The sequence below is a fragment of the Sphingobacterium puteale genome (genome assembly GCF_050986225.1).
In the GTDB taxonomy this organism is placed as follows: Bacteria; Bacteroidota; Bacteroidia; order Sphingobacteriales; family Sphingobacteriaceae; genus Sphingobacterium; species Sphingobacterium puteale.
The window spans coordinates 4,267,685-4,325,355 of the sequence record NZ_CP158959.1; the positions used below are offsets into that span (position 1 = coordinate 4,267,685).

The window sequence follows — 57,671 nt, forward strand, 5'->3', positions numbered from 1 at the left end:
ATCATTGAAAAGTATAATACGCTGGGTGGCACTTGTACCAACGTAGGTTGCATTCCTACAAAAGCATTGCTGGACAGCACGCATCATTATGCAGATGCGCTCAGCAGTTTCCGGGCACATGGCATTGAATATTCGGATCTCCGGCTCAATGTTGAACAGCTTTTTAAACGAAAAAGCGAGGTAGTGACCAAAAACACGCAAGGTCTGGATTTCCTGATGAGAAAAAATAAGATCACGGTTTTCAGGGGCTCAGGTTCTTTTGTCAATACTGAAACTTTAAAAATTGTACACGATGATCATACCGAAACTGTTATTAATTCAGATAAGTTCATTATTGCCACAGGGTCGAAACCGTCCAGCATTCCCGGCATTACCGTCGACAAAAAGAGGATTATCACATCTACCGAAGCGCTGGCATTGCAGGAAAAACCCGCGAGCATTGTGATCATCGGTGGCGGCGTGATCGGTGTGGAAATGGCTTCCATATTCAACAGAATCGGAACCAGAGTGACTATCTTAGAATATGCTGATAATCTTATTGCGACGATGGATAGTGAATTAGGAAAGGCTTTAACGAAGATCTTAACCAAAGAAGGCGTGGAAATCAAACTTCAGCAGGCAGTCTATAAAGCTGAAAATCTTGCCGGCACAGCTAAGGTTTATTTCAAAAATAAACAAGGGAAAGAACAAGACCTAACCGCCGACTATATCCTGGTTGCTGTCGGCAGAAAACCTTACGTAACCGGCCTGGGTTTGGAAAACACCAACGTGGAATTGAATAACAATGGTACGGTGAAAGTCAATGAATTGCTCCAGACAACAGCCCCAAACATTTACGCGATTGGAGATGTCATCGGTGGCGCGATGCTGGCGCATAAAGCAGAAGAAGAAGCAGTGTTTGTCGTGGAAAGAATCCATGGTCAGAAACCTCATATCAATTACGACCGTATCCCTTCGGTAGTGTACACCTGGCCCGAAGTGGCTTCTGTAGGCGCTACCGAAGAGCAATTAAAAAAACAGGGCGTGGAATATACTATCGGTAAATTTCCTTTTTCAGTGAACGCCCGGGCCAGAGCAGGAATGGAAACGGAAGGTTTTGTAAAGGTTCTTTCCGATCCGAAATACGGTGAACTATTAGGAGTGCATATCATCGGCGCCCGTGCGGCAGATTTGATTGCACAGGCTGTTGTCGGACTGGAATATGAAGTAACCGCGAATGGTATGGCTACCATGAGTTATGCCCACCCGACTTATTCAGAGGTAATAAAAGAGGCTTATACAATAGCATCAGGAAGACCATCATTGAATATTTAATATATTTAAAGTTATTAATTTAGAATTATGTCACAACAAATCAGGCGGGCGACCAAAGAAGATTATTCAAGAATTATGGAAATTTGGGAATCCGCTGTAAGAGCTACGCACGACTTTCTTGCCCAAGAAGATTTTATTTATTTTAAAGAAGTCATCCCAAAGGATTATCTGCCCAATATCGAAGTATTTCTCCTTATTGAAAATGGGAAACCTATCGGATTTTCATCGGTATCAGAAGGAAATCTCGAAATGCTTTTTATCCACAATGACTATCGTGGGAAAGGTTATGGAACGTGCTTATTTCAATTTATGGACGAAACAACAGGCATTACAAAGGTTGACGTCAATGAGCAAAACTATCAGGCTGTCGAATTTTATGAAAAATTAGGGTTCAGAAAAGCAGGAAGATCAGAAAAAGACAGCTCAGGTAAAGATTATCCGATTATTCATATGCTAAAATGAAATGGTCATAATTATTACAACACGCTAATTATTAAGAATAAAATATATAAAAATGATTGAAGGATTATATGAGACACACATCCAAGTAAGCAACCTGGAAAATGCGGTACAGTTTTATACTCAAATATTGGGTCTACAGCTTGCACACTATGATGAAACCAGGCCGATTGCGTTTCTTTGGATCGGAGAAAATAAAAAGGCAATGCTCGGACTTTGGGAACAACAAGGTCACCTCCATAAAAGACATTTTGCATTCAGCTGTTCCAAAGATTTTATTTTAAAAGATGCAAGTACTTTTTTAGAGAAAAACGGCTTAAAGGCTTATAATTTTCTCAAAAATGGCAGCAATGAACCAATGGTTTTTGCCTGGATGCCCGCACTTGCCCTTTATTTTGACGATCCAGACGGAAATCAACTGGAGTTTATCCATATTCTGAACGGTAAAAGCCTGCCGGAGCTTGGCGTACTCAGCTACGAGGAATGGCAAAAAATCAATTCATTTCATTAGATAAATACATATGAATATAAAAGACAACTATCTGGAAATAAACAGAGATTCGTGGAATACCAGAACCTAAATATATGCTAATAACATTAAAAATTGTCCGACCTCATTCCTGCTTTAATGGTGTCAGTGCTTTTGAATTTTTCAGCAGCACGATGTATTGAAAATAATCTAGCGTGGAAGTCCCATTCTGCGGATTGAAGCTCTCACCGAACATTCTGGACTTAATTGCTATCAGCTTCTCAGAGTTTCCATAAGGGGAATCTTCAGCATCCAACTTAAATAAAGTCATGGAATTTGGCTTAACTAGGTCCGAAAAATCAAAGATTCCTTTCACTGACATCATTGGCCCGTCTGCATTGATCCAGCTTACTTTCTGATCTTTCGGCGTTGGAAATTGCGGGTTTTTGGGGAGATACATTTCGCTTTCAAGCGTGTAGCTGACAAGGCTTTTCACCTCGAAACCCGCATTCTTTAGTCGCTCCGCAAATGGTTTTTTCCCTCCATTTGGGCCATGCTGGAGCACATGATAAAACCCAAAAAGACCATAAAATTTTTCATTTTCTAGATGATGTCTTTTCAACAAATTGGTAAAATTTTCCATCATTGCCGAATCTCTTGAGATTTTACGGGAATTGTTGTCAAAATCAGTATCAACACCTAGGACAGCGATTTTGAGGGAATCTCCCAAAGTCTGGTTGTAGTCGTAAATGGAGTTCCACTTATCCAGCAACTCTTTACTGGACTGTTGCGGAATACGTTTTTTCATCGCTGTTACAACCTCTGCGAGCAATTTCTGATCTTTTGAATTTCCCGACAGAAATTTGTTCAGCTTATTGGAAGTACTACTATCCATTTCCGCAACATAATATTTTACACCCGCTTTTTTATTGAGAAATTCCAGTAAATATTGGTCCACTTTCTGATTATCAGCATAACCATGTATTTCCCCAAAAAGAAAGATCTGGGAATCATAGAAATTGGAATCAAATAAATTACCTGCTATCCTGTCAGAAATCTGTTCCCGGTTACTTTTAAGATAATCTGTAAATTTCTGATCCTTGGCACCTATAAAAATTCGGCTGCTTATATAAACAAAAAGAACAGCAAGTACAAGGATGCTAAGTATTGACAAAAGGGCGTACTTGAAGAATCTCATAATTTTTCTCATAGTAATTTTCAGCCGAAACTATCATAAAAAATATAAATTTTAAAACCTTTAAAATTTATTACTTTTATTTACCTATAAACCAACACATTAAAATTAACCAGAGCCCAATACTGTAAATTATATTTATCTTTCCATAGAAATAAATACTTTAGTTTGTTAATTTCCAGACAAGATAAAACAGAATGCTAATTTGAAGTGGTTACACCGGAACCTTGTTCACATATAAGTCTACATTCTTTGTTCCAAAAACTAAAATACTGCTTCCGTTACAACTGTTCCAGCTATAGCATTCAGATTTTCCTCGTTAAGCACATGCGTTGATTTTAATGCGTTTTCACTTCGAGAAAGCGGAAGATATGTCCCAAAATCTCCTTCCTTTGGGCAGATGTTGCATGATCATCCATGTCATCGTGATTCGTATGAGGTAGCCTGACGACGTGTATAGGATACTCCTTTGCTTCTGCCGCTGTCGGCAATACACCATTGTCCGCTTGTTGGTCACTTGACCGGAGGGAAAGTACCTTGACATTTCTTGACCGTGGAAGGATCATGCGCCTGTTGTCCAGCGTGATGATCTTATTCACCACACCCGGATACCTGATAGGGAATAAAGCTGACATGTCTGCGCCGTTGGAATGACCGATCAGCGTGATATTGTGATAGTTTAATTCAGGATATGATCGTTTCAGGTTAGTGATGACAAAGGCAATATTTTCAGCCCCGCGTTCCCAAAACGGACGCCGGACAACCTGAACGTTGCCGGAAGATGGAATCAGGCTGTCCGTCGGAAGCTCATGCTGTATACTGATCACAAAATAGCCTTTTAAAGCCAGTTCATCAGTTAAGTACGAGTAGGAAAGATAACTATCAGATCTGTTCTGCCCGTACCCATGACTGAATATGATCACAGGGGCGTTTTTATGCCCCGGTTTATAAATAGCCACCGGTACCCGGCGTGCGCGATGCTGGTCATAATAGCTCACTGTATCCGGTTGCTGCTGCGCATAAACCGAACGGCTAAAGAAAAGCATCAAGGCTACAAAGGCTAAAAGAAGATAATGCTTCATTGTTTTATTCCCTAAAGTATCGAATGAATCTAAGTTAACAAAAGGATCAACTTGATAATTATTTAAAATCAAATAATTCCATCTGGGCTTCGCTGATCATCGTCTGCGATATTGCCGTTTTTTTATCATGGGAATTCTGTTCGTGATCATCAATTGTCGGGTCGAGGTGAAAGGAGAACCTGGCTAATTTTTGACCCTGCCCTGCTCATCACCGGCCCCAGTCTGGTTATGCTTTCGTTGACCGGCCACCGTGTTTCCAAACCTGAGACTTAAGGTGAGCAACACAGCCCTCGTATCACTAAGCGTTCTGAAACTTGCTGTCGTGCGGTCCAGGTTTCCGATTTCGCCCCTATTGACACCAGTGTTCAAGACATCCATAAAGCTCAATCTTAAAGTCGCGTGCGGAGAGATGGTCTTAGCAGTTGCGATATTCAATCTTCCCCTGGAGGCCAGCGTGAACTGAGCACTGGTCTGCCTGCTTTGATAGTTACCATCCATTTGCAGGCTCCAGCCTTTCTTGAGTTTAAACTGAACAATGCCTTGTCCGGAATAATTTGTGCTTCTGGTATCCAGCCTACCTGTGTAAAAATCGCTACGCGAACTGATATGGGAGACATCTGCACTGAACTGCATGCTCAGCCAATTGGCGGGTTGAAAACCCGCATCGACATTGACCCCATAAACTTTGGTCGAGCCTATATTGTCCGGACGGTCATAATAATAGCCGTTGATGATCTCGATGGTCTCATTTACCCGATCACGCGTATCACTATAGCTGATCGTAGCTGTGATCCGGTTTTTATAGATATAGCTCAGTTCAAAATTGCCGGAGTAAGAGGGCTGCAGATAAGGATTACCTACGTAATAGGTGTATTTGTCCAACGGTGAGATGAATGGGTTCAGGTCCTGATAATAGGGACGGTCTATCCGGCGGCCATAATTGAATTTGAGCTGATGGCCGCCAAGTGTATCCAGCTTGTAAAGCAGGAACATCGTCGGAAACAGGCCCGTGTAGTTCCGGTTAAAGGCAGAGTCCTGTTTTTCAGGATTACCTAACTGATGGCCTCTGGAGTCTGTATTTTCCAGACGAAGACCTGCTTGTATACTAAATCGCTTAAAGTCTTTGTTCAGGTTTACATACCCGGCACTGATCACTTCCTTGTACAGGAAATGGTTTGTCTTGTTATAGTCCGGAGTAGCATTCCCACCGTTAACATTAAAGTAATTCGCCTGGTTATTGGTATTTGTAAAACTGCTTTTGGCTCCCGCTTCCAGTTTCCAGCCTTTTTTAAGCAGCTGGCTATAATCGGCTTTGGCGGCATAGATACGTATAATCGTGGGCAATTGCCCGCTCAGCTGATCCTTAGCTATCAGATCGCCGGCCGCGGAGTAATTTTGGTTAATAAAGGTCTGATCATTGTTGGTATTGTATTTTAGGTAATCAAGATTTGCACTGAGCTCAGGGCCATTTTTACGGAATGAATGTTTGTAGTTAAGATTGATAGCACCGTTCTTAAATTTACCCTGCTCATTGTTTTGAGACAGGATACTTGAGTCGGCCAGGCCGATGGCATTGTAAAGCTTTCCCATGCTGTTGTTACCGTTTTTGGGTGATCGGATCAAACCTATAAATAGCACACCGAAGGTAGTTTGCTCGGACGCATACAAATCCATACCGAGCGTCGCTTTATAGCCGTCCCCCTGTCTTCTGATATAGGAATTTTGTGCAAATTCCCCGGAATAGTTACCTGCATCATAAAAATACCGACGGTTAATATCGACATCGTTATAACTGTTGCGCAGCGTGTAGGCCAGGTTACCGAAGATGTTGATCTTATTTTTTCGGAAGTTGAAGTCCATACTGTTGTTGGTGCTGCTGTAGCGGCTTTGACGATAACCGAGGTTTAGTCCTAAGTTAAATCCTGCGACCTTTTTCTTTTTGGTTTTAATATTGATGATTCCTGCGTTACCCGCAGCATCGTATTTGGCAGGTGGATTCGTCATCAGTTCGATCTGTTCCAGTGAAGAGGATGGCAGGGAACGCAAGTAGTTTTCCAGATCGCTGCCAGATAGGCAGGCAGGCTTGTCATCAATAAATACCGCTACCCCTGTTTTGCCGCGCAGGCTGATGGCGCCCCCCTGGTCAATTCTAACTCCCGGAGACTTTTCCAGTACGTCAAGGGCCGTGGTACCGGAATTACTGATCAGGGCATCCACATTGACTACCGTCCGATCTATCTTCTGCTGCAGGAACGAGTGCTGCGCGGTCACTACCACTTCATTTAATGATTTGTTAGCGGAATGCAAGATAACCAATGGGATCTCTATCAGCGGATGCTCTTCATCAACCACAATAGGTTCGGACTTAAAGGTTAACATACCCATCATCGTGATGATCAAACGGTATTGTCCGATCTTTATACCTTCAAATTTATAAATACCATCGGCTGATGCCAGTTCATATTTAACGGAGACAGAGTCGGTTAGCCTGCTCAGTGTTACGGTGGCACCATCCGCGGGTTTGCCGCTTGCTTCCTTGATGGCCCCAATGATATTGCCGGTCATGGCCTGAGCACTTGAAAGATTCGGCGCAAAGCATAGCCCGGCAACCAACATGATGGCTACAAATAGTGATTTCATGTAAATAGTGCTAGTGAGTGTTTTTGCTGCGTTTAAGGTTTATCGCGGGATGATCTGGTACCTGATGTCCTGATACATTCTTTTGATGCGGGTCATTGCCTCGGCGTTGTTTTTTTCCTTTTGGGCTTCGACTTTTAATCCGCCGTTTGTCAGCGTATAATGAACGGCAGCTTGCTCCTTAACAGGTAACTGCCCGTTGGCTTCTAGGCAGCTGTCGATGAAGCGCTTTACTGTCGCGGTTCGTCTATGATCAAAACTCGCCGCCAGTGTATAGGTATCGCGGCTCTCTTGCACAGCGACGTTGGTGCTACCGGGATGAAAATTGATAAGTAAAACGGCAAAACAGGTGCCCAAGGATACTAAAATGATCGTGATGACCAGTGTAGGTGTTTTCATGTTTGATAATTTCGGGGCATAGTGATCCCATGCCAGTCTATAGCTTTAGTTTTTAACAAGAGAGTTTAGGAATAAACTGATGGAGGTCAGTCGCTGATACGTCTGATCAGGAAATAGAAGCCGAGATACCCCACCGCCACGCTGAGCGCCATTGCCGATAAGGTGTAAACTCCGTTCAGCTGGTAAAATCCGACGATCGCCAGGCCGATCGCGGCAGTGGTCAGTACGCAGAACCATTTCAGCGCATTCGGTTGTTGCGTGCTGTTGTTTGTTAATATCTGGGCAACAACTGTATCTGAAGTTCCGGACTCAATGATCTTCTTTTTTAATCGGTTGTCGAACCAGGTCTTGATGAGTGCCAAAATAAAATTGGTCAGCAGATAGATCAATACCAGGATCACAGTGCTTCGCATCAATTCCTGGAAGGTCGGTTGATCGTTCATTGGTGTTGAGTTGCCCTGCGCTCGACTGACAGTTGCAGTAGCGATGAGCAGGAAAAGTGTGAATATCTTTTTCATTTTATATCTCTTTGTTTATACCAGATTAGACCGGTCAGCACTATTAAAGTTGCAATGTTTTTTCAGATAACAGGGTGCGCATTCTTTGCCGATAGGACCGGAACAATTCGAAGCTTTGAATGATCAGCACCAATGCCGCAACCACGGCAGTCATAGGAAGGATCATGCCAGACATACCTTTTGCCAGCGCAGTCAAGGTAGACCAGAAATAAGTTATAGAAAACGCAACTACGAGTGCTGAAATGCAGCCAGTGATGACGGCAAACCAGGGGAAAACTCTTGTTGGTTCCGGAAGTTGTTCCAGGATCAACACGGAAAGATCGAAGTCAAATGCAGGGCGCTGTTCCGTTGCTATCCCCTGAAAAAGCAGCCGATAATTTGCTGTTTTCGCCGCGCAATGGTCGCAACTTAAAACATGTGCTGTCTTTTCGGGCCCAAGCGTTTTAGGTTCCGTTAAATATTGTTGTAGTTCCGTGTCTGTTAAATGAATCATTTTCATAACTCGTCTCTTTTATAGTTTTTGAGTATATTTTCTCGCAGTTGCTTCCTCGCCCGGAAGATATAGTTTTTGACCGTGCCTTCCGGTAACGCAGTAATCTCAGCGATCTCGGCATAGCTTAATTCTTCCTGGTGATAAAGCGATATCAGTGTTTTATATAATGGTTGTAACTGATCCAGTTTTTTGTTCAGGACAGTTTTAAGGTACTGTTGAGACAGAAGTGCTTCGGCATTGTCGCTTTCGTCGGGCAGTTGATGCTCATCTCCTTCATCGTTTGTGCCATAATTTTCAAGTAGGACCAGCCGCCTTTTTTCGAGGTAATGCAAACAGGTATTGTAAGCGATCTGGCCGACCCAGGTAGATAGCTTTGACTTGAATTTAAATCCGCTTATATTCTTAAAGGCCTTCAGGTAGATATCCTGTGCTATATCTTTACGGTCACCGGGACTGCTGATCATTTTGAAAGTGATCTGCGCGACCAATCCTTCGGTCTGCTTAATCAGCATTCCAAAAGCATGGCGATCGCCGCGCAACACGGCGTTTACCATTTCTCTGTCGGTTAAGATATCTTGCTTTAAGTTGCTCACCTCTAATTAGACCGGCTTCCGGAAATAAAGTTGCAATAAATTTAGCGAGTGTATTTGATATCACGAGCAGTTTCCAGTACAAAATGATATTTTCTACCAATAGCAGCTCCCCTCCTTTTGCATTAAGAATTATGTAGGTATGGTGGCATTTGCCAGATGCATCCTTGTAGCCAAGACGTGCATCTTTGCATGTTTCTTGTTTTTGACATAATAGAGGAATAAATCCCCATTCCATTTGCACGATGTCAAAATTACATTTGTCAGCTGATGGCTTGAACACCTCAATATTTCCATAGCCAAAACGATCATGAATTTCCTGCTCTAAAAAATCATAATTCATCACTGATTTTTCAAAGACCATAAGGCATATAAACTCAGCTCTTGATACTCTTTACTTAAATGTGGTCACATTTAAGTAAAGAGTATCATTTTCAGATTATCAGAACATAATTAATTTAAAAGGTTGCCTTTTTTCAATTCACCCAATGTATAATCTACTGCCCGTGCTGTCATGGCCATATAGGAGAGTGAAGGATTCTGAGTTGATATGGAGGTCATGCAGGCTCCATCCGTGATAAATACATTTTTGCAGGCATGCATCTGGTTCCATTCATTTAGCAGCGAGCTCTTGGGATCTCGTCCCATGCGAACGCCTCCCATTTCATGAATATCCAACCCGGGAGCCTGCTTATACGTTGACGAATGAATATTGCTAAACCCTGCCTTTTTATACATCTCTGTAAACTGTTCAACAAAATCCCGCGACATTTTATCGTCATTGTCGTCATATCCGATGGCTATATTGAGCAAAGGGACACCCCAGACATCGTGATCATTTCCATCAAGAATACCCCCTATTTTCGCTCTTTGGTATGGTTTCACCCATCATCTGGGCACCAACCCACCGATGTCCCAGTTTTGGATTCAACAGATTATCCCGCAGATCTTTTCCGGTAGACGAGGTGTCCTGATAAGTGGAACGGGAAGCACCAAAACCAGTAGCATAACCTCTCAAGGAGTCTGTTTCCTACCGGTGCAAAACTCTGAGCCGAGGTATATACCCGCCTCTGGCGGGGTTTCTACCATCTATTTTATAGGCATTCAGCTCACCGTCATAATCGGCATATACGCGGGTACTGTAATTATGATATGCAACATATTGTCCCAGCACACCACTGTCAATCCCTAAACCATTCAGAAACCGTCTGATCTTGAGTTGAGAAGGATGAGATTCGTATTAATGGCACCGGCATTGACAAAGATGATCTTGGCGTAATATTCAAAACTTTCTTTCGTGGCAGCATCTACGATGCGCACGCCTTTAGCCTTTTGAGTCTGTTCATCATAAATGATTGACTCTACAACGGGAAAAGACCTCAGGGTCATGTTTCCTGTTTTCTCGGCCCAGGGTAAAGTGACCGCATTCGAACTGAAATAGCCACCGTAGGTCTATCCCTTTATTTTTCTGATATTTGCTTTTACAAAATGGCCTTGCAAATCGAATAGTAGACTATCGCTACCCAGAATATCAATCCGATAAATATTATACTCTTTTTCAATGCATTGAATCAGACTTGCAGGGTGATTTTTGATAATGTAAGATAGCATATTTCTTCTGATATCTTGGGCAGACAATATTCCTTCTACCCCTCTTACTAAATTCCAATTAGTCATATCACTCAAGATTTAATTTAAATATTATGATAACCTAAGCTATATTTCAATTTAGGAAAGAATTGGGAAAGCTCTTTTAGTTCTGAAATAAGATTAACAAATCGAATATAAGCTGTGCCTTGTCGTCATCATCGCTAAATACACAGAATTCTAGATTAAATTGAATAGAAATTATTTTAAGAAATACAATTAATGATTTACTAATACTCAGTTAACTTGAGGCATCGTTTTGTAGCACTACCATAGCGTAATTACTAGTGTGTGTCTCCCTTCTCCGATCCTGACAGAAGCTCTATTCCCTTGGATCTGGTGCCGGCTTCGCTGCTGAATAATATCACGGTACATAAAACCGTTACACCCGATAAACCCGCCGATGCTGTGCCTCTGGGATTGTGAAACTTAAAACAAAGTCAGTTTACCAGGGAATGGTCACAGTCAATTCGGATATTTACGGTTACCGGCATACCAAACTGGTAAAACTGCGGGGCATATCGTTCGATCATACATCTTTTTTGAAGTCTGGCAACAAGATGCTTCTTTAAAGAAGATATTAAACAATTGATCAGCTTTAGTTTACGAAAGGAAGTCTCTCTGGGATGTAAAAGTTTTTTGGTAAAACGGTGGTTGCTCACGAAAGAGCTTTGCTACTTTTGATAGTGGCGTAAAGAAAATTAGTTTTAAAAAAAGCAAACGATCAAAGCTCCTCTTGTGTTCAACTCAAAAACTATGACGACCTTTATTTTCAATACAAAATATCTAAGGTTAACTGCCCGAGAGATGTCTGCAATGTTGTGTCTTATGTCTGTGGTCCTGCTAATACTTTTGGGCAGTTGCCATGAAGACGATAGTCCGGCACCTGAGCAGGCGCACCTAAAGGTCAAGGTAAAAAGCGACGGTGATCAGTATGATGCAGTCTATCTCAGTATACTACAACTATGGACCCGCACATCTGCGGGGGGAGGAAAAATCGAGGCGAATAAAAAATTAAACATTCTAGGGATACAAAAGGATAGCATCATTGCAGGAGGACATGTCCCCCATGGCAACATACAGGAAATTATGCTAAAAGTAGTCCCTAATGGAAATCAAATAGTTATAGATGGAGTTCCCTATCCTTTAGAGATGCCACAAGGACAATTTATTGCCGTTAATATCGCGGGGGATAAACTGCTCATGCCAAATGCAACACATACCTTGATGCTTGATATTAATCTATCAGATTTTATCGATAGGACGGTTAATGGAAAATTTGTGATTAATCCTAACATAACCGCGGTATTGAATTAGCGCAATATTCAAATGGTTACAGCTCACTTTCACCGATCACGCGAAATGTCTGGTGGATCAAACAGCTAATCAGCTTGGTGTTGCGTAAGAAAATCGGGCTCAAAGTCCAACAGTTCTTCTGTGAGGCTACTCATTCCCAGGATCAGATTGTAGAGACATTTTTGCACAGCTATATACGGACAATCATATTCTAAAACGACTTTACCTTCGATCAGATAGATGCTAGTGCCATGGAGTGGAGTCTACCTAGGTGCTGCGAGTGTTTAGAGGGGAAATTCAATTCGATCTATGTTTCAGAAATGTGATATTGAATTCATGAAATCCATAAGAATAATAATTACCATTTGTAACCGTTATATTACAATAAAACTCTTAAAAGAGTATTAATGTTTTACTAGTTTTTGAATAATATGAATTTCTCATCCTTCAAAATATAACATCATGAACGGAATCATATTTCAAGGAAAAAGTCTCAATGTTGGGTGTACGGCAAAATTCCTGTTCGAACCAGAAGTAAGTATAGAAAATATTCCGGCAATAGCAGAACTTAGCACTGGTGAAAAAGCATATGCTGAAATACTTAGAGATACCACTCCTCTGATAACAGTCCGAGTAGGTGAATATTTAAACGGAAAAGGGAAGAGAACCAGTGAAACAACCTGGATTCTCTCCTATAATCATAAATTAAAATCATGGCAAATAACGAAGAGCCTCACCACAAAATAGCTTTTAGTTTATTTGTTGAGGATACTAAAGTTAATTTACAGCAATTATAGCATCTCCCCCCATAGTTAACGTTATTTCTTTTGGTATGCGTTATATTATACATTTACTTTCTTATCTAAAATCTTGCTTGTCAATTTATTTGCAAGCGGCAATAAGAGCAACACGCAGGCGTAAACAACAGGTAATGAAATTAGCCACGATTTAAAAAGTACTCCGATCCAATTTTCATCCGCCTCCTCTTTCATAAAACCTGATAAAGCTGACATGATAAAAGTTGTTGGCAGAACAACAAAAAAAGTGCTAACGATCTTGTAGCGATGCTCTTTCCTAGAATTTGCCATTATCATTTTTGCGTTTTTCGGGCTCTGGTATTCGTTCAATGACGTCCCAATGTTCAACAATTTTATCATTTTCAACGCGATACAAATCATAGTATGCAACATGTTCGCCTTTAAAAAAACCTTCACTCAATACCAGAACAAAATTTCCCTCACCCAGCACTTTATGCATTTTGCTATACACCTGGGGCTTCCCTTCGCTCTCCCATTGCTCCAATGTACTGAGAAACTCCTGTACACCGTCACCCATGTCGGGATTATGTTGAATCAATTCGTCGCCCTTAAAATAATCTGACACCAACTCAATCTGCCTATCAACAAGGATGTCTTTAACATAACGCCTTACAAGGCTTTTGTTCAGCTCGGTTTTGTGATGGTCCTGTGCTTTGGTCTTTCCGTCTGTCATTGTCCTTCCACTCTTATTCAACTTTTTTGAATTGACCTGAAGGTTGTCCCAATGTTCAACGCTGACGCCGTTTTCAAACCGGTGGATGTCAAAAGCCACCGTGGGTTCAAAAAGAAAATAGTCAACGTGAACAAATCCAAAATCGCCATCTTGAAATTTTCGAACTACATTGGTGTAAACCTTATCCATGGGCATTTGGTCATGTAAGCCCAAAATGGCCTGCAACCCGGTTGCTACATGTGGATTGTGTTGCTTATAAGAATGTGGATTGATCAATCCTACTTGGGATAATGTTTCAGTTTCGATGCTGTTTTGAATAGCTTCGGCTTTGTCTCTATTGGATAATTCCATTTTTTAAATATTAGATGAATTGTTATTGACAAAATTACTGACCGGATAGATACGAAAAAATAGAGGTAAAAATATTGGTATGGGGATAATATTATCCCTATGTAACTGAAAACGAAATATGTTGTAAATTTGTCTCCTAAATAAGACATCCATGTACGAGAAAAAAATACCGAAAGATTTTAGCTGTGGCATGAGCATAACTTTTGAGATTATAGGAGGCAAATGGAAACCCTGCCTGATTGATTCGATCAACCGGGGAGTCCGAAGGCCGAGTGAGCTAGCCAAGAAACATCCATTGGCAAGTAAAAGAGTATTAAATCTACAATTGAAGGAGCTGGAGGCTTATGGTGTTGTAAGAAAAATTGTTTATCCGGTACTCCCTCCTAAAGTTGAGTATTTTTTAACTGAAGTAGGTGAATCTCTTTTGCCACTTGTAACTATGATGGAAAACTGGGGAAGTGATTTTATGGATGATTTTTACAAAAGCCAGGAAAATATGCATGCTGATCCTATTGTCAAAGAACAATTTTAGGGTATAATTATATTGGACAGGACTTATTACCATAATTTTGATAAAAAAGCTGATAAGGCAATTATCACTAAAATTACATACTGATAACAGATAAATAACGAATCTAAATGACAATAAGCAATGGCTGATGAATTGGACATATTCAAGCATCTTTTTAATCGTTTGGAAGTTCCTGCCAAAACCATCCTTTTACAGGAGGGAGAAATTTCAAGGACGATGTTCTTTATTGAGAAAGGTTGTCTGCGGACCTGGATCAATAATGACGGTGTGGATATTACGACGCAATTTTTCTTTGAAGGTGACCGGATATCTTCTATTGAAAGCTTCATGACAGACCAACCAAGTTTATATAGCATCGAAAGTTTAGAACCCTGTATTTTAAAAACTATTTCCCAAAAGGATTTTCAAAATGTTTTAGCGGATTTACCCGAAATCAAGGAAGAAATGTATAAACATCTATTCAGGCGATTTTTAAATTCTCAGAAAATATTTTATTCCTATCTTAAGAATAACCCGCAAAAACGCTATGCGGAACTTATTGAAGAACATCCTCATATTATCCAGCGTGTCCCTCAACATTATATTGCGTCCTATTTAGGGGTTACTCCCGTTTCACTAAGCAGAATACGAAACAGAAGATAACTTTAAGAACAGCGTATTTCTTAACAATTGTTATCGTCCCATACTGCATCGACTTCTCAATTTTGTACCGTATTCAAACGGTAAAAGATGAGAACATTAATCGTATTCAACCATCCCTACGAAGGGAGTTATTGCAATGCAATTTTAAATGCCGTGACAAAAGGGCTTAAAGATGCAAATCACGAAGTCGATCTGATACACCTTGACAATGATGGATTTAATCCAGCAATGTCAAAAGCGGATCTGAAAGGTTTTGTGGAACACACCCCCCTTGACCCACAAGTAATCGACTACAACGAACGTCTAGAAAAAGCAGACCATCTGATCTTTATTTTTCCGATCTGGTGGGATCTGATGCCTGCTATGACCAAAGGCTTTATTGACCGGGTACTGAGCCCTGGCGTTGTTTATGATCATCATCCGAGGGGTTTTGGCCTGATACCGCTATTAAAACACCTGAAGGGCGTAACAATCATAACCACAATGAACAAACCTCAGATTATGTACTCCCTGCTCATTGGAAATTTAATCAAGAAAGCAATGATAAAAAGTGTCTTTAAAACTATGGGGTACAAAAATCTCAAATGGATTAGCTATAATATGGTCAAGTCCGTGAGCCAGGAGAAAAGAGTAAAATGGTTAACTGCTATTGAAAAGAGGTTTTCAAATTTTAAATAAACAGCGTTCTTCTTTTCCCTAATCTTTCTTGTCGTGAGATACTCAGCATTGATGTTTTTCATCTATTTGATAGCTATACCGAGTTCGTACAAGAATTCCTCATTGTGTTTTTCTTTCAATGCGCCATTTTCCATATCACACTCAACTGGAAAGCATTAAAAATCCATTTTGCTTAACTCTTTGCCTTACATCGATAACGGCCCGAGATCAACACCGATTAAATTCATCTATTAAATAATGAAGTTCATCAGAAAGATGATAGGTTTTTCAATCAAACTTACTTAGAAACTCTACCTTTGAAGTATGGTTCGAATGGGTAAAATGAATGTAAAAAGACTGGTCATCTTTTTCTCCTCCACACTGATATATGCTTTGTGCCAAATGCTTTTCAGCATTATTTTAATGAAAGAAGATTTATGGAGCAATTTTCATATCCAGTTATCCGCTCACTATGCTGTAATCTTTGCGATGTGCATAGCCGATTATTACTTATTGCTATTTTTAAATAAATATTTACCTTATTCTAAAAATATATTTTTACGTATTGTGGCTGACACTGCCGGTATCACCGTGATATGCATGATATTATTAACGATATTTAATTTTTTGATATATGATGTATTTCTCATTCCCCAAGATGGCTTACCTCCGTTCCTTGTCAAGTTTGCATTTGCGATGTCAACGAATATTCCTATTCTTTTGGTCTTTGAACTGATACATTATTTCCAGTCCGAACAAAAAGCTATAGCAGACTCCGAAAAAGCCAAACGTAAAGTTCTGTTATTTCAGCATGAAACATTGAGATCGCAGCTCAATCCCCACTTTCTATTTAATTCGCTAAATGTATTGTCCTCTTTAATATATTTCAATCAGGAAAGTGCCAACAAGTTTACAAAGGCACTTTCAAAGACCTACCGGTATGTACTATCGCTCACCCACCAACCTGTGGTAACCGTAGCAGAAGAATTGCTTGCCCTGGATTCTTATATATTCCTCATGCGGATGAGATTTGAGAACTCTTTCACTTTTACAGTGAATAAATTAGCATACAGCGAACAATATAAGATTATTCCCCTTACGCTTCAGCTCCTGATAGAGAATGCATTCAAGCACAATAGCGCAACGGAAGAATCGTCGTTGAATATTATAATTAACATTGACAACGACTATATAACAGTCGAAAACAATATTCAGCCATCAGGCAGCGCTGACAGAGGGGGAATCGGATTGCGCTACATCACTGAGCAATATAAGATCCATAACAAAGAAGTAAAAGTGGAGCATACCAAACAAATGTTTATTGTAAAAATCCCATATATACAGCCATGAATTACCTGATCGTAGAAGATGAACGTTTTGCTTACGAAGAACTCAGACGTATGATGATGAAATTGCGTCCAGATTACCTGTTAGAGAAGCAAACAAAAACGGTTGTAGATACCATCGAATTTCTCCGAAAATCTGGTGTTGATCTGATTCTTATGGATATCCGCCTCGCAGATGGCAACTGCTTCGAAATATTTAATCATGTTGAGGTAACAATACCTGTTATATTTACAACAGCATACGACGAACATGCTATTAGGGCATTTAAACTGAACAGTATCGACTACTTGTTAAAACCTTTCGACGAAAACGAATTAGAGGCGGCGCTGACTAAATTTGAGCACATTTACTATAGACGTCCTTTGCCTAATAATGCAAAGAATTTTGAGCAGCTGTTGTCATTCAAAACCAAAAACCGTTTTCTGATCTCCAAAGGGGAAAACTATCATTATATAGAAACCAAAGATATTGCGCATTTTTACAGTGAAGATGGCGTTGTCTTCCTTCATACTTTTAACGATAGGCGATATATTATTAATTATACGCTGGATCAACTGGAACAACAGCTTGACAGCCGTTTATTTTTTCGCGTATCACGAAATTGTATTGGAAATGTAAAATCCATTGAAAATGTAGCAAAACACTTTAACAGCCGTCTGAAACTGTCGTTTTCCCCCGCATGCCCAAATGAGGTTCTGGTAAGCCGGGTACGTGTCCCGGACTTCCTAAAGTGGATGGATGGTATCATGCAATAACAGTACCCAGAAAATTCATCCCTCGGATATTGCATTCCATTTATTAGATTCTAAACCCCATCTTTTCCAGATTGGCTAACCGCATCGTTCGTCGTTCTTTTGTTCTGAATAAAAAAATAACATAAAAATTTTAGAACAATGAAAAAGAACGTATGTACATTTTTTCTCGCTGCGGCCACTGTGTTTTTCTCTGCGCGATTATCGGCACAGGACAATCCTGTTTCAATTGGTTTCAAGGCTGGAACAAGCGTTTCCAATTATCGGCTAAGCGGTAATTTGAAAGGACTCAAAAGCAAAATGGGTGTAGGCGGTTCGGTTGGCGGTTTTATTAAATACGATATAAACCAAAACTTCGCGCTACAATCTGGTCTCGATATTTATTACCGGACTTCTAAACTGGTGACCATAGCCGATAATACATCCAACAAAATTAAATCTTTAGGTGTTGAGATGCCATTATACGGAGTTGTGCAGGGAGCAGTGGGCAGCGGAAAAGCATTCATAGGGGCCGGCCCATATGTCGGTTATGGTATCATTACGAAGGCTAATGGTGTCAGTTTATTCAAAAATAATAACATCGCAGACAACCCTGTAATGAAACGCCTTGATTACGGTGTTGGCGGTATCATCGGTTATGATTTTGGCAGATATTGGCAGGTAAATGCTACTTATCAATTTGGCCTTGCAGATCTTCACAAACCCAAAAGCGGGGCGATGAAAAATCAGGGGGCGTCTATCGGATTGGCCTATAAGTTTTAAATAATCACGAGCTACAACAGACAGTTTAGTACCGGGGTCCGGACCTTTACCATAAGATAGCAGACTTCCGGTAACTAATAGATTCAGGAATGAGGCACACTTTAAAATTTATTTCGTTCTCTCTATTCTTGATCTCATCCTGTCGATTCTAAAATCCGTGGTTAACAGCTTTCTGTACCGCTTGCATTATTCTTTTGTTCAAAAATAGAGCAAAAACATTTACATAAAATTTTAAAATCGTGAAGTCAATAATATTATTTCTAGCAACATGCATTATGTTGTTTTCGCTAAAATCGAAAGCACAGCAGCTGTCTTTTAGGGCAGAATACATCGGCAATTCGGGCTACTATTATTTGCCTCCGGGCGATAAACCCCGGGAAAAAATTGGTAATGCCAAAGGTTCGGCTATGGTTTACCAAGGCTCATTCAGTATGCCTCTATCTATAAAATTAAATGAGAAAAATCGCCCGACAGCCTGGGGAATCGGTTTTGGAGGGGCTTATGTTTCTTTAAAAAACCGGAATTTCGCGCAGCAAATGGTATCCGAAATTATGAACTTGCAGCTAGGCGTTTACCATTTACGCCCCTTGAATGATAACTGGTCTATCCGAGCAAGTGCGGGCGTAGGCATATTTGCTCCCACTACTGATTTTTCGAAGATTACTTTTAAAAACGTACTCGCAAGCGGCGGGCTTGTTTTTATCCGTCATCTGAACCCCAATCTGGATATCGGTGGTGGTGCGGCAATCAATAGCACGTTGGGCTATCCAATGTTGTTTCCCGCCGTTTACGTCAAATGGAAGCTCCAGGGAAAATATGATATAAATGTTGAAGTGATCGAAGGGCTTGAGTTGTCGGCAGGCTATCAGATCAATGATAAACTCAAATTGGCATATGCGCTCGAGATGAATGGACAGGCTGCTCTAATGAAAAAAGAAGGCAAGGATGTGATATTTTCCCACCAATATATCGTTACAGGATTCCGTCCTGAATTAAAGCTTGGCAAAAAAGGATTATCCATGACGGCCATGGCGGGACTGAACCTATACCGTCCTGCATCCTATAGTGACAGAACGCTTAAGGGTGTGTTTTCAAGTGAGAATGACTATCATTTTTCGGTATCTCCTTATGGATCCATTGGTATAAAAATGAAATTTTAATCCATGAAAATGAAGCAAGCTTTTCAGACAGTTGCATTCCAGATTATCTATGTCTTTATCTATGCCATAAGTTTGTTGCCCCAGCGATTACTATATGCGATGGCTTCTTTCACCTTTTTTATTGCATATCACTTGATCGGATATAGGAAGCATATAGTCGTTCAAAACGTTGCCCGTTCGTTTTCCAACATGCGATATGGCGAAGTGCATGCTATTGTAAAAAAATTTTATGTTTGCTTTCTCGCCTATTTTGCTGAAATGATAAAAAGTATCTCAGCCCCGCCGGAAGTGCTTGAAAAAAAAATAATATTTGAGAATCTGGAGGTGATGGATCAGTACATCAATTCGGGAAAGAAGGTAATTGCCTGTTTAGGACACTGTGGCAATTGGGAAATATTAAATTTCATGCCCTATAAAATACATCATGAACTATATGCCATTTACAGACCTCTTCGGTCGGTAATCATGGACAAGCTAATGATTAAAATAAGGTCGCGTTTTGGTATGAAGTTGCTTGCTGATGGCCGGGCTGTTCGCCATGTACTGTCTGATACCTCAGCCCCTGCCGTCTATCTTTTTCTGGCAGACCAAAGTCCGCGAACAGAAGACGAAAGATATAAGTTTCATTTTTTGAACCAGCAAACTTATTTTTTTTCCGGTATGGAAAAATTAGCCCGTAAGGCACGTACGGCTGTGATCTATCTGCATATTACACAATTATCAAAGGGAAGTTACAAAATTGCCTGCCTACCGATATGTTCCAATGCAGAACTTACAAAGGACGGAGAAATAACGCAAAAGTACATTGACCTCCTAACGGAAAATATTAAGGAAGAGCCCTATGGTTGGTTATGGACACATAAGCGCTGGAAGCGATGAGTATACTGTTCTATATACTAGCGATTGCAATAGTGGTAATTACATGCTTAATTATAAGCGGAATCTTTTTTATCAAAGTAGTTTTTGAGGACTGATTTGACATGCAACCTATTTAATAAAGAGTATTGAAAATGAAATATTTATTGATCAAAGATAAAGGGCGACAACTGCAGGCATTAATTGACAACATTGCGGAATTTTTATGGAATAATGGTAACGAAATATATGTCCGTACGGGTCTGGATAACCCCAGGGAATATCAGGATATTACGGATCGATGTGAATGTATAATCTTTTTAAATTGTAGCAATGACCTGATGGAATCTTTTTTTAGCTATGAAAAAAAAATACAGCCTGAAGACACTCAAGAAAATAATATCCTAAATAAAAAGTTTGTACTATTTTTTTCAATAAATGGAGTTTACTGTAATGTTGTTCCTTTTCCGCATAAAATATTTCATTTTAAAGAGTTGAGCCAACTTGAGCTGACACGTTTTTTTCTTTGGTGCGAAGACTTGAAACTATTTGTCAAATAGCACTGAAAATCATTTAGCAAAATTTCGTTTACACTGAACACTATTTCCAAGTTAAGCCCCATGCGGTCAGATATAACTTACAACGATATAGCCCTTATATTAACATGGCCCAGTACAACAATTCGTGGAGATGAAAAATGGATGATGTTTTTTAAGAAAATAGGTATCGTAAAAAATTTAAACTTTAAAGTTGGACACACTGGTATCGTTATCATTGAACGGGAAACAGGTGAAATGCTGTATTATGACTTTGGGCGTTATATAACGCCTCGAGGATGCGGACGGGCACGCTCTAAATTTTCTGACCCTCGTTTGGATATTAACCTCAAAGCGACTTTTAGACAAAGCCATATTGACAACATCTTAGAAATTGTAGAACAGTTTGAGGTATTAAAGACAGCCTTTAACGGAGAAGGTACCCTTTACTTTTCCATCGCGCATGATATCAATTTTATGCTCGCCAAAACATATGGTGACGAATGTGTACGCCAAGGAAGTTGTCCATACGGTGCAGTATCCCCGAGCAATAATAACTGTTCGCGCTTTGTCGCGCGCATGCTCAGGCGCTCGTCCAAACGCTACAATTGGGCGCACAGCATCAACCTTCCCGAAACAGTCAAAGCAAGTCCGATTAGCAATGTGGTTAACGTCGCTCCCGATCGGATGATATATTCATATACAAGAAAACAAGGTTTGAAACATTTTAAAATGAATCGCTTTCAGTCCCTCATTTTTTTTCTGAAAAATCTCAGAGACAATGTAAAGTTAAAGGAAGCAAAGCTTTTACCCAAGGATGATGCCATTGGCTCGATGATTTTTTCTTTTAAACCGGCAACTGTACCCCATGATGCACAATATCTCGGTGGTGTAGGTGAAGGAGCTTGGTTTAGTATACGCCCCGTATCTCATGGCAATTTCCTTATCAAAAGGTTTACTCCAAATGGAGAATTAGAGTATGCTGCTGTAGGCAGAACAAGTAAAGCGGTCGAATTGTTACAACCTATTGAAATTTCTTACGACAGTCACTTACTTTTTACTCATGTTAAACAGAACGGATTTATAATTCGTATCGACCATATACAACGGCTTCCCTTCAGTTACCAGTTTGGACTAAAAGAACTGATGCACAAAAAGGCTGAACAATAAATTATCCCTTTTAGTTTCCCCACAGGACAAAGACCGAGGTAATTTTCAGGAATTGAGTTACCTTTGCAAACGATCGAAATTTATCAATAATGAAGTTAGAATTATATCAGATAGATTCCTTTACAGAGGAAGTTTTCCGGGGAAACCCAGCCTGTGTAGTGCCTTTAAAAAATTGGTTACCCGATGAGATCCTGTTTAAAATTACGCGCGAAAATGCTGTGGCAGAAACAGCCTTTTTCATAGAGAATGGCGATACAATCCATCTAAGATGGTTTACACCTGAAATTGAAATGGATTTATGTGGCCATGCAACCCTGGCAACCGCTCATTGTTTGGTCAAGCACCTGAACTATCAAAAAAGCAGAATTATTTTTGAAACTCTAGTCGGAGAATTAACAGTTGATATAAAGGACGGCGTTTATTATATGGATTTTCCATCAAGATTGGCCCAGCCATCGACTCTCCCTGATGTAATTAAAAGGTCTCTCAACATTCAACCTAAAGAAGTTTTTAAATCAAGGGATTATGTTTTGGTATACGAATCCGAGGAAGAGATCAAAAACATCACAATTGAAAGATCAATTTTTGATCTGATCAATCTTGATCCGGGAGGTGTTGTAGTCACGGCAGCTGGGACCGACAGTGATTTTGTATCAAGATATTTTACGCCGCAATCAACGATACTTGAAGATCCGGTTACTGGTTCTGCTTATTGTTCCCTTATTCCGTTCTGGGCATCAAGATTAGGAAACGACACGCTTTTCTCTCGTCAACTGTCTGAAAGAGAGGGGCAACTTTATTGCGAAAACAAAAAAGAAAGAGTAATTGTGGCAGGTAAAGCCCGTACCTATTCCCAGGGACTCATTTGGACCGAATAACATGCTTTGCATTGGAACTACAGCAGCTGAAGATTGATAAAAACATATCAATTTTAAAAGTCACCAGCTCCAAAAAGAAAATACAGGTGTCGATTGGCTCCTGTATTTTTCTTTTCCGTCAGCAAAATTTAATCATAACAGTTCCTAATTACAATAAAATTTAATGTTTTTGATGATCTATTCGTTTAAGACAGTTCTACACCAGGAATTTCATCGATGTGATAATAGATTTTTAAACCTCTTTCTTTAGCTATCTTTACATCTTGATCTGCCCCTTTAGATTCACCCTGAATGCGAAGAACTGCATCGCATTTTTCCAGGATCCGATGGGCAACTGGATACTGAATTCTCTCCCATTGTTCATCGCCAATCTTTTCTGAGCCGGCCAACTGAATCAATGGAAGTGCGATCCATTCGCCTACTAAAGGAACATGACCTCTATTGAAAATGTCCAAAGCGAACTCTTCAAGCTTTTCAAGATTTTTTTTTATCAATAGTGGGTCGTCATTTGTCCCGCCTCGGTAAGGCCCTGCAATTAATATAAGCATTTTTTAAAATATTAGTTTATGAATGCGAATTAACGACCCTTTAGCTACAAAAAAAATAAACTACTTTAAGTCTTTGCTTTTTTATTTTTTATCATACTTAAAAACTCGGCAGTTATGCCTAGATAGGAAGCTATTTGTTTCTGTTTTACTTTATGAGCTACTTCAGGATATTTGTTGATAAAAATTTCATAGCGCTCTTCTGCTGACAGCGAAAGATTGTCGATAACACGCAATTGCTCCCTTATATAGGCATTCTGCATCAAAATTCTAAAGAGCTTTTCAAATTGAGGTACATTTATATATAGCTCATCCAGATCAGTTTTTTTCAATTGATAAACCAAGCTGTCTTCAATTGCTTCAATCATTAACATGGACGGTTTTTGATTAATAAAACAGTACATATCGGTTACCCACCAATCTTTAATAGCAAACATAATAGTTGATTCTTTACCAGATTCATCAAGGTAGAATGCCCGTAAGGCACCTGACTCAACAAAATAGATGTATTCACATACCTGCCCCTGAGCCAGAATTAAGGACTTTCGGTCTATTTTTTTTCTCTTTAATGAAGACAGGAAGATCAGCAATTCATTCTCACTGAGAGCTATATGTTTATTAATACTTTCTATAATAGATTGATGATCCATACGATTAAATCTGTTAACTCATTTGTTTTTCACCTGCAAAATTACAGGAAAGATTGGTTTTTCAATAAATAGAAAAGTTCGTTTTCGCATAAACAGAATGTAAACATTCCCGTCCCTTTGACTATCGACCGATTAATCGAAATACGTTGAAATCCTCTCGGGCAAAGGCTTCCTTCAGTCGGCGGGAATTATACTGCATACAACAGAAGCATATGTAGGTGTTTAATCAATATCATGTTAAATGGTCATAAGTTCAGACAATAACTAATGTCAGACATTTATCTACTCCTCTACTCCAGAATATTTCTCCGGTTACTACAGCGATTACATCGTATCAAGGTACAAAATAGTCTGCTCAAATTTAGCATGAATACATAGCCTCAAGATAGAAAAATATGTTTATGAGGTATTGCCGCTCAACCACAAAACAGGTCTTTTAAAAGTTGAGAATTCGGAATCAGCAGAAAAATAGTTAAACTGGGTGTGATTATTTCAATTAAACAATAAAAACTGTTCTTTTTTTACGTTATAAGACTGACGAACAGCAGATTACATTTAGTGATTTCGTCCCTTCTTTTTGAAAAATTAAAATCATCAGTTTGAATAAAATAGCACAACTTGATTTAGGTAAGAATAGTTATTTTGCGGCTGTCCCGAGAAATTCTTCTTCGATTTTTTTATATCACCTAATCTGCGGAATATGCGGCAGCCATAGTATCCAATGAGTATTTGCTCAAGTCTTTATCTGTTTCAGAAATTTCTTCTTTCCCCTATATGCTCTATTCTGAAAGGTCAATACCAAATTACGTAGAATTAAAGCCCACTGCATTTAGCCACAAATTGCTCAAACTTTCGGTTTTTATTTACCATGATTGGTCCGTGACCGAAACAGATAATAGCGGGATTTAGTTTTGACAGTTTCTGGAGCGATTTGATATTGCGCTGTTGATCCGTGGTGAATAAACCTGGCGGAAGCCGTAGACCGGTCTTTGTTGTAAGCAAATTCATATTTATCGCTGCATCGCCAATGATAAGTACACCATCTCGCTCACGGAATAATGAGATATGACCTGCCGAATGTCCAGGAGTCTCAATGACCTGAAAGTTTCCGATCTTATCATTTTCAACAATTGTCCGTTGGACTTGATGTCCCTGACCCGCCCAATACTTTTGTTGAAACTTTGCCATCCAATGTTGCGGCCTAGGATAATCCTTGGTTACCATACCCGTTTCGGTCCTAAAAACTTCGTCAGGATGGCAGAGCAAGGGGATAGAAAACTCTTCGCATAGCTGATCGCTACAGCCCTGGTGATCCGCATGCGCATGCGTAAGAATATGTTGGTAAACGGGTATTTTCTCGAGGGCTTTCTTGACAGTCTTATATGAACTTCGTATTCCGGAATCTATCAATACACCTTCGATAATATAGCAGTTAATACTGTTTCGTGGCATGAGTGAAATCTGAACCACCTCGGGAGCAATTTGACGTAACATATATTTTTTTTTGCAAATCTACATCGCTGCCCCGGACTGCATAAGGACATTTGTCCTATAATTATTTCGGTCTATGCAATTGTCCTTTGGCTCGGGTAAGCGACCGTTGTGTGATACCCAGGTATGAGGCCAGATCTTGTGTCGCTATACGCCGGACGAGCATCGGTTCGTGCATCAAGACATGGCAGTATTTATCCGCAGCCGACTTATTATTGTAATTCAGCAGGTAAAGCTCCTTTTGGCCATACTCCCGCTCCATAACCGATTTTATGATACCGTTCCAAGCGGTAACCTGATCAAGCAGATGCAGATAGTCCGGATAGCTTATTCCATAGATTATACTATCTTCGATAACCCTGATACTCCTTCTGGATTTTTCCTGCGCCGCAAATTCAGGAAACGAGGTAGCAAATTCATTTTCAAACTTGAAGCAGGTTATATTTTCTTTTCCTTCTCTGTCAATAGCATACGCCTTTATGGCACCACAAGCAATGAATCCAATATAACGGCAGGTATCACCCTCACGAATAAAAAAATCTCCCTTCTTCAAGCTGATCGGTTTGAAGAAATTCACAGAAAAGTTGATCTCCTCGGCTGAGAGTGCTCCTGTTAAGAACAGGTAATTTTTAAATACATCAATCATCGGGCAATTTTCTCTTTCTTTTAATTCGTCTTGTTTATCTGTTGTTATCTTACACACCTATAACCTTTTTCAATAATGATCTTTCTTTTTGCTCCTCCAATAAAAAGAATCATTTTTAAAATTCATTATGATCATTTTATCAGTAACCCTCCTGCGAGATATTTTCCCAACTATTTTTTGATACGCTGGCTTATCGATGATTTGATTGCATCAATAATGCTCAACCAAAATACTGATTTTATACCAAAGAAAATTGATCATAGCGAAAGAAGAGAGCAATTGTTCATATTAGAAAATAAGCTTTTAATATTTATTCCTTTTAATTTGCATAATTCTTAAATAAGTATAACTCTCTATTTTAGCACTGTTTTAGTAATCAATAACTTTTGAAATTCCCTTCCTATAAAGGGATTAATAATATGTTGAAAGTTTTTTTGTAATGTAAAAACCGTAATTGTAGCATCAGATTCCGGAGAATAAATAACATCAGTTCCCCACCAACTTAAATGGTAATAAGCATTGAACCCCATATCAAAGTGATAAAGTCCCAAACAGTATTTGGATTGATCTGAAGGTAAAACGTAGGTATGCATTGCTTCCAGAATCTGTTTGTCCCGAATGATTTTTCCATCAAATAGATATTGGAAAAATAGAGCTGATTCTTTGGCTGTTGCAGCAATTTCACCACCACCATAAAAATCCCAAGAAGGATTAATATCGTACGAATCCCATTTAATACTCGCTTGCATAGGTCAAGAGCATACAAGACTTTCAATAATTTGAACGGTCTTATTCTTTTATAATTAATATCTTTGAGGTATGAATATCGAACACATCAGACAGCCTTTCCTCAAAAAATTTCCTGGAGATTTTTCCAACAATCTTCTACAGAGAAACACGCCAAAAGTTTTGTTTGCCACGGTTAAACCTGCCGAGTTTTACAAGCCTCATTTAATTGCTTTTAACGAAGTGCTTTCTGAGGAAATTGGACTGGGAAAATTTGAAGAAAAAGATCTTAATTTTCTGGTGGGTTCTCATCTTCCCGACAATATTCAGACCTACGCTACAGCGTACGCCGGACATCAATTTGGCAACTGGGCCGGACAGCTGGGAGACGGAAGGGCTATTCTCGCAGGAGAAATTACCAATGCAAACGGCAAGAAAACAGAGGTCCAATGGAAAGGAGCCGGTGCAACCCCTTATTCAAGACGTGCCGACGGAAGGGCCGTATTGAGGTCTTCAGTACGCGAATACCTGATAAGTGAAGCCATGTATCACTTAGGAGTACCCACTACCAGAGCGTTAAGTCTGGCCTTTACAGGAGAAGACGTCATACGGGATATCATGTATAACGGCAATCCTAAGTACGAAAAAGGGGCCGTAATCATAAGAACTGCCGAAAGCTTCCTTCGTTTCGGGCATTTTGAGCTGATCTTTGCTCAGGGTGAACACAAGCTCTTGCAGGATCTGCTTGATTTTACGATTGAAAATTACTTCCCTGAAATTGTTTCATCCGATCATCAGAAATATAAAGATTTTTTTGAAAACGTATGCACCCGCACGGCAGACCTAATGGTAGAATGGTTCAGAGTAGGTTTTGTTCATGGTGTAATGAACACGGACAATATGTCTATCTTAGGTTTAACGATTGATTATGGTCCTTACTCCATGATGGATGAATATAATTTAAATTTCACACCGAATACAACGGATCTCCCTGGAAGAAGATATGCATTTGGAAAACAGGGACAGATTGCGCACTGGAATCTATGGAAACTTGCAAATGCCCTTCAGCCGATAATCGACGATGAAAAATTTTTGGAAAACACGTTAAATAATTTTGGAATTTATTTTTGGGAAGCCCATGATAAAATGCTCTGCAAAAAATTCGGATTTGACTGGCTCAAAAAAGAGGACGAAGAGTTTTTCACCAACTGGCAGGGCTTAATGCAGGAGCTGGAATTGGATCACACGTTATTCTTCAATCAATTGGAAAAAATAACACCTGATACGGATTTAAATGAACATTTCAGCCCGGTCGCTTATACTGTTTTAAATGAAGAAAAAATCAATAAACTTGATGACTTCATTGAACAGTACCGATCCCGTCTGCATTCAAATTCGATTTCAAAACAAGAGTCCCTGGAATTAATGAAAACGACAAATCCTAAATTTATACTGAGAAACTATTTACTCTACGAGTGCATTGAAGAAATTAGTAGCGGAAAAACAGAAATGTTAATTAAACTAACTCAGGCTTTAGAACATCCATACCAAGAACTATTTCCGGAATTTTCCAAAAAACGTCCGTCCAGCTATAACGATACCGTAGGATGCTCTACGTTGTCATGTAGCTCATAACAGTAGAGATTTATTGTATTTGATGCACTTAATAAGACAGCCATATTGTATGAATTTGAAATGGCAGCAGTCACACTCGGCATAGCCTGACCTATAAGCTTTAGGAAGCTCCTTCTAAAATAAGATCTGGTACAAACCCAAACCAGAAGCAAATAAATACGGTTTGTCTTTTAATGTTATGATTTTCGGCATTATCATGTCATCGCACTTAAAGCGTTGTTTTTTTAGTTCGTAATAAGCCAAATAATCCGGACTAGGCAGTTTACCATTGCGCCAACCAATCAAAACATCGTCATCGAATTTAGGAATTTCAGTTTTTGGTATATCGAGTTCGCTTTTAAAAAGGTCTGTTTGTCTAACGACCAAAGTCTGATTGATCACTTTAAATACATCGCAGCGCTCTGTATTCACGATTGTGTAAGGACAAGGTTTTAGCCCATATGGCTGCAGCATCTCCAGTTCGTATCTATTTAAAACTTTCATCTGCAGACTATCGTTCAGCTCTCTCAATTCCTCCGACTTTCTCCGCAGACTATCAGTGATAACAACCGTTTTAAAATTTTCTTGTTTTTTATAATCCGGGTAGAAAAATTTCTTGCCGTTGAGATATAAATTGCCCTGTTTATCAATATAAAATGGCTGTTCCCAGTCGTAAATCTTTTCAAACACAATATTTTTATTCACATCAATAATCTTTACGGGCGAATTACTGTTATTGGGCTTTAAAAGTATTCTGTCGTCATTTAAAAAAACAAGACTACTTAGGCTAGTCATATCGGTAACTTTTCTGAACTTGCTTTCGTCTTTTAGCAACTCGATCAGTTGAGGTACATCGGGGTGTTTATCTTTTTTAGGGATAGGATTACAGCCTAAAAACACAAGTAGAATAAAAAAAGGAAGGTATCTCATCAGTTATTCTTTCGTATAATTTGATTCTTTGTTTATATCAACCGGCTCACCTAAATACTTTGGTCTCCTGTTTCTTATCACATCCAAAACGGCTTTGCTAACCGATAGTTTTTCTCGGGATGCATAGTATTTATACCCCGAATAAACGCCCCTATCTGCACTATAACCAAATGATTTTATACCCAATTTATCGCCCAGATAAATACATCTGTTCAGGTGGTATTTCTGAGATACCAAAATTGCTGTATCAACATAAAATATATGTTTTGCACGGTACATCGTCGAGTAGCTATCAAACCCAGCATAGTCGATGTAAATTTTTGTGGTATCGACGCCATTTTTCTGACAATATAACTTCATTACTGAAAGCTCATCGTATTCATCTCTCCCGTTATCTCCTGACAGCAATATTTTATCCACCTTGTTGTTTTTGTACAACGAAATCCCAGCATCCAGCCTATCTTTTAGATACCTGCTTGGCTGATCGCCGTTTATACCGGCGCCAAAAATGATGGCTACCTTCGTTTTTGGCACATCTTTAAGTTCGGTGAAAATCAGTTTTTCTGTTTCGGCCGTTACGTTGCTGTTGGTTAATAAAACAACAAATAGAGCTGTTAAACATAGAATGATAAGCGATAACAAGAACTTTTTAATCTTTTTCATATGCTTGATTTTACAACAATTTATAAAAATCGGTTTTCTTTATCTCTCCGGCAAAACTACTTTTCGTTTTTTGAGCTCCCAACAGAATCCGGTCCCTCAACCCCTATAATGTATTTGATGTTTTCTTCTTCTACAGTAGGGATAAAAGGTGTTACATCCGCCCGTGTATTATCCGATTGCCCATTTCCAAGGAACTGATGTTTTTCCATCAGAAGCTATTTAACAAACATTCCAGAAAGCAACATTTTATCATTAAAATTCAAGGTCACTTTATAAGGTGAAGTTTTAATTTCGATATAATTGGCAAAATCAACTGGGTGAAAGTCTATTTTAAGCTTTTCCAATAACTTTAGCACTTCATCAAATTTTAAAACCCGGTTTTAAGCCATTTTCAAATGAGATCTCCACCTTTCTAAAGTCGTTGATGGCGAAGCCATTAATGAAATTTTCCTTTTGATTATCGGGATTGCTGTTGCTTACAGCAAAGTAAAAGTAGAAATCATGATAGTTATTCTGATAATAGATTTCATTTGTTTTTGCCGTGGTCCCATCAATTTCTTCGATTCGTTCAAAACGCTTGTTTGTAGCTGATTTTAGAAAGTCTTCTTCTGTTGTTTTACCAACAATCAAACTATTAATGTTCCAGTTTTTATCAATTTTTATAGTAGGTTTCTCTTTAACATCTTCTGGGCTGGTTGCATTTTTCACCAAGTCTGCCATGTACTTTTCATTATCGCATCCGCCAAGATCGATTAAACCATTCATGATATCCCAATAGCACGATTTGGACAGATCCGTGTTATTCAAAATGATTAATCTTTTGTAATCTGGAGCATAAAAGACAAATTTATTTTGAGTCTTTATATTCCAGTATAAACCGTTGTCAGTATTCGGATTTTTAGTGCCCTTACCGTATTTAACCTCTAGTTTCTTTAAAATATTGGCCTGCAGTTGTGGCGTTTTCAGCTCAATTCTTACGCCATAGATCTTACCTTCGGCATCGTAATTTTTTAAGATCTCATTTAATTCATTGATATTTTTAGCCTGTTTGAGATCGATATTTCCGCCGCCAAATCGTGTAATGCTATCTGTTTTCAATTTCTCCGATTCAATTTGAAAAATAATCCGCTGTCCTTCTAGATCAATTCCATCAAAGTTGTATTTATTCGATTTTTCAACCTCCAACAACAAGCTAAAAGGATATTCTACAGTTTCTACACCGATCAATAATACGTCATCAAAACTGCTGACTTTTTCAATCGGCTCGTTTAAGTTCAAGGTCGCCAGATCTATTTCCCTTTGACTTTTACAAGAAAAAATTAAGGGTAAAAGGGCTAATAATAGTCTATTCATGTACGATTATTCTAAAATGGAATGTATTAATTGATGATATCAGCTTTATTCTGTACTCAAATTTAACTGTAAAATCTACAAGAAATTAAACAAATTATAATTCGCTGGCGATAGTTTATCATTCGTAGGCATTTGCGTTTTTTTGGAATTATAGCACCTTAAAAAATATGTAGCTGCTTTTGCCGTTTCACTTTCCGCGAAATTAAAAAGCCTACCAATTCGGCTACCTCCTATGGTTCTGCAGGTCTGCCAAATGGTATATCCCCCAAACTTTTCACTACCTGCTGAATAGCTTCCTCAAGTGTGATCCCTATACGCTATTTCTTGCATCATTCCTTTTGCACCATAATCGCTATCTTACCACCTAAAGTGGAAAATTGTCTCTTTGAACTTGGCAAAATGTTAATTCAAGTAATTTTTGTATTGGGAGCACGGGGTGACGCTGGTAAAAAAAGAAGAATCAAAAATAAATCATGCCTGTAAGAGATCTTTCTCAATTTGCTTGAATATTCATCATGAGCTGACAGTGTAATTTCTATTGGCTTAAAAATGCTTCCGTCCGAATATTTCTTTTATGCATTTTCCCCCAATCCGAAAGTGCTATAATAACGTTTTTCAGGGTTCTACTGTAATCTGTGGAAATATACTCTACGACAACTGGCGTTTGCTCGGCATGCACGACCCTTTTGACAAAACCGTTTAATTCAAGATCTTTCAATTCATTTGAAAGCACTCGCGCTGAGATGCCCCTAATATTTCTTTGAAGCTCATTAAATCTAATACTCCCGCTTTCCTGCAAAACAATAATAATCTTTAATTTCCATTTTCCGCCGATAACATAAATTGCATCTTCAACAGAAGAAAGGTTTTCAGAACATTTAGCAGCAGTGATAGGCTCCTCTAAATCAATTGTATTTTCCATGGGATTCAACATTAAACTAACCTAAAGGTTACTACTAACCTTTTGATTACTACTAACTTTTAATAAGCAAATATACATAATTTTGCTAAAGAAATTTTAACAAAGAAAAATGAAAAATATACTTCACATTATTTCAAGTCCAAGAGCAGAGGTATCTGCAAGTAGAAAATTAGGAAATGCTGTTATTCAAAAAATTCAGGAAAAGTATCCCGATAGCATTGTAAAGGAACGTGATCTGACAAAAAGTAAAGTTCCACTTTTGGAGGAGGTACATATAAATACGTTTTTTACACCCGCTGAAAATCATTCTGAAGAACAGCAATCAATTAGCAAATATTCGGAAGGTCTAATTTCGGAATTAAAGGAAGCCGACATTATTGTCATTGATTCTCCAATGTACAACTTCTCAGTTCCAGCGGCTCTGAGAGCCTATTTCGATTTTACTTCAAGAGCTGGATATACCTTCAAATATGATGAAAACGGACCAAAGGGCCTGTTAAACGACAAAAAGCTTTATGTCGCTTTTACCTCTGGAAATATCTATTCGGAAGGCCCATATCAAATATATGACTCCAATATTCCTTACATCAAAAATATCTTTGGATTTTATGGTATTTCTGACATCAGTGTTTTCCGCGCAGAGGGTCTTTCAATTCCCGGGATAATGGAGACATCACTGGAAAGAGCAATCAAGAATATTGCCATTGATTAATATAAGGATCTGATCGGAAATTAATCCTTGTCATTTAAATTTTAGCAAGGATTTTTATCCGGCAGAGAAATCAGCATTTACAACAGGAAATCGCAAATGCATTCAATACAGTTTCCTCCTTCCATAGAAATGCCGGGATAGGAAGCGGTGTTAACAGAACTTTTGTTTAGGGAAGATAGCGGAGCAGAAAATGGGAAAGATAAAAAGTCCACTGAAATCGTAAAGTTTGCTGGCAAACGTATTGTGGAATGCCGCTTCCAGAAAAAAGTCCAAGGTGCTTTAAGCCTTCATACATATTTTAGTGTCTACATTTTCTATTGATACCTATTTATACAATTTGGTAACCTGCCAATCGTACCTGACTCATTGAATAGCTAAAAAACGGAGGCCAGAATAAACTAAATTTCAATACTTCAGTAATATTCTTCATCGATAACAATTGGCGCATACATTAAATTAAGAACATAAAAATACATTCAATTTTTGCCCGTCATTAAAATTTAGCGAATTTATCCTATCTTTAATACTCGAAATATTTAAATTTTATGAAGGCACATACATACGAAACGCAGTCCACAATTACTCCTGAAAAAGCATTAGACTTCTTAAAAGAAGGAAATCAGCGCTTTGTCAATAATCTAAAAGCAAACCGGGATCTTCTCGAACAGGTAAATGCTACGCGCGAAGGGCAATGGCCGTTCGCTGTGGTACTAAGCTGTATAGATAGTCGTACTTCTGCCGAGCTTATATTTGACCAAGGTCTTGGTGATATTTTCAGCATCAGAATTGCAGGAAATTTTGTCAACCAGGACATTCTAGGCTCAATGGAGTTTGGCTGCAATGTAGCCGGTTCCAAACTCGTTGTCGTATTGGGCCATACCAAATGCGGCGCCCTGAAAGGTGGATTGGATGCTGCACAAATCGAAGGATTGGGCATGGACAACCTGAATCATTTAGTTAATCATTTTGATGCTATTATCAATGAAGTGATAGATGAAGACGAAGAACGTTCATCAAAAAATAGCGTTTTGTTGGAGAAATTAAACCAGCAGAATATTAAACACGCCATTAAAGATATTCGCAGACAAAGTTCAACTCTTCGGAAGCTTGAAGAAGAAGGCAAGATCAAGATTGTAGGTGCCAATTACGATGTTGAAACTGGAAGCGTAAGTTGGCTATAAAGCTATCTCTGAAATTGCGATCAACTCTTTTTGAATAAAAAATTCTGGTCATTAGTTCAAAGGAACAGTATGGCATATGACTAAAATATAACATGCGATAAATGAAAAATGGCCGCCGGAAAAGTATCCGGACGGCCGTATTTTTTTATAACCTCAGGCTTTTCCTGCTCACTTCGCATACTCGCCGCATCCCGTTTATTTCTTAAACTTACATTACATTGTACATCTCTCGTTCTTCATCCTTAAGTTTACCTTATCAGCCAGCTTAAGCAGTTTAAATTGGCATCCACAGATAAATAAAAGGCCCCTTCAATAACGACCTATTTTTGAGTATGTGGTAGTATCCTTGAGACAAAAGATTTTACATCAATAATATTGGTCAGTTGGGCTTCCGAATAGATCATGTATAATGGAGAAGGAATGATCAGTTGTAAATTCTGCGCGATCATCTCATCGATCTGATTTATTGCGGGTTGGAGTTTAATCAAGTGCTTGTGCGGAATACAGCCAGCTTCGGAGAGTACCGGTTATTTCTTTCTGTTTTTGCCCCTTTGGAATATTTAATCCCATAGGTATCGAAAATTGCATGAAGATGATTTTCAAAGTCATGACCTGCTCTGGATTTTCGTCTCTTAATCACTGTCAGTGCAAACTGTAAAAAAGCTTCCACATCATCGCCAAAGATGGTGAATTTTGGCATGGATTCGACTGGAAAAATAATAAAGAACGCATTAAGCCCATCCGCCTCTTTTGGATTCCCAAAATCGAACGCAATATGCAAAAGGATGTACTTGTCAATAAAGCACTTCGTGATATGGAATACGTGGTGTTCCGGTTCTAGGCAATCAAATAGAGCTGTTCCTAGAAACAAGAAGGCAATGAAAATGAGCCGTCTGCATAGGTAATGACGCTATTATTTATCAATCAAGCCGCTTTAAAATTTCGATATCCTTAGGATAAGTTTTGGCTGAAAAATACAATCGATCGAAGGCAACAGGAAAAAGTGGACGAAAGATGATTTCACATCAAAGAGTATCAACTTTTGAAATAAATAAATATTTGGTGCATCAAAAAAGCTGCAAAGAGTCTCTTTACAGCTTTTTTGAGGCAATTATATCCATAACACCTCGTCTTCTGGCTATAGGTTTTTTCGAAGGTAATCCTGAAAGTTATCCTGAAACTGAAGGCCATTGCCCAGTCTATATTTGCTTAACTTGTTATTTAGTGCCAACCCCCAAAGGATGAACTCGCTCAAAAAATAACGATCTTGAATTTTCGTTTGCGATTGGTATTGCTCAATCAATGTTTGGATAGCTGTCACTTGGTCCAATTGTCGTTTGTAATCTGCATCTGTAAGTTCATCGGACAGCTCAATGCCTTCCGATTCTGAAAACCAACGAATAATATCGTCGTAAGGATAGCGCTCGTTGTCCCTTTCCAATTTTTCAATTTTAGGAAATAAAATCGGAAATAGGCTTTTTACTGCATTTTCGATCAACAGCAACGCGACGCTAGCAGCCCCCTCCTGTTCACCTTCGTAAACGAGCTCAACTTTTCCGGTGATAGCTGGGACAATACCCACAAAATCGCTCAGGCGTATTGACGTCTTTTTTGATCCGCTTTTGAGCATGCGCAGTTCAGCTGTGCTTAATAGGTTCTGAAATGCTGTAATGCTCATCCTTGCGCTAACACCACTCTTTTCATCAACATATTCGCTATTTCGGGCTTCAAAACTGATTTGCTCAATTAATTCACGGGCCAGTTCAGGAACGTATATTTGTTCTTTCTGTGCCGCCTCCAAGTTGGATTCCTGGGCAGTTATTGCCTTCGCGATCTCAACTGATTCAGGATAATGCGTCAATATCTGCGATCCTATCCGGTCTTTCAATGGCGTCACAATACTCCCCCTATTGGTATAATCTTCCGGATTTGCGGTGAACACAAACTGTATATCTAAGGGTAGACGCAATTTGAATCCGCGGATCTGGATATCCCCTTCCTGCAAGATATTGAAAAGTGCCACCTGAATCCGGGCCTGAAGATCAGGCAGTTCATTAATGACAAATATCGAACGATTTGCCCGTGGAATCATACCAAAATGAATCACGCGATCATCGGCATAGCTCAATCGCAGATTGGCTGCTTTGATCGGATCGACGTCACCTACCAGATCGGCTACCGTCACATCGGGCGTAGCAAGTTTCTCGGAAAAACGTTCACTTCGATGAAGCCAGTTTATCGCGGTGTCGTCACCTTTTTCCTTCAAGAGCTCCAGGCTATAGCGGGATATAGGGTTATAGGGATCGTCATTGATCTCTGATCCAGCTACCACAGGCACATATTCATCCAGCAGATTAACCATGAGCCTAGCCAGACGGGTCTTTGCTTGGCCACGAAGACCAAGGAAATTAATATTGTGTTTGGAAAGAATAGCTCTCTCAAGTTCGGGAATAACGGTATCCTCATAACCATGTACTCCGGTAAACACGGTTTCGCCTTTCCTAATTTTTGTAATCAAGTTCTGACGCAATTCTTCTTTTATCGTCTTAGGCTTGTAACCTGACTTTTTCAGTGCACCAAATGTTGTAATCTTTGTGTAATCCATATCTTCTGATGATGAGGCGCAAACGCAAACCTTGCGCAAGATTTATATTTTATTGCCGTAAATTCACTGTTTATCGTATTCTTTTTTTGCGATTTTCTTCGTAGTCTTCAAAAATCATTCCGCCCAGATCTCCAAGTCCTGTGTAATAAGCCTTGCCTTGATTTGAAGCCGTAAATTCATCGATAAATTGCTGCAAATAGGGATCTGAAGTGATCATAAAGGTCGTAATAGGTATTCCTAGTTTCCGGGCCTGCGCGGCCATATTATAGCACTTTCCGGTGATAAATGGATCTAAGCCCATTGGATTCTTATAGTAGGTACCATCCGGCATGTTTAAACAGCTCGGCTTGCCGTCTGTAATCATAAATATCTGCTTGTTTGCATGCCGCTTGCGCCGGAGTATATCCATTGCTAACTTTAAGCCAGCGACAGTATTGGTGTGAAACGGCCCCACTTGCAGATAGGGCAAGTCTTTGATCGCTATCGGCCAAGCGTCATTACCGAAGACAATAATATCGAGCGTGTCTTTGGGATACCGTGTAAGGATAAGTTCAGATAGGGCCATGGCTACTTTCTTTGCAGGAGTAATCCGATCTTCGCCATATAGGATCATGCTATGGCTGATATCGATCATCAGCACCGTACTCATCTGCGATTTAAACTGTGTATCCTCTACAACCAGATCATTTTCTGACAAACCGAACTCGCCTATACCATGATTGATCTGTGCATTTTTCAGGCTTTCAGTCAAAGCAATTTTCTCGAGACCGTCTCCATACTGATATCTTCTAAAATCGCCCATGTTTTCGTCACTCTGGCCTTGTTGGTTGGCTTTATGATTACCGGACTTTCCTTTTCGCATCTTCCCAAAAATCTGGTCCAATGCATTTTGTCGCAAGGCTTTTTCCATCTTTGAGGTAATGTCCACGCCACCGTTGCCATCAAATTCCATTTTTTCCCTGATATATCCCTTATTCTTCAGATCGGCGATGAAATCATCTATGGTATATTCTGGAGTGGTCAGTTTGAATTCCAGATCCAATTCACGCAGCCAATCAATGGCTTCATCAAAATCACCCGAGGTATGGGTAATCAATTCTTTGAAAATATCAAATAATTTTTCAAAAGGCGTCTGAAACGGCTCGTCATATTGCTTGAAGAAAAATCCCCTATTTCGTTTCATGCTGCTCATATGTTAATTTATTAGGATGAAGAAGCTATTCGTCCGTTAAAACCAGAACAGCTTCATAAGATAAATTTACGACATAATAATCCATATAAGGAGCCATTCCCCATTAACATTGAACAATGGCTGCCGTCTGACAACAAGTGATCGTTTATTTACTCGCTTCGTCTAAAAGGCCAATATCTTCAGCATCCAATGGCAGTTTTGGAGCATCAAATAAGGTTTCCAGTTGCGACACACTGGTTGCACTCACAATGGGGGCAGTGACCAATGGCTTTGCTAGTAGCCATGCTAGCGCTACTGTAGCCTGTTTAGTATCGTATTTTCCAGCCACTACATCCAAAGCTTCCAACACACGTTTACCTTTGTCATCAAAATATTTCTTTATGCCACCACCTCTGGCGGTATTGTCAAAATCTGCCTCGGCACGATATTTTCCCGTCAAGAAACCCGCCGCAAGAGACCAGTATGGGAATACACTCAAACCATAGGTTTCGACTATCTGGGAGTAGTCATTTTCAAAACGGCTGCGCTCAACCAAATTATAATGGGGTTGCAATGCGACATATCTGGGTAGACCATTTTTTTCCGCACAATCAAAACTTTCGATAAGCCGTTCAGGAGAGATATTTGAGGCGGCGATAAATCGAACTTTACCGGCCTTTACTAGTTCATCGTAGGCTGATAAAGTCTCCTCAACAGGTGTAACGTTGTCATCAAAATGGGTATAATATAAATCTATTTGATCTACCCCCAAACGCTGCAAGGACTCGTCCGCTGATTTCAAAATATGTTTCCTGGAAATATCAAAACCATGCTCTTTCGTCTCAGACCCAACCTTAGTCGCCAGTACAATGTCGTTCCGATTACCGCGGCTTTTTAACCATTTACCAATAATTTCTTCAGATTGACCGCCTTTCCCGTTTACCCACCAGGAATAGGTATCCGCAGTATCTATAAAATTAAATCCGGCTCCTACAAATTTATCCAGAATCTCAAATGATTTTTGTTCATCAAGTGTCCATCCGAAGACATTACCACCAAAGTTGATCGGTGCAATCTCTAAATCTGTGTGTTGTATTTTTATCTTTTTCATCAACATTAATCTTTTGTTGTTCGCTTGTAAAAAGGTTCTTCCCAGTCATCAATAACCAGTGCCTAACCTAAAGTTACAGCAATTAAAATAAAAATAGGATATGAAGCTGGAACGATCATCATATATTGCACAAGATAGACATAAAGGTATCAAATCCATGCCGATTAGTTATTGTTATGATAATGCACCAAAATAATAAAAGTCTTAGCTGCAGTAGCGGACTATTCTTTTTACTAATCCGTCAATCTGTTGTAGATGGTGTTCTCTCACCTCGTCTATTGCCAAAGTTCCTCCAAGGATAAGCATTTCCTTATGCTTAAAGCGTTTCCCCAGTCGGTCTTCAAGCATAATATGCTGCATACTCTGTGCAATCCCGATTTCCTCTAAAAAGTTGTTAGGGTGGCCTGCTGTGCAAATAACTAATCCATAATTGATTGTTTTCATTTTTGGCAAATCTGACTTTTGTCCATAAGCATAACCAACAGCAAATACGCGATCAAACCAACCTTTCATCATGGCCGGGCAATCGCTCCACCAAACGGGATAAAGGAAGATAATACAATCCGCATTTTCTATCTTTCGATGCTCTTCACGCACATCATTTGGGATAGGCAGCAACGTTTGAGAAAGCCCTTCCCGCAAGTATTCTTCTGCGGTCATATTGCTCTGAAAATTATTAGCATACAGATCGGAAACCTCAATATTCCAATTTTGCGCCGAAAGAAGCGCCTTTAAATGGCTGAAGATCTCAAAAGTATAAGATCTCTCACTCGGATGACAGTAAACAAACAAAATATTCATAATATGAGGATTACTTTTGTTATTCAAAATTTCATTATAAGTTCGAATCGCTTTTATTTGATCAAAACAATATCGGCAACTGAAGGCTTGCCATCATGATCATAAATATAATAATGTTCGGCCAAAAACTAAATTAACCATTTTTCAGGTAAAATAGAGTCATCTCTTTACATACGGTCCGAACCAATATGGTGCATATCTATAAACTGAACTCGTTAAGGTAATTATCCGGGAAGTCCTTAGCATCTGTTTATCCGTTTCATAAACCGCCCATACATCGCATCCTGAACGATATAGCAAAGACTGCAAAGAGAACTGCTGGCTGCTTCAGTCTGTGCCCCGAGGGTACCCCGCAGCAAAATCAAAATTCGCTTTTGTAATGATTTACTAATGACCCAAAGTTACCATCGGCTTCCTAGGTTATTCAGTTAAGAATGAATCAGCCACACAAGCTTGCCCCATCAAAAAATTGTTGTACACCTGGCAACCAAATTTTTAAGGATAAATTGTTATTTTAGCAATAGCATATAATAACCGGATGGGATAAAAATGGATGAGATACAGACTCAAGTAAACATCTATAGCGAGCAAAACAGAACTAGATTAACAAACTTATTATGATTTATGACTCAAATAAATTTATCAATTGAAATATTAAACTATGGCCTTCAACTATCTATGGAGTTTGGACAAAATTGGTTAAAACCAATTAACGAAAGGTTGGCTACTAAATTTCCGGATCTAAAAATACAGCAACTGGAAGAATGCAATGTCCTCTGCAAAAAAGTACATCAAATTGCACACCGTTTTATAGTCGAGAATCCCATTCACTCCGATACAGGAATTGAATTTATAGATTTCTACCAATTCAGACAGTTTATGTACAAAAAATATAGCTGGCTTTCATCAGCAAATTTACAACGTCTTTACAGCCAAAGCTGTTATTACGCTTATAAATAAAAGCTTGGTCAATAAAAACAAAATCATTTCCGGGCACAATTTGGCATACGCTGTGGCTTCTGCCCAAACCCCGCAGTCTTACTTCTTTTCTGTGAATATGGGTACTTTACAATCTACCCTGTTGAGCAAAATCTCCGGTTCCTGGATCAATGTTAACCGAGATGCAACAATCAGCACCCGTTATCTTAAAGTAGAATCTGTGAGTTCCTAGGCTGATTTCTTTTAATCACCTCCTGCTGACTTTAGCGCATTTTCTAATTAGCTTGCAATAAAGTAAAGCACAAAGAGCAGCCATTATGAAGTAGGTACACTTTGCGCTTGATATAATAGTATATTTCCCAATCTATCCAGCTTACAACAGAACCGCTAGAATTCCATTAGAAATTGATAAAAACAGTGATAATGGGGTATAAATATACGTGTCCCGTGAGGCAAATACGGTCTTCCTATACTTCTTAAATACGCCAACATATTTCATATCCCCGACAAATCGAACAAAAAAAATGCCGCTGATCATGTACATGCCGTAATCCGTATATTTATTATCAAAAGGCCCTTTCAGAATGCCAACAGCACAGAGGTTCGTCAATGCAAAAAATAATAATCCGATTGCAACAAGTAAAGTACCTGGCCAGCCCGGATTAAATACCCTTCTCCCATTTAGGGTTGTGGGTATAGTAGCATTTATCCCCCACTGTCCCCCAAATACCCAAAAGAGATGAAGCAACGCTAACAAAATAAAAATAGTGGCAATTACAATTGATAATAAATGTTCCATTAAGTAAATATAAAATATTCTTTGAATTTGGTCAATTTACTGACTAATGGTTATACGGAAAGTTTTCGACACGCCTTTTTATCACACTTTAATAAAAGTCATTTAGTTCTTTAGAAAACTGAGAGCCTATAACAATTTGCGTCTTCCGTCCAGCAATATCACAAAAGGGTCCCCAACTACCCTTAGCGTTTAGGAAAGCTTCCTAGCCTTATACCAAAATACTGCAATAAATTCGGGCTCGCGCTACATTCTGAAAACATTGAATTTATGTCCGTCAGGGTCGCCAAAAGCTCACCAACTGATCAGAAGTATGCAAGTCATTCGCTTTAAATCCCAACATTTTATAAAATTTTTACGTGCGTTCTAGATTGACCACCGCCAAATTCGCCCATATCATTTCAGGTTTCATCATATTTTATTTTTTGTATAAAATAAAGTTAGTGGATTGCAACCGCTTAAAAATTGCCCTGGGGCAAGTTTCTATGACAACTTCATTTTTCTTTATCCGGCTTTGAGATTTAGGATCGCCTTCCATCTACCAGCTCTATTAGATCGGCTTTACTCCTTTAGCGAGCCTAATGGTTTAGAATAGATCTTACATCGATTTATTCAATCTTATTATTTTATTGGAACATTTTTTAATTCTCATTTTCGCAAAAAAAACAAAGTGCTGTTCAGCAAAATAACACAACGTAATCGTATTGCTAAACTATTTACCTTTTTCAAATCGAATTTTTCTAATCCGGTTGATGATGCCCACTCGAATAAATATTTCCCCGTATCCGAAATTTTAGCTTTTCGGCAGCTTTGGAAAGCTTAAAAATTTGGTATGGGAGCCGCTCTGTAACTCCGCTACGGCTTGTAAAAGTATATGCGATAACAATTTCAAGATCTCTTTTGTCACTCATTTTAGTCCAGCTTGAACGAGACAGAAACCTGCAATTTCCGCGGATTGATTTTGCAGCCGGTCAATGCGACAAATGAAATTAAAATCGTGAACTGTTTCATGGTACTATTTTCAATCATGCGATAGATCGAAAATACTGAAAGGAACCATACTAAAATACCCCTGAAAATAACGGTTTTGTGATTTTTGGAAATGAAAAATTCACGATAATAAAAACCGGCATTAATCCCTTTAATTGTTACAGTTGGAAAGTTAACACAATAAAAAAAATCTTTAGCTGCACAAAAAAACGATTAGAAACCGAACTTTAACAATAGTTATTTCAGTCACTTATTCACAAAAATGCCCCTAAGATTACTTTATATAAAATACACGCATTGTTTCCAATATTTTGTATAATAGCTATATTTTAAAAAAAATAGCTAGGTAATGTTATCCATCGAATATTATTTCAAAACATATTTTCTACAGCTCTGTACATTTGCCTTTCCATGGGTCAACTCGGAGGAAATAGCTAAAGATATTGTACAAGATGCTTTTATTGTCTTGATGGATAAGCCAGAACTGTTGGAGAAGGGAGAACGTGTTATCAAAAGCTTTCTCTACACCTCAGTAAAAAATATGGCAATGAATGCCAAAAGGCGAGATAGGGTGTTTGATAAGATACGGGATGCTATAACCATAACAGAGTCTGACGATCGGAATATCTTGGACGATCTTATCAATGCCGAGCTGATTGGTGCATTACACCGTGAACTCGATCAATTGCCTGAGGGCTGTCAGCGGATCTGCCGTTTAATCTATTTGGATGGTATGAAATATGACGAGGTCGCACAGGAATTAGATGTTTCCGTCAACACCGTAAAAACTCAGCGTATGCGCGCGATAAACCTTTTGAAAACCAAATTCCTGAATTTAGTATTAAACTTCCTTATATTTTAAGGACCATTTGCCCTTCTATTTTTAAAAAATTTTTTTTTATCTGGAGTCACCCTTTTTGATTCCTCAAGTTATTTAGTTATTGAATTATGATAGAAACCGATAAAATAGTATTGGCTGAATTAGCTTCATTACTCCTGAAAGAAGGACAACTACCTGATGAACAAGAGAATGAGCTAAGACTTTTGCTGGAAAAATATCCCGATGCAAAGGATAGTTTGCGCCACCGGCTTGCCAATACAGATATCCATGTTCCATTTGATTTGCGTACCACTGACCTGGATCAGGAGTGGAAAATTTTAAAAACCAAATATAATGAACGACAAATTGCACCAAATTATCATCGGTTAAATGGAAACTGGAAACCCGCTATTAGAATTGTTGCTGCGCTGTTATTGCTCTTTACTTTTGTCTGGATCTGGAAATCTTATTTAAGACCTGTCAATTATCTTATCCCGGACAAGGTCTATGGACAAAAAAATGATGTTCTTCCCGGAACAAACGGTGCTATCCTCAAGATCAAAGGAGAAGACGAAATTAACTTAATGAATAAACAAGTTGATGGAGGTCTTCCTCGGGGTATTGAATTAAAAGAGGGTAAATTGCTGTACTCACAGCTCAAAACTGAAGAGTCTAATCCAATACACACCTTAATTGTGCCCAAGAGATCTACCATAGCGCTAACACTAAGTGATGGTACAAGGGTATGGGTAAATTCGGAATCGGAATTGACCTATAGGCCCAATTTCGAGAAAAATCAACGGAAAGTAAGATTAAAGGGTGAAGCCTATTTTGAAGTTGCCAAGGATACAAAACGCCCATTCGTAGTAGAAGCCAATGATCTCAGTATCCAAGCTATAGGTACAGCCTTTGACATCAATTCCTATAAACCTAATGCAAAAGTTCTACTAAAAGAGGGACGACTAAAAGTCAATGGACAGGAAAATGAGATTTTTATAGATGCCGGAAATGGAGTAAAAATGATTAACAGTCAATTGGTGGCTTTTCCGATACCAGATATGGAAGAAGCAACGGCATGGAAGGATGGTTATTTCTATTTCGAAAATAAGAGTATGCAACAGATTCTGGATGAGTTGAGTCGATGGTATGGTATCAAAATTGACTCCAACGTCTCATTGGACAAAAGACGTTACAAAGGTGGCATAAAAAGAGATGTGACCCTTGCAGAGGTCTGTAATCTACTAAAAGACCTGACCGGTTATGAGCTCACAATCGACAAAGAAAAATTAATCGTTAATAAATTGGCCGGCAAAAAATAAATAAACTATCTAACCAAAAGAAAAGGAGGGCTTAAACTATGTAAGAAGATAAATACCTAAATATTGTATGAAAAAGAATGCAGAAGTACTCCAATACTCCTGCATCTGATTGAATTAACAACTGATCGTAAACTATTAATTCTCTACCAAATTATGAATAATTTATTTTATTCAAAAGGAATTCTTTGTCCTATAGACAAGGGAAAATTTTTGAACAATCTAATCAAAATGAAACTGACAGGAATATTATTGGCAACATCCATGATGGGTGCCTACGCTTCAAGCTCTGCTCAGATTACACTGCACGCCAAAAACACCAAGATCGAAACCGTTCTCAAAAACATCACCCAACAAACAGGGGTGCGTTTTATCTTTATGGAGGGCTTACTAAACAATGAAAAAGTAAATCTTGAAATAACAGATGCACCCCTGAATAAAACACTTGATCAGCTCTTTAAAAATAGTGCTTTTTATTACATGATACATCGTGGCACCGTTGTCATAAAAAGAAAACAGGATGATGCCCCTGATGACCGCTCAGGCAGCGAAACGCTGTATCAACAACGATCCATCAAAGGGAAAATACATGACACAAAAGGGAATCTATTAAGTGCAGTCAGCATTTTGCTCAAAGGGACAAATATAGGAACCTCGACAAATGCCAGGGGTGAATTTCAGCTTTCTCTTCCAAACGGCAATAAAGGCACATTGATCTTCAGTGCGGTGGGCTTTAAACAGCTTGAACTCCCCATCAACAACAAAACTGAGCTCAATATCGTCATGGACAACGACGAAGTCGGGCTTGATGAGGTTGTGGTGGTCGGATTTTCAGAGGTCGATAAAAAGCACCTGGCTTCTTCCGTATCCCAAATGGATATGGAAAAAGTAAAAAACCGTCCCATTTATAAAATGCAGGATGCTTTTTCGGGAACAATTCCCGGTGTTACGATGATGCGGGGGAATAGTCTTCCGGGCAGTGTCCCCGGTACCATTTCTATACGTGGTATCAGCACGTTACAAAACGCCGATCCTCTGGTCATCGTGGACGGAATGGAACAGAGTATTCACGATATCGATCCTAATCAGGTGAAAAGTATTACCGTACTTAAAGATGCGGCTTCAGCATCTATGTATGGCTCCCGTGGCGCCAATGGCGTTATTATCATCGAAACAGAACGTGGGCAAACTGGGCAATTCAAGGTTTTTACAAACAACTGGTATGCCATAAACAAACCGATAGATCTGCCAGAATTTGTTGGGGCAGTTGATTTTATGAAATTGCGAAACGAAACACTGATCCAACAAGGACAACCTGCGATCTATTCGGATGAAACAATTGAACAATATGCCAGCGGAAAAATAAAAGGAGTCAATTGGCTGGATGAAGTAATGGAACGGACCTCCACAGCAATTAACAACAACGCCAGTATTTCCGGTGGTGGCGGCGTGGGGACTTTCAACCTTATGTTGGGCCATATTAAGGAAAATGGACTTAATAACATTGAGGGAACACAAAAATTTTCGGCGCGCTTCAATACCAACATCAATATTGCTGATAAATTCGTCCTCATGGCTGACTTCTATGCCCATCGCTTGCAAGTAGACCGCCTCATGGCAAACGACGATGGTCACGGGCTCTATCAACAAGCCTGGCGCTTGAATCCAACTCAACAGATCTACTATGATATAGATATGCCTGAACCATTCATACTGCATAACAACATAAATCCGATCGCCTCGATTAAACATGGTGGCACCAAAAACTATATGCATGACCGGAGTACGATAAATCTCCGCCCCAAATATAATATCAACAGTAACCTAAATATTGAAGGAAATGTATCCTACATGATCAATAAATCTGCCGACAAGCAAAAGCGATTAACCTACAAATTCTTTGATGAAAAAGGGGCACCGATCACTATATGGGGTAATGATGTGAATGCTTCACAAGGAGTAAGTGAGAGCCAGTTAACTGCGCGGGCATTGGTAAATTATAACAAAGAACTACGTCAGGATAAAGACAAAATCTATCTCACCGCAGGCTCTGAGATCATGAGCTATACATTCACCGATTTTAGGGAAATTAGCAAGGCTTCTTTTTTCGGTAAACTAAACTATTCGTTTGACAACCGTTATATATTTGAATTAACAGGTCGTTCGGATGGGAGCAGTAAATTTGCACCAGGTCATCGCTGGGGATTCTTTCCATCAGGGGCCTTTGCATGGAACCTGCATAAGGAACGCTTTTTCCAACCTATTCTCGAATCCGAGGCGATCAACAATATGAAGATCCGAGCGTCATACGGGTTGATTGGTAATGAAAATGTAGCGCCTTATCTATGGCAGGAATCCGTCAATACCTGGGGATGGACGATGCGCGTTCCTAATTCTAATTTTTCCTGGGAGAAACAAAAGCAATGGAATATTGGTCTCGATATGAACGCATTCAAAAATAGACTTTCTCTTACAGCGGAGGTATACCATAAGAATTCATATGATTTAATCTACGATGAATTTGCTGTCCCGCCTCTAACGGGTTCATACGAGCTGATATCCGCAGTAAATATTGGCGCGGTGGAGAATAATGGCTGGGAAGTTTCGGTAAACTGGTCTGACAAGAAAGATGATTTCTCCTATAAAGTCGGCGCTATGCTATTTAACAATCGTAACCGCATACTCAAGGCCGGCTATAATGAAAATGACCGATTGATTTTCAAAGGCAACAATGACCAGATATGGTATAAAGGGATCCCGATCAATAACTATTACGGTTTTCAATCAAATGGTTATTTTCAGAGTCAACAAGAAATTGATCAAACCGCAGCAAAAATGCCCAATTCCAGACCCGGCGATATCCGCTATGTTGACCAAAATCAAGATGGTTTAATCAACGACAATGACCGCGTCTACCTCGCCGATCCACTTCCCTATTACAATTACGCCATCAATATGGATCTTCATTATAAACGCTGGGATTTTTCAGCACTAGGCCAAGGTGTGGGCAAAAGAACTGGCCGAATAGCCGGTCAGGAAGCTTATCCGGTTTATGTCGACGGAAACAGTAATGACTTAGGAGCACCACGTGTTGAGTATGTTGCCGACCATTGGAGCCCAGAAAATCCAAATAGCCGCTTCCCACGTCTGTGGACAGGCTCCACGCCGAACACCCTTTTGAGTAATGTATGGCTCAGCAATGCAGCCTTTTTTCGTGTTAAATCACTTCAGCTCGGCTACACTTTTCCTTCCATTGGCAAAAGTGTTAAAAACTTACGGATTTATGTAAACGCGCAGGATGTATTCACCATAACAAAGTGGGAAGGTTTGGACCCTGAGCGGATCGGAAGCGGTAATGGAAATTATCCGCGGATGGCAACATACAGTTTTGGATTAAGCGCGAGCATTTTTTAATATCATAACAATGAAAAAGAAAATTATTACCCTGATAATAGCTTTGGCAACCCTTAGTAGCTGCGAGAAATTTCTTGATAAACGAGATCCAACAGCAACTTCATTTGATGAGTTTTTTAACACAGAGGAGGATTTACGTCGTGTGGTTTATAGCAGTTATTTGGATGCTTTTATGGGTCCTGGTGAACGTCGTCTCCTTTTTTATATGACCGAAGGTCGTTCGGACAATGCTTATGCCCGCATTGAGACAGACCACCATATGATTATTGCCAACGGCAATATGACCAGCAACTCTGCTTTGGCCGTTTATTACTGGAATCTACACAATCAGCATATAGGACGCATTAACACCTATCTGGCAAATGTTGATGTACCCTATGTCGAAAATGAATCTACGCGACAACGGTATAAAGCAATTCTCGAAGGTTTGCGCATCTGGCATTACTTCAGGATCACAGAATTCTGGGGTAACGTCCCTTTTGTGCTAACTCCTGTCAAACTGGAGGAAGCAACACCACCGGTGACGCCTAAAGCCGAAATCCTTGACAAGCTCTTTGAAATGAGCGAAGATGTTGCCAATAGACTTCCAGAAAATGAAGGCACCACAAACGCATATATGTTCAATAAGTATTCCTTTAAAACATTGGTCATGCGTTATGCGCTCTATAACGGAAGGTACGAACTGGCGGCGAGACTTGCTAAGGAGATTATGGATAGTGGGAAGTATCAACTACACCCCCAATATGCCAGTCTATTTAATTATCAAGCAGATAAAACCAACAAAGAATTTATTATCAAGTTTGATATGGAGAGCCATAACAATTCAGCAACGGCATCATTTCAGCATCTGGCTCCACAATACCGAACCGGAAATGGCCAATCCTATGTTGTCCCCTTAAAAGCACTCGTGGATAGTTATTGGACTTTACAGGGGCGGCCAATTGACAACTGTCCATTACACAGCAAGCAAGCTTATGAGCTTAATCCAAAATTAAACCGCGATCCACGGTATGAAGCCAGTGTATTTGGTCATGGCGATCTCTTCAATAATGAAAAAATAGATATCTATGATGCTAAAAGTGCTTTTTATTACCAAAACCTACGTAGCAGTAGGTCGGGATACTGGTTCAAGAAATTTGTGGACCAAGCCGATGCGTTTCGTACTGGCGGAAATATGCATTTTCCCCTGGCCCGCTATGCCGAAGTCCTTTTAACCTATGCGGAAGCCAAGATCATGCTGAATGATATAGATGAACTGGCTAAAAGTTGTATCAACCAGATTCGTAAAAGAGCCGGACTCGATATGACCGTTGCTGATGTCAATTTAACGGCAAAATCACAACAGGAATGGATAGCGCTCATCCGCAACGAAAGGAGAACCGAACTTGCTGGCGAAGGATTACGCTATAGCGATATCTTGCGCTGGAAAACGGCAGAAACGGTACTTAATCAGGCAGCTCTTGGTCACATGCGTTTGAATGGTGCTGGACAGTCTGAGGTACTTAAAATTGAGGATCGAAAGTTCTTAAATCACCAATACCTATGGCCATTTCACGAAAGTAGTTTTCAGGTAGAACCTAACTTGGTGCAAAATCCGGGTTATTAATCAAATACGACGGTATTCTTTTATCCAATATTGCAAGAGCGGTATTCCTTAGGGAATGTCCGCTCTTGCATTTTTCTTCTTTTCATTAAACACAACTTTTAACAGGAAACTCTCAAGCCTTTTCACTATTATGAACCGGGTTTATGAAAAGTGTCTTTGATAGCAGCTATGATTACAAATAGTATTGATTTTGCTGGAAATAAAAGTTAACAGTTTTACCTCATCCTTATAGGCGATAACGATCAAAGCATTAACTGGATTAACTATAGACTTTTTAGATTTTTTCATTCTTTACCAATAAATAAACTATCAAGAAAAAGGTACCTATCTCTGAATTTTTCAGGGGATGCTTTTGCTTCGGTAGTAAGGTCAAGTATATTCATAAAATCGTCTGTTGCTGTGTTTTTTGGCCACAGAGCAAGACCTTTTCCATTCGGATTACCGGTCTTAATAAAATTTATGAAGTAGCGCTGTCCCAATAGCGAAGCCTCGTAATCATCCTTCGTCCAGTCAAAAACATCGTTGCTCTTCAGATTTCCTAATAGATATTCAATATCACTGGCATGGAATGCTCCTGAGATGGCTGGAGGCAGATTTCCCTTATCTGTATCGGTATTTTTTTTACGTATTCCACCGGCAAGTCCTGTCTCCAAGTTACTATGAACAGCTTTCATTGCCGGCCGTGCTTTGCTAAATGTGTAGACATAAACAGGTTGCCCACTTTTTTTTCGTTGCAAATCGAGCCATTTCCAAGTACTGTAAACAATAAAATTATCACTGGCTAGCGCGGTCGCCGATGTGATAACTTCACTTTCTGTTTTTCCTGGATACAACTTGAGCACTTCATCAGCTTTAGCACCGAATTGCTCACGTACTAATCTTTCATAGTTGTCCGGTGAGGGATAGGACTTGCCTGTGAAAGCAGTATAAGGGGCCTCTGTAGACGTCCAGCCTGCAAGTAGAGAAACTTTGGACTGCTCCCCTGCTTCAAATATTTCTAACGGAGATTTGGGGAGAAAATAACCATCTATGAGCAAACGTGTGATAAAGGCGCCGGGCTCACTGGCTCGATCAAGTAGTTCTGCGGCGGGAATTTTACGCAATTGTCCAAGGTTGTCTGCATTGACTTTGGTAGCAAATGCTACACCTTGTTGTTCTTGCTCTCCAATGGAAATCGTGCCATATCTTAAATTAAAAACACTTCCGCTCTGACCGATAGCACGCTTAAATAGCCCTTTGGATAGCGGACTACTCATCTGAGCTGAAACAGACATGCTTCCGGCAGATTCGCCGCCTATTGTAACCTCATCAGGATCACCTCCAAAGGCAGCTATATTCTTTTTGACCCATTTTAATGCTGCATATTGATCCAGGAGACCATAGTTCCCTGATGCATTTTTTGGCGATTCTTGGGTTAGTTCCGGATGCGCAAAGAAACCAAAGATGCCCAGACGATAATTGACGGTCACGACAATAATGCCTTCCTTGGCAAAACTCTCCCCATCGTAACGATTTTCTGATCCATCACCGGCATTAAAGCCACCACCATAAAAATAAACTAAAACAGGAAGTCTACCGGAGCCCCAAGCCTTTGGTCGCCATACATTCAGATAGAGGCAATCTTCACTTATACCCGGAGAGCGAAATCTCATGTCCCCGTAGATCGGTTTCTGCATTGGTGAATTTCCAAATCGATCTACCTTGCGGATCCCTGTCCAATGATCGGCAGGTTGTGGTTCTTTCCACCGTAAATCGCCAACCGGTGGTTTTGCAAAAGGAATCCCACGGAATGCCTGTACTCCGCTGGATAACGTAATTCCCTCCATTATACCTTCTTCAACCTTTACTTGGGGCTCTTGGGCAGAAACAAATGATATAACCAAGAACGCAGCAACACTAAAAAATGTCTTTATCATAATAATTGTTGTCAATATTTTACACGTAACCGTTCCAATTAAACATAGGAACATTTTTTGCATTTGCCCCAACTAGCTAAATGTTGCAGTTGCGCGACTGCGAATCTCTGAAACATTTAATCCCGCACCTTCAAGTTTCTGCGAAGCCTGTTTTTCTATTAAATCTTTTAACATGACAAAGGTCTGGTCAAATTGAACATGCTTACCAATCACAAAAGATAAATCATATTCGATCTCCTCCCAGGTAGAAATATCAGCATGATTATGCTGATATTGAACTTCTAATTTATCAATCGCATTAGCCACCTTTGCTTCAAAGGTATTCTTCTCCTCAAACTCATAAAAAAGATCATATATTTCCTGACCATTACTTGCTGTAAGCAGATCTCTAATTCTAAGAATTGCTTTCTCTTCATTTTGTTGTTTGATTTTTTTGATCTCTGGGTTTCGGATCTGATCCAATACCGATACGTCACCAGCTTCGGCTTCAACAAGATCATGGATAATAATCATTTTCAATAGGCGGGCGAGATCAACTTTTTGCTCTAAAAGCGGTTCAATCAAAACGGCCATCAACGACATCCGCCAAGTATGTTCTGCAACGCTCTCCTGACGTCCATTAGACAGCCAGCTATGTCGCAATTCGAATTTTAGTTTTTCAGCCAGCTTCAGGACATCTAATATCGCCGACAACTGCTCCAGTTTTATTTTATTAATCATCTTAATATATGAACTTTACTTCTAATCTGATATACTTATATTCTAATTATCAACGACTAATTTAATATTTCTTACTTAGGATAAAGTAGATGTTCAGCGAAAAAAACTGTTATCATCAATTATTGACACAAACTTGTTGTTTTAATGGCGCCTAAAATCGACTAATAAAATACTTGGAATAGTTATTTGGAACAAACACCTGAAACTATTTATAAGTGCCATTATTTAGGTTCAAATGTAGTCTCGATAAGAGAATATTACAATTGCCACCGAATTGCCGATTACTCTTCCTACCTTTGTTTTCAAATTAAACACATATGCCAAAAGAAACAAAAGCGGGACTTTATCAAGGAACCATAGAAAAAGATGCAAATGGAAATTACTTCTGTGGCCCTTATCTATTGGATTATCAAACCGTAGAAGCTTATTTTAAATTGGGTGATCGTGTCAGCTTAAAAAGTATTATCAAAAATACAAGCCGCATGAGTATGGAAACTTATCCTCAAAAATCAATTAAGTTTTCATTTGCAACCGAAAATCATGACAACGATTAGCACAATATGAGCCAAATATTTCAATAAAGACCTTGTATTGAATACAATTCACCTGTTTTCAAACGCTCTTTAACATAGGGCATATGAAACAGGTGAATAAAATGAGCTCAAAAATTTTATTTTCATTACAGTGTATCTATATGATGAAACTCCGCGCATACGAGATCACTTTCATGGAAATTACGGTTATCTCGCTGCGACCTGGCCACACAAAATCCACAAAAATCGTTTTCTACAAAAACATTCCCTCCTGATGGGAATAAATTCAATTGGCGATCGACTTTTAGCAACAACAAAATTCCAGTAAACAATTTTTCATTCATACTGTTAAAAGAACAGATACGAATACTTATGCCGCATTTTATTATAGACTGTTCACAAGAAATTCTCCGATGCATAGCACCTGATCAACTCTTGGACGCCGTATACGAGACAGCAGATGCTGCAGGAATTTTTGCTGTCAATGACATAAAAGTTAGAATTCAGTCCTACCAACATTATCGACTTGGAAACAATAAGACTAGTTTCTTACATGTCTTCGGGTATATTATGGAAGGACGAACTACGGAACAAAAGGCAAATCTCTCAAAAACAATAACTGCCAGACTAAAAAAATTGGTTCCTTCGGCCTCTTTCCTTTCAGTGAGTATAGGCGAATTTGAAGCTGCAACTTACTGTAACAGTTCGTTAATAAATCCTCAGAATATTAATCATGATCGCCATTTTGAATTGTAAGATCTCCTCCATTAATCTCCCGGCGAAATGATCCAGCTCATATACTTTGGAGATATAGATCACGTGGATCACCGATCATTCTGTTTACCTTAGCATATACACAAAAAAGGAAAAAATGGCAAATACGATGAAAGCAGCACGTTGGTATGCTGCTAAAGATATCAGGGTAGAATCAACAGAAATACCTGAACCCAAGGCTGGTCAGGTTAAAATAGCTGTCCATTTTGCCGGAATATGTGGATCTGACTTACACGAGTATGTACATGGTCCACAATTAATCCCAGTAGATCAACCCTACCCACTAAACGGACATCAGGGAGTCACTACGCTCGGACATGAGTTTTCGGGTGTGATAGAAGCTGTAGGTGAAGGTGTACAACATTTAAAAGCCGGTGACCGTGTAGTCGTGGAACCGATTTTTAAAAACTTTGATAGTCCCTTTATTGCAAATGGCGCATATAATTTATCTGAACCTTTGGGATTTGTAGGCCTATCCAGCAATGGTGGATTTGCGCCGTATGTTGTCGTCGAAGACTATATGGTACACAAAATACCCGATAGCATGTCGTTCGAAAAGGGGGCATTAGTGGAACCTGCCGCTGTAGCAGTTTATGCAGTACTCCAAAGCGGACTTAAAATCGGAGAAACTGTATTAGTTTCTGGAGCTGGTCCAATAGGTTTACTATGCGTTCAGGCAGCACTTGCCGCAGGTGCAACAACAGTTATTGTGACTGATATCGCAGACAAACGTTTGGAGAAGGCTAAAGCCATCGGTGCTACCCATATCATCAATGCAAAAGAAGAAGGTATACCACAAAAAATTAAGTCCATCACGGAGCTCGGAGTGGATGTATTTCTAGATTGCGCTGGTGTACAAGCCTCCTATACAACTGGAATTGATAGTTTAAAAAATGGTGGAACCGCTGTTTTAGTTGCACTTTTTGGCAATCCTGTAACTACCGATGCGCTGGATCAGGTCCTGCGGGAAATCACCATTAAAGGTATTATCGCTTATCGTAATATCTTTCCACAGGTTATCGCGCTTATCGATAGTGGACGTATGCCCGTAGAAAAACTTGTAACACGCAAAATAAGCTTAGACAATATCGTTTCAGAAGGATTTGAAGCTCTGGTTAATGATCCCACTGAAGTCAAAATCTTAATTGATATACAGAAAAATTAACGCAGTCAGGATACAGACAATAATAAGCAACGTATCGAAAAAATAATGTGATCGCTATAAATATGGCCGCTTGGGACACCCAAGCGGCCATATTTATTCGGTTTGCCAAATCTTTTGTAAATGATTTACATTTTATTTGGTATTTTATTGGTCAACGGGAAGATAGCACTCTCCACATGCGCTTTCTCAATCAAGCGTTGCAATTCCTGTACTTTTTTCGGATTACTATTCGCGACATTGTTCTGTTCTTTTGGGTCTTGTTTGAGATTGTACAGCTCTTTAATCGGAGTACCAGTAGTTACTTTCTGCAAAATGAGTTTCCAGTCACCTTTTCGTAAGGCCTGACGTCCACCATCTTCATGGAATTCCCAATAAAGATAATCATGTTGTTTTTGTTGTTTGTTGCGTCCCAATAAAGTGGGAACAAAAGAAACCCCATCTGTATATCTGGGTTTATCCGCCTTAGCAAGTTCGACCATCGTCGGCATAATATCCCAAAAAGCACCCAGATAGTTTGATGTCTTTCCTTCAGCTATTTTCCCCGGCCAACAGGCAATGAACGGAGTCCTGATACCTCCTTCATACAAATCGCGCTTATTTCCACGCAAACCTCCAGAACTATTGAAAAAATTAGGATCTGCTCCCCCTTCTTTATGTGAACCATTGTCACTTGTAAATATGATTATGGTATTGTCAAGCAATTTGTTTTGACGCAGTTTTTCTACGATCTGACCAACATAAGAATCCATGCGACTTACCATGCTGGCATACATTGCATGCGGTTTCTCTACTCCAGCATACCCCGGAACTGTTGCCTTTGGCCCGTAATCATTTCCTTTATGTGGTTTTTCATCAAATGAACTGGCATATTGCTGGTAATATTCATCTTCTGGACCAGAAAGTTCGGCATGGGGAAGCACAGTAGGTACAAAGAGAAAGAAAGGTTTGTCTTTATTCGCATCAATAAAGGCAAGAGTTTTCTCTTGGATCAATGCTGGTGCATATTGACCTTTGGCCAATAATCCATTACCATCAAGCTCAATCCGCTCTTTATTATGCCAAAGGTGAGTAGGGTAATAACGGTGGGATTGACGTTGGCAATTGTAACCATAAAACTCGTCAAATCCTTTCTGATCTGGTGCTCCGGTAGTATTGACCATCCCTAGCCCCCATTTTCCGAAAGCATCTGTCGCATAACCCGCCTCCTGCAACAACATAGCGATTGTCTGTACCGAGTCTGCCAACGGTTGTTGTCCCTCTGGTTCGATTTCTTTATTTCCTCTTACATAGGTATGCCCAGTATGTTGTCCTGTCATTAGGGATGAACGCGAAGGAGCACAGACAGAGGTACCAGCATAAAAGTTCTCAAACTTCATTCCCTTATTGGCTAGTGAATCTATATGCTTGGTTTCAATTTTTTTCTGACCATATACACCAAGGTCTCCATAACCAAGATCATCTGCCATAATAAAAACAATATTTGGTCTTGTCTCCCTATTTTGAGCAAATGCGGCTCCTGAGATAGCCAATAAGAAAACAGCTACAGCTACCTTCTTATTATTAATAGATTTTAGTAGGTTCATGTATATCCAAAGTTAATTAAATAAAAAGAATTAGAACACATAAAATCCCCTATCAAGCTGAGCCTCTTGTTTCCTAATTCTTTTCAAAACGATGAACATTTCTTTCTTTAGTATTTTCCAGCTGAATGCTCCATTAGAAATATTCACCATTTACAACCTTAGCTTTGGAGCCCTGTTATTTTTGTGTTACCATGATATGGTAATAAAAGTAGCGGGACAACCAAGTGGGCTAAATTTCTATTGTAGTGCCTCCGAGACCGCATAACTGTCTTCCAGCAGTGTATATTCGATAATTTTATGGTTGTGTATCCTCAAGTGAATAAAGAATACAGAACTAACCAACCTTTCTGTTTCCAACATCTTGGAGGTAAAATTCCCTTTTATAATAGCCTGATCTTCGTTGGTCAATACTGTCTGTATTGCAGCCGTTACGGGTTCTACAGCTGACCACAATAGCTTAAAAAGTTGTTCCACCTCCCGTTTTGAACTTCTCGATCCCAGCCATTTTATCTTTGCTGTATTGCCAGGAATTTCTAGGTAAAACTCTTCAGCAAAAAGATCAACCAGATTTTTCAGTTCTCGCCGCTGCAAGCAACCTAGGAAGGTATCCACAAATGCATTGATATTTCCCATCTCAAATTCTGTTTAGATTTTTATGCTGGAAATAAGCCATCATCCCGACCCATCCCGCAACCGCGAGGATCATAACAGAACCTATCATACTGATCGTATAAAACAGGGCAATA

General features: G+C 39.4%; 59 protein-coding genes and 2 pseudogenes (2 of these 61 running past the window's edge). 27 read left to right on the forward strand and 34 right to left on the reverse strand.

What is annotated here, in order from left to right; all coding sequences use genetic code 11:
- The 3 genes in view from lpdA to ABTV71_RS18200 are tightly spaced (at most 52 nt apart) and all read left to right on the forward strand, a layout consistent with a single transcriptional unit that may run on beyond the window.
- Positions 1 to 1,314 carry the 3' portion of a dihydrolipoyl dehydrogenase gene (gene lpdA / locus ABTV71_RS18190; protein WP_433900588.1) on the forward strand. Its footprint begins 90 nt before the window's first position, so the window shows 1,314 of its 1,404 coding nt (coding positions 91-1,404); its start codon lies off the left edge, out of view; the stop codon is at positions 1,312 to 1,314.
- Between the two features lie 27 nt (positions 1,315 to 1,341).
- On the forward strand, positions 1,342 to 1,776 hold the full coding sequence (locus ABTV71_RS18195) for a GNAT family N-acetyltransferase (RefSeq protein ID WP_433900589.1): 435 nt from the start codon (positions 1,342 to 1,344) through the stop codon (positions 1,774 to 1,776).
- Between the two features lie 52 nt (positions 1,777 to 1,828).
- Complete coding sequence (locus ABTV71_RS18200; RefSeq protein WP_121127036.1) at positions 1,829 to 2,284, forward strand: VOC family protein; 456 nt, start codon at positions 1,829 to 1,831, stop codon at positions 2,282 to 2,284.
- Between the two features lie 103 nt (positions 2,285 to 2,387).
- Here ABTV71_RS18200 and ABTV71_RS18205 read toward each other — a convergent pair whose 3' ends face one another.
- The 11 genes and pseudogenes from ABTV71_RS18205 to ABTV71_RS18255 all read right to left on the reverse strand — a co-directional run bounded on the left by ABTV71_RS18205 (position 2,388) and on the right by ABTV71_RS18255 (position 10,833).
- On the reverse strand, positions 2,388 to 3,440 hold the full coding sequence (locus ABTV71_RS18205; protein WP_433900590.1) for a hypothetical protein: 1,053 nt from the start codon (positions 3,438 to 3,440) through the stop codon (positions 2,388 to 2,390).
- A 335-nt stretch (positions 3,441 to 3,775) separates the two neighbouring features.
- The gene (locus ABTV71_RS18210) at positions 3,776 to 4,519 is read right to left on the reverse strand and encodes a hypothetical protein (protein WP_433900591.1); all 744 of its coding nucleotides are present in this window, start codon (positions 4,517 to 4,519) and stop codon (positions 3,776 to 3,778) included.
- 183 nt (positions 4,520 to 4,702) lie between these two features.
- Entirely contained in the window at positions 4,703 to 7,159 is a 2,457-nt protein-coding gene (locus ABTV71_RS18215) for an outer membrane beta-barrel protein (protein WP_433900592.1), read from the reverse strand.
- 39 nt (positions 7,160 to 7,198) lie between these two features.
- Entirely contained in the window at positions 7,199 to 7,555 is a 357-nt protein-coding gene (locus ABTV71_RS18220; RefSeq protein WP_433900593.1) for a hypothetical protein, read from the reverse strand.
- An 86-nt stretch (positions 7,556 to 7,641) separates the two neighbouring features.
- Entirely contained in the window at positions 7,642 to 8,073 is a 432-nt protein-coding gene (locus ABTV71_RS18225) for a hypothetical protein (protein ID WP_121127031.1), read from the reverse strand.
- A gap of 43 nt (positions 8,074 to 8,116) precedes the next feature.
- Positions 8,117 to 8,572 carry a hypothetical protein gene (locus ABTV71_RS18230; protein ID WP_433900594.1) on the reverse strand — a complete coding sequence of 152 codons (456 nt, stop codon included), beginning with the start codon at positions 8,570 to 8,572 and terminating at the stop codon, positions 8,117 to 8,119.
- A complete protein-coding gene (locus ABTV71_RS18235; protein ID WP_433900595.1) occupies positions 8,569 to 9,120 on the reverse strand; it encodes an RNA polymerase sigma factor in 552 nt (183 codons plus the stop codon). The genes ABTV71_RS18230 and ABTV71_RS18235 overlap by 4 nt, the downstream gene beginning before the upstream one ends.
- Complete coding sequence (locus tag ABTV71_RS18240; RefSeq protein WP_433900596.1) at positions 9,068 to 9,520, reverse strand: hypothetical protein; 453 nt, start codon at positions 9,518 to 9,520, stop codon at positions 9,068 to 9,070. The genes ABTV71_RS18235 and ABTV71_RS18240 overlap by 53 nt, the downstream gene beginning before the upstream one ends.
- A gap of 89 nt (positions 9,521 to 9,609) precedes the next feature.
- Complete coding sequence (locus ABTV71_RS18245; RefSeq protein ID WP_433900597.1) at positions 9,610 to 10,041, reverse strand: GMC family oxidoreductase; 432 nt, start codon at positions 10,039 to 10,041, stop codon at positions 9,610 to 9,612.
- Positions 10,042 to 10,353: 312 nt separating this feature from the next.
- Positions 10,354 to 10,575 (reverse strand): annotated as a pseudogene (locus ABTV71_RS18250) (GMC family oxidoreductase N-terminal domain-containing protein); the annotation flags it as partial.
- Positions 10,576 to 10,608: 33 nt separating this feature from the next.
- Complete coding sequence (locus tag ABTV71_RS18255; protein WP_433900598.1) at positions 10,609 to 10,833, reverse strand: hypothetical protein; 225 nt, start codon at positions 10,831 to 10,833, stop codon at positions 10,609 to 10,611.
- A gap of 726 nt (positions 10,834 to 11,559) precedes the next feature.
- Here ABTV71_RS18255 and ABTV71_RS18260 point away from each other — a divergent pair.
- Together ABTV71_RS18260 and ABTV71_RS18265 are read left to right on the forward strand one after the other, a co-directional pair.
- A complete protein-coding gene (locus ABTV71_RS18260; protein ID WP_433900599.1) occupies positions 11,560 to 12,120 on the forward strand; it encodes a DUF4382 domain-containing protein in 561 nt (186 codons plus the stop codon).
- A 441-nt stretch (positions 12,121 to 12,561) separates the two neighbouring features.
- Complete coding sequence (locus ABTV71_RS18265; RefSeq protein ID WP_121127025.1) at positions 12,562 to 12,846, forward strand: hypothetical protein; 285 nt, start codon at positions 12,562 to 12,564, stop codon at positions 12,844 to 12,846.
- Positions 12,847 to 12,941: 95 nt separating this feature from the next.
- On the opposite strand, the gene ABTV71_RS18270 is transcribed toward ABTV71_RS18265, so the two are convergent.
- Positions 12,942 to 13,289, reverse strand: coding sequence for a DUF2798 domain-containing protein (locus tag ABTV71_RS18270; RefSeq protein WP_121127024.1), 348 nt, complete (start codon positions 13,287 to 13,289; stop codon positions 12,942 to 12,944).
- Complete coding sequence (locus ABTV71_RS18275) at positions 13,174 to 13,941, reverse strand: nuclear transport factor 2 family protein (RefSeq protein WP_433900600.1); 768 nt, start codon at positions 13,939 to 13,941, stop codon at positions 13,174 to 13,176. The genes ABTV71_RS18270 and ABTV71_RS18275 overlap by 116 nt, the downstream gene beginning before the upstream one ends.
- A gap of 151 nt (positions 13,942 to 14,092) precedes the next feature.
- Between ABTV71_RS18275 and ABTV71_RS18280 the strand changes: the two genes are divergently transcribed.
- The 11 genes from ABTV71_RS18280 (at position 14,093) to ABTV71_RS18330 (ending at position 23,232) form a co-directional block, all read left to right on the forward strand.
- Positions 14,093 to 14,473: a winged helix-turn-helix transcriptional regulator gene (locus tag ABTV71_RS18280; protein WP_433900601.1), complete on the forward strand. Its 381-nt coding sequence runs from the start codon at positions 14,093 to 14,095 to the stop codon at positions 14,471 to 14,473.
- A 120-nt stretch (positions 14,474 to 14,593) separates the two neighbouring features.
- Positions 14,594 to 15,115: a Crp/Fnr family transcriptional regulator gene (locus ABTV71_RS18285; RefSeq protein WP_121127021.1), complete on the forward strand. Its 522-nt coding sequence runs from the start codon at positions 14,594 to 14,596 to the stop codon at positions 15,113 to 15,115.
- A gap of 87 nt (positions 15,116 to 15,202) precedes the next feature.
- Positions 15,203 to 15,793 (forward strand): NAD(P)H-dependent oxidoreductase, encoded by a 591-nt coding sequence (locus tag ABTV71_RS18290; RefSeq protein ID WP_433900602.1) that lies wholly within the window; start codon positions 15,203 to 15,205, stop codon positions 15,791 to 15,793.
- 402 nt (positions 15,794 to 16,195) lie between these two features.
- Positions 16,196 to 17,122, forward strand: coding sequence for a sensor histidine kinase (locus tag ABTV71_RS18295; RefSeq protein WP_433900603.1), 927 nt, complete (start codon positions 16,196 to 16,198; stop codon positions 17,120 to 17,122).
- A complete protein-coding gene (locus ABTV71_RS18300) occupies positions 17,119 to 17,874 on the forward strand; it encodes a LytR/AlgR family response regulator transcription factor (RefSeq protein ID WP_433900604.1) in 756 nt (251 codons plus the stop codon). Before ABTV71_RS18295 ends, ABTV71_RS18300 begins: the two co-directional genes overlap by 4 nt.
- Positions 17,875 to 18,012: 138 nt before the next feature.
- Positions 18,013 to 18,633, forward strand: a complete 621-nt coding sequence (locus tag ABTV71_RS18305) for a porin family protein (protein ID WP_433900605.1) — start codon at positions 18,013 to 18,015, stop codon at positions 18,631 to 18,633.
- A 239-nt stretch (positions 18,634 to 18,872) separates the two neighbouring features.
- Positions 18,873 to 19,793 carry a DUF6268 family outer membrane beta-barrel protein gene (locus tag ABTV71_RS18310; RefSeq protein ID WP_433900606.1) on the forward strand — a complete coding sequence of 307 codons (921 nt, stop codon included), beginning with the start codon at positions 18,873 to 18,875 and terminating at the stop codon, positions 19,791 to 19,793.
- Positions 19,794 to 19,796: 3 nt separating this feature from the next.
- A complete protein-coding gene (locus ABTV71_RS18315) occupies positions 19,797 to 20,672 on the forward strand; it encodes a lysophospholipid acyltransferase family protein (protein WP_433900607.1) in 876 nt (291 codons plus the stop codon).
- 131 nt (positions 20,673 to 20,803) lie between these two features.
- A complete protein-coding gene (locus ABTV71_RS18320) occupies positions 20,804 to 21,208 on the forward strand; it encodes a hypothetical protein (protein ID WP_433900608.1) in 405 nt (134 codons plus the stop codon).
- Positions 21,209 to 21,268: 60 nt separating this feature from the next.
- Positions 21,269 to 22,354, forward strand: a complete 1,086-nt coding sequence (locus tag ABTV71_RS18325) for a DUF6695 family protein (protein WP_433900609.1) — start codon at positions 21,269 to 21,271, stop codon at positions 22,352 to 22,354.
- Positions 22,355 to 22,443: 89 nt separating this feature from the next.
- Positions 22,444 to 23,232, forward strand: a complete 789-nt coding sequence (locus ABTV71_RS18330) for a PhzF family phenazine biosynthesis protein (RefSeq protein WP_433900610.1) — start codon at positions 22,444 to 22,446, stop codon at positions 23,230 to 23,232.
- Between the two features lie 185 nt (positions 23,233 to 23,417).
- Here the strand turns inward: ABTV71_RS18330 and ABTV71_RS18335 are convergent, their stop codons facing one another.
- The 5 genes from ABTV71_RS18335 to ABTV71_RS18355 form a co-directional block, all read right to left on the reverse strand.
- On the reverse strand, positions 23,418 to 23,780 hold the full coding sequence (locus tag ABTV71_RS18335; protein ID WP_121127011.1) for a DUF4406 domain-containing protein: 363 nt from the start codon (positions 23,778 to 23,780) through the stop codon (positions 23,418 to 23,420).
- A 65-nt stretch (positions 23,781 to 23,845) separates the two neighbouring features.
- Complete coding sequence (locus ABTV71_RS18340) at positions 23,846 to 24,427, reverse strand: Crp/Fnr family transcriptional regulator (RefSeq protein WP_433900611.1); 582 nt, start codon at positions 24,425 to 24,427, stop codon at positions 23,846 to 23,848.
- Positions 24,428 to 25,240: 813 nt separating this feature from the next.
- Positions 25,241 to 25,921: an MBL fold metallo-hydrolase gene (locus ABTV71_RS18345; RefSeq protein ID WP_433900612.1), complete on the reverse strand. Its 681-nt coding sequence runs from the start codon at positions 25,919 to 25,921 to the stop codon at positions 25,241 to 25,243.
- Positions 25,922 to 25,982: 61 nt separating this feature from the next.
- Positions 25,983 to 26,621 carry a Crp/Fnr family transcriptional regulator gene (locus ABTV71_RS18350; RefSeq protein ID WP_220700177.1) on the reverse strand — a complete coding sequence of 213 codons (639 nt, stop codon included), beginning with the start codon at positions 26,619 to 26,621 and terminating at the stop codon, positions 25,983 to 25,985.
- A gap of 296 nt (positions 26,622 to 26,917) precedes the next feature.
- Positions 26,918 to 27,313 (reverse strand): hypothetical protein, encoded by a 396-nt coding sequence (locus ABTV71_RS18355; RefSeq protein ID WP_433900613.1) that lies wholly within the window; start codon positions 27,311 to 27,313, stop codon positions 26,918 to 26,920.
- Positions 27,314 to 27,383: 70 nt separating this feature from the next.
- Between ABTV71_RS18355 and ABTV71_RS18360 the strand changes: the two genes are divergently transcribed.
- Positions 27,384 to 28,925 (forward strand): protein adenylyltransferase SelO, encoded by a 1,542-nt coding sequence (locus tag ABTV71_RS18360; protein WP_433900614.1) that lies wholly within the window; start codon positions 27,384 to 27,386, stop codon positions 28,923 to 28,925.
- 114 nt (positions 28,926 to 29,039) lie between these two features.
- Here ABTV71_RS18360 and ABTV71_RS18365 read toward each other — a convergent pair whose 3' ends face one another.
- The 5 genes from ABTV71_RS18365 to ABTV71_RS18385 form a co-directional block, all read right to left on the reverse strand.
- The gene (locus tag ABTV71_RS18365) at positions 29,040 to 29,834 is read right to left on the reverse strand and encodes a hypothetical protein (RefSeq protein WP_433900615.1); all 795 of its coding nucleotides are present in this window, start codon (positions 29,832 to 29,834) and stop codon (positions 29,040 to 29,042) included.
- 3 nt (positions 29,835 to 29,837) lie between these two features.
- The gene (locus ABTV71_RS18370) at positions 29,838 to 30,497 is read right to left on the reverse strand and encodes a SanA/YdcF family protein (RefSeq protein WP_433900616.1); all 660 of its coding nucleotides are present in this window, start codon (positions 30,495 to 30,497) and stop codon (positions 29,838 to 29,840) included.
- Positions 30,498 to 30,553: 56 nt separating this feature from the next.
- Positions 30,554 to 30,706, reverse strand: coding sequence for a hypothetical protein (locus ABTV71_RS18375; RefSeq protein ID WP_433900617.1), 153 nt, complete (start codon positions 30,704 to 30,706; stop codon positions 30,554 to 30,556).
- Positions 30,707 to 30,857: 151 nt separating this feature from the next.
- The gene (locus tag ABTV71_RS18380; protein ID WP_433900618.1) at positions 30,858 to 31,850 is read right to left on the reverse strand and encodes a hypothetical protein; all 993 of its coding nucleotides are present in this window, start codon (positions 31,848 to 31,850) and stop codon (positions 30,858 to 30,860) included.
- A 535-nt stretch (positions 31,851 to 32,385) separates the two neighbouring features.
- On the reverse strand, positions 32,386 to 32,772 hold the full coding sequence (locus tag ABTV71_RS18385) for a winged helix-turn-helix transcriptional regulator (protein WP_121127068.1): 387 nt from the start codon (positions 32,770 to 32,772) through the stop codon (positions 32,386 to 32,388).
- Between the two features lie 109 nt (positions 32,773 to 32,881).
- Here ABTV71_RS18385 and ABTV71_RS18390 point away from each other — a divergent pair, with 109 nt between their 5' ends.
- Both ABTV71_RS18390 and ABTV71_RS18395 read left to right on the forward strand, forming a co-directional pair.
- Positions 32,882 to 33,484, forward strand: coding sequence for an FMN-dependent NADH-azoreductase (locus ABTV71_RS18390; RefSeq protein ID WP_433900619.1), 603 nt, complete (start codon positions 32,882 to 32,884; stop codon positions 33,482 to 33,484).
- A gap of 545 nt (positions 33,485 to 34,029) precedes the next feature.
- Complete coding sequence (locus ABTV71_RS18395; protein WP_121127000.1) at positions 34,030 to 34,665, forward strand: carbonic anhydrase; 636 nt, start codon at positions 34,030 to 34,032, stop codon at positions 34,663 to 34,665.
- A gap of 320 nt (positions 34,666 to 34,985) precedes the next feature.
- Here the strand turns inward: ABTV71_RS18395 and ABTV71_RS18400 are convergent.
- The 5 genes and pseudogenes from ABTV71_RS18400 to ABTV71_RS18420 form a co-directional block, all read right to left on the reverse strand.
- Positions 34,986 to 35,365 (reverse strand): annotated as a pseudogene (locus tag ABTV71_RS18400) (type II restriction endonuclease).
- Positions 35,366 to 35,803: 438 nt separating this feature from the next.
- On the reverse strand, positions 35,804 to 37,270 hold the full coding sequence (locus tag ABTV71_RS18405) for a magnesium chelatase (protein ID WP_433900620.1): 1,467 nt from the start codon (positions 37,268 to 37,270) through the stop codon (positions 35,804 to 35,806).
- Positions 37,271 to 37,340: 70 nt separating this feature from the next.
- Positions 37,341 to 38,453 carry a vWA domain-containing protein gene (locus tag ABTV71_RS18410; protein WP_220700176.1) on the reverse strand — a complete coding sequence of 371 codons (1,113 nt, stop codon included), beginning with the start codon at positions 38,451 to 38,453 and terminating at the stop codon, positions 37,341 to 37,343.
- 154 nt (positions 38,454 to 38,607) lie between these two features.
- Positions 38,608 to 39,552: an aldo/keto reductase gene (locus tag ABTV71_RS18415; RefSeq protein ID WP_433900621.1), complete on the reverse strand. Its 945-nt coding sequence runs from the start codon at positions 39,550 to 39,552 to the stop codon at positions 38,608 to 38,610.
- Between the two features lie 204 nt (positions 39,553 to 39,756).
- Positions 39,757 to 40,353, reverse strand: a complete 597-nt coding sequence (locus ABTV71_RS18420; protein WP_433900622.1) for an NAD(P)H-dependent oxidoreductase — start codon at positions 40,351 to 40,353, stop codon at positions 39,757 to 39,759.
- A gap of 624 nt (positions 40,354 to 40,977) precedes the next feature.
- Between ABTV71_RS18420 and ABTV71_RS18425 the strand changes: the two genes are divergently transcribed.
- The gene (locus ABTV71_RS18425; protein WP_183078844.1) at positions 40,978 to 41,313 is read left to right on the forward strand and encodes a hypothetical protein; all 336 of its coding nucleotides are present in this window, start codon (positions 40,978 to 40,980) and stop codon (positions 41,311 to 41,313) included.
- A 352-nt stretch (positions 41,314 to 41,665) separates the two neighbouring features.
- Here ABTV71_RS18425 and ABTV71_RS18430 read toward each other — a convergent pair whose 3' ends face one another.
- Entirely contained in the window at positions 41,666 to 42,091 is a 426-nt protein-coding gene (locus ABTV71_RS18430; RefSeq protein ID WP_433900623.1) for a DUF3995 domain-containing protein, read from the reverse strand.
- Between the two features lie 1,336 nt (positions 42,092 to 43,427).
- Here ABTV71_RS18430 and ABTV71_RS18435 point away from each other — a divergent pair.
- The 4 genes from ABTV71_RS18435 (at position 43,428) to ABTV71_RS18450 (ending at position 50,234) form a co-directional block, all read left to right on the forward strand.
- Positions 43,428 to 43,940: a sigma-70 family RNA polymerase sigma factor gene (locus tag ABTV71_RS18435; protein ID WP_433900624.1), complete on the forward strand. Its 513-nt coding sequence runs from the start codon at positions 43,428 to 43,430 to the stop codon at positions 43,938 to 43,940.
- 86 nt (positions 43,941 to 44,026) lie between these two features.
- Complete coding sequence (locus tag ABTV71_RS18440) at positions 44,027 to 45,217, forward strand: FecR family protein (protein WP_433900625.1); 1,191 nt, start codon at positions 44,027 to 44,029, stop codon at positions 45,215 to 45,217.
- Positions 45,218 to 45,370: 153 nt separating this feature from the next.
- Positions 45,371 to 48,628, forward strand: coding sequence for a SusC/RagA family TonB-linked outer membrane protein (locus tag ABTV71_RS18445; protein ID WP_433900626.1), 3,258 nt, complete (start codon positions 45,371 to 45,373; stop codon positions 48,626 to 48,628).
- Between the two features lie 10 nt (positions 48,629 to 48,638).
- A complete protein-coding gene (locus ABTV71_RS18450) occupies positions 48,639 to 50,234 on the forward strand; it encodes a RagB/SusD family nutrient uptake outer membrane protein (RefSeq protein WP_433900627.1) in 1,596 nt (531 codons plus the stop codon).
- A gap of 284 nt (positions 50,235 to 50,518) precedes the next feature.
- Here the strand turns inward: ABTV71_RS18450 and ABTV71_RS18455 are convergent, their stop codons facing one another.
- Positions 50,519 to 52,150, reverse strand: a complete 1,632-nt coding sequence (locus ABTV71_RS18455; protein ID WP_433900628.1) for a carboxylesterase/lipase family protein — start codon at positions 52,148 to 52,150, stop codon at positions 50,519 to 50,521.
- 72 nt (positions 52,151 to 52,222) lie between these two features.
- Complete coding sequence (locus ABTV71_RS18460) at positions 52,223 to 52,870, reverse strand: HD domain-containing protein (protein ID WP_433900629.1); 648 nt, start codon at positions 52,868 to 52,870, stop codon at positions 52,223 to 52,225.
- 317 nt (positions 52,871 to 53,187) lie between these two features.
- Between ABTV71_RS18460 and ABTV71_RS18465 the strand changes: the two genes are divergently transcribed.
- The 3 genes from ABTV71_RS18465 to ABTV71_RS18475 all read left to right on the forward strand — a co-directional run bounded on the left by ABTV71_RS18465 (position 53,188) and on the right by ABTV71_RS18475 (position 55,342).
- Positions 53,188 to 53,424: a hypothetical protein gene (locus ABTV71_RS18465; protein WP_104381134.1), complete on the forward strand. Its 237-nt coding sequence runs from the start codon at positions 53,188 to 53,190 to the stop codon at positions 53,422 to 53,424.
- A 351-nt stretch (positions 53,425 to 53,775) separates the two neighbouring features.
- The gene (locus ABTV71_RS18470; protein WP_433900630.1) at positions 53,776 to 54,159 is read left to right on the forward strand and encodes a 5-carboxymethyl-2-hydroxymuconate Delta-isomerase; all 384 of its coding nucleotides are present in this window, start codon (positions 53,776 to 53,778) and stop codon (positions 54,157 to 54,159) included.
- Positions 54,160 to 54,274: 115 nt separating this feature from the next.
- Positions 54,275 to 55,342, forward strand: a complete 1,068-nt coding sequence (locus ABTV71_RS18475) for a 2,3-butanediol dehydrogenase (RefSeq protein WP_433900631.1) — start codon at positions 54,275 to 54,277, stop codon at positions 55,340 to 55,342.
- A gap of 125 nt (positions 55,343 to 55,467) precedes the next feature.
- On the opposite strand, the gene ABTV71_RS18480 is transcribed toward ABTV71_RS18475, so the two are convergent.
- The 3 genes from ABTV71_RS18480 to ABTV71_RS18490 all read right to left on the reverse strand — a co-directional run.
- The gene (locus ABTV71_RS18480) at positions 55,468 to 56,925 is read right to left on the reverse strand and encodes an arylsulfatase (protein ID WP_433900632.1); all 1,458 of its coding nucleotides are present in this window, start codon (positions 56,923 to 56,925) and stop codon (positions 55,468 to 55,470) included.
- Between the two features lie 237 nt (positions 56,926 to 57,162).
- Positions 57,163 to 57,558, reverse strand: coding sequence for a nuclear transport factor 2 family protein (locus tag ABTV71_RS18485; RefSeq protein WP_433900633.1), 396 nt, complete (start codon positions 57,556 to 57,558; stop codon positions 57,163 to 57,165).
- Between the two features lies 1 nt (position 57,559).
- A protein-coding gene (locus ABTV71_RS18490) for a hypothetical protein (RefSeq protein WP_433900634.1) crosses the window boundary here: on the reverse strand, positions 57,560 to 57,671 show its final stretch. It continues 257 nt past the right edge of the window; 112 of the gene's 369 nt are visible here — the last part of the coding sequence; its start codon lies off the right edge, out of view; it ends in the stop codon at positions 57,560 to 57,562.

Coding starts and splice junctions, on each gene's coding strand:
- ABTV71_RS18195 (WP_433900589.1), top strand. CDS start 1,342: ATGTCACAACAAATCAGGCGGGCGACCAAAGAAGATTATTCAAGAATT.
- ABTV71_RS18200 (WP_121127036.1), top strand. CDS start 1,829: ATGATTGAAGGATTATATGAGACACACATCCAAGTAAGCAACCTGGAA.
- ABTV71_RS18205 (WP_433900590.1), bottom strand. CDS start 3,440: ATGAGATTCTTCAAGTACGCCCTTTTGTCAATACTTAGCATCCTTGTA.
- ABTV71_RS18210 (WP_433900591.1), bottom strand. CDS start 4,519: ATGAAGCATTATCTTCTTTTAGCCTTTGTAGCCTTGATGCTTTTCTTT.
- ABTV71_RS18215 (WP_433900592.1), bottom strand. CDS start 7,159: ATGAAATCACTATTTGTAGCCATCATGTTGGTTGCCGGGCTATGCTTT.
- ABTV71_RS18220 (WP_433900593.1), bottom strand. CDS start 7,555: ATGAAAACACCTACACTGGTCATCACGATCATTTTAGTATCCTTGGGC.
- ABTV71_RS18225 (WP_121127031.1), bottom strand. CDS start 8,073: ATGAAAAAGATATTCACACTTTTCCTGCTCATCGCTACTGCAACTGTC.
- ABTV71_RS18230 (WP_433900594.1), bottom strand. CDS start 8,572: ATGAAAATGATTCATTTAACAGACACGGAACTACAACAATATTTAACG.
- ABTV71_RS18235 (WP_433900595.1), bottom strand. CDS start 9,120: ATGGTAAACGCCGTGTTGCGCGGCGATCGCCATGCTTTTGGAATGCTG.
- ABTV71_RS18240 (WP_433900596.1), bottom strand. CDS start 9,520: ATGGTCTTTGAAAAATCAGTGATGAATTATGATTTTTTAGAGCAGGAA.
- ABTV71_RS18255 (WP_433900598.1), bottom strand. CDS start 10,833: ATGACTAATTGGAATTTAGTAAGAGGGGTAGAAGGAATATTGTCTGCC.
- ABTV71_RS18260 (WP_433900599.1), top strand. CDS start 11,560: ATGACGACCTTTATTTTCAATACAAAATATCTAAGGTTAACTGCCCGA.
- ABTV71_RS18265 (WP_121127025.1), top strand. CDS start 12,562: ATGAACGGAATCATATTTCAAGGAAAAAGTCTCAATGTTGGGTGTACG.
- ABTV71_RS18270 (WP_121127024.1), bottom strand. CDS start 13,289: ATGTTGCATACTATGATTTGTATCGCGTTGAAAATGATAAAATTGTTG.
- ABTV71_RS18275 (WP_433900600.1), bottom strand. CDS start 13,941: ATGGAATTATCCAATAGAGACAAAGCCGAAGCTATTCAAAACAGCATC.
- ABTV71_RS18280 (WP_433900601.1), top strand. CDS start 14,093: ATGTACGAGAAAAAAATACCGAAAGATTTTAGCTGTGGCATGAGCATA.
- ABTV71_RS18285 (WP_121127021.1), top strand. CDS start 14,594: ATGGCTGATGAATTGGACATATTCAAGCATCTTTTTAATCGTTTGGAA.
- ABTV71_RS18290 (WP_433900602.1), top strand. CDS start 15,203: ATGAGAACATTAATCGTATTCAACCATCCCTACGAAGGGAGTTATTGC.
- ABTV71_RS18295 (WP_433900603.1), top strand. CDS start 16,196: ATGAAAGAAGATTTATGGAGCAATTTTCATATCCAGTTATCCGCTCAC.
- ABTV71_RS18300 (WP_433900604.1), top strand. CDS start 17,119: ATGAATTACCTGATCGTAGAAGATGAACGTTTTGCTTACGAAGAACTC.
- ABTV71_RS18305 (WP_433900605.1), top strand. CDS start 18,013: ATGAAAAAGAACGTATGTACATTTTTTCTCGCTGCGGCCACTGTGTTT.
- ABTV71_RS18315 (WP_433900607.1), top strand. CDS start 19,797: ATGAAAATGAAGCAAGCTTTTCAGACAGTTGCATTCCAGATTATCTAT.
- ABTV71_RS18320 (WP_433900608.1), top strand. CDS start 20,804: ATGAAATATTTATTGATCAAAGATAAAGGGCGACAACTGCAGGCATTA.
- ABTV71_RS18325 (WP_433900609.1), top strand. CDS start 21,269: ATGCGGTCAGATATAACTTACAACGATATAGCCCTTATATTAACATGG.
- ABTV71_RS18330 (WP_433900610.1), top strand. CDS start 22,444: ATGAAGTTAGAATTATATCAGATAGATTCCTTTACAGAGGAAGTTTTC.
- ABTV71_RS18335 (WP_121127011.1), bottom strand. CDS start 23,780: ATGCTTATATTAATTGCAGGGCCTTACCGAGGCGGGACAAATGACGAC.
- ABTV71_RS18340 (WP_433900611.1), bottom strand. CDS start 24,427: ATGGATCATCAATCTATTATAGAAAGTATTAATAAACATATAGCTCTC.
- ABTV71_RS18345 (WP_433900612.1), bottom strand. CDS start 25,921: ATGTTACGTCAAATTGCTCCCGAGGTGGTTCAGATTTCACTCATGCCA.
- ABTV71_RS18355 (WP_433900613.1), bottom strand. CDS start 27,313: ATGCAAGCGAGTATTAAATGGGATTCGTACGATATTAATCCTTCTTGG.
- ABTV71_RS18360 (WP_433900614.1), top strand. CDS start 27,384: ATGAATATCGAACACATCAGACAGCCTTTCCTCAAAAAATTTCCTGGA.
- ABTV71_RS18365 (WP_433900615.1), bottom strand. CDS start 29,834: ATGAGATACCTTCCTTTTTTTATTCTACTTGTGTTTTTAGGCTGTAAT.
- ABTV71_RS18370 (WP_433900616.1), bottom strand. CDS start 30,497: ATGAAAAAGATTAAAAAGTTCTTGTTATCGCTTATCATTCTATGTTTA.
- ABTV71_RS18375 (WP_433900617.1), bottom strand. CDS start 30,706: ATGGAAAAACATCAGTTCCTTGGAAATGGGCAATCGGATAATACACGG.
- ABTV71_RS18380 (WP_433900618.1), bottom strand. CDS start 31,850: ATGAATAGACTATTATTAGCCCTTTTACCCTTAATTTTTTCTTGTAAA.
- ABTV71_RS18385 (WP_121127068.1), bottom strand. CDS start 32,772: ATGGAAAATACAATTGATTTAGAGGAGCCTATCACTGCTGCTAAATGT.
- ABTV71_RS18390 (WP_433900619.1), top strand. CDS start 32,882: ATGAAAAATATACTTCACATTATTTCAAGTCCAAGAGCAGAGGTATCT.
- ABTV71_RS18395 (WP_121127000.1), top strand. CDS start 34,030: ATGAAGGCACATACATACGAAACGCAGTCCACAATTACTCCTGAAAAA.
- ABTV71_RS18405 (WP_433900620.1), bottom strand. CDS start 37,270: ATGGATTACACAAAGATTACAACATTTGGTGCACTGAAAAAGTCAGGT.
- ABTV71_RS18410 (WP_220700176.1), bottom strand. CDS start 38,453: ATGAAACGAAATAGGGGATTTTTCTTCAAGCAATATGACGAGCCGTTT.
- ABTV71_RS18415 (WP_433900621.1), bottom strand. CDS start 39,552: ATGAAAAAGATAAAAATACAACACACAGATTTAGAGATTGCACCGATC.
- ABTV71_RS18420 (WP_433900622.1), bottom strand. CDS start 40,353: ATGAATATTTTGTTTGTTTACTGTCATCCGAGTGAGAGATCTTATACT.
- ABTV71_RS18425 (WP_183078844.1), top strand. CDS start 40,978: ATGACTCAAATAAATTTATCAATTGAAATATTAAACTATGGCCTTCAA.
- ABTV71_RS18430 (WP_433900623.1), bottom strand. CDS start 42,091: ATGGAACATTTATTATCAATTGTAATTGCCACTATTTTTATTTTGTTA.
- ABTV71_RS18435 (WP_433900624.1), top strand. CDS start 43,428: ATGTTATCCATCGAATATTATTTCAAAACATATTTTCTACAGCTCTGT.
- ABTV71_RS18440 (WP_433900625.1), top strand. CDS start 44,027: ATGATAGAAACCGATAAAATAGTATTGGCTGAATTAGCTTCATTACTC.
- ABTV71_RS18445 (WP_433900626.1), top strand. CDS start 45,371: ATGAATAATTTATTTTATTCAAAAGGAATTCTTTGTCCTATAGACAAG.
- ABTV71_RS18450 (WP_433900627.1), top strand. CDS start 48,639: ATGAAAAAGAAAATTATTACCCTGATAATAGCTTTGGCAACCCTTAGT.
- ABTV71_RS18455 (WP_433900628.1), bottom strand. CDS start 52,150: ATGATAAAGACATTTTTTAGTGTTGCTGCGTTCTTGGTTATATCATTT.
- ABTV71_RS18460 (WP_433900629.1), bottom strand. CDS start 52,870: ATGATTAATAAAATAAAACTGGAGCAGTTGTCGGCGATATTAGATGTC.
- ABTV71_RS18465 (WP_104381134.1), top strand. CDS start 53,188: ATGCCAAAAGAAACAAAAGCGGGACTTTATCAAGGAACCATAGAAAAA.
- ABTV71_RS18470 (WP_433900630.1), top strand. CDS start 53,776: ATGCCGCATTTTATTATAGACTGTTCACAAGAAATTCTCCGATGCATA.
- ABTV71_RS18475 (WP_433900631.1), top strand. CDS start 54,275: ATGGCAAATACGATGAAAGCAGCACGTTGGTATGCTGCTAAAGATATC.
- ABTV71_RS18480 (WP_433900632.1), bottom strand. CDS start 56,925: ATGAACCTACTAAAATCTATTAATAATAAGAAGGTAGCTGTAGCTGTT.
- ABTV71_RS18485 (WP_433900633.1), bottom strand. CDS start 57,558: ATGGGAAATATCAATGCATTTGTGGATACCTTCCTAGGTTGCTTGCAG.